Below are 57,671 nucleotides of genomic sequence, written 5' to 3'. Positions count from 1 at the left end.
TTAGTATAAGTACCTCCATGATTTACTGGGTGTCCTTTAAGTTTTTTTACTTCATAATATGTTACAATCTCATAATTTGAAACGATTATAGCGTCTGTTCTTTCTGCAATACGTTCTACATCTAACACATGGTCTTGATGCGCATGTGTAAGTAAAATATAATCTGCTTTTACTTGATCTACATCTATATTTGAAGCTAGAGGGTTTCCTGTAATAAAAGGGTCAATTAATACGTGCGTTCCGTTAATTTCAATACCAAAACATGCATGACCGTAAAAAGTGATTTTCATAAATTGTTTTTTTTGGGTTAATAAAATTACAATATTTGACCTAATCCAAATAAAATCGAAAATAAAAAGGTACTCAGTGCTACTTTTTTAAGTTCAGCATCTAACAACGCTTCTTCTTTGTTTTTATATACAAAAACTACGTGTTTTACTAAAGGGATATAAGCTATAACAAACAAAAATTGATATGGTGATTGAAACTTGATAACCGTATACAATAGTGCAACTATAAAAGACACTACAATAAGGAAGTAATGATACAATTTTCCTGACTCTGCTCCCATTTTTACAACTAGTGTGTTTTTTCCTGATTTAGCATCGTTTTCTCTATCTCGCATATTGTTTAAATTTAATACAGCAGTACTTAATAGTCCAACAGTGATTGCTGGCAAGAAAACAATAAAATTTAGTTGTTTAGTGTATAAAAAGTAGGTTCCAACTACTGCTAACAAACCAAAGAAAATAAAAACGAAAATGTCTCCAAATCCGCTATAACCATAAGCTGATTTTCCTACGGTATATTTTATAGCAGCAACAATTGAAGCTATTCCTAGTCCAAAGAAAATTACGGAGTATAAAAAGTTATCTTTTCCAAAGGATACGTAAATCAATAACAGTGCAACAACTAATGTAATGATTCCAGTTACTAACATCGCATTTTTCATTTGCCTTGGGGTAATAACTCCAGACGAAACCATGCGTGCTTCTCCATCTCTATTATCGTCAGTTCCTTTTATACCGTCTCCATAATCATTCGCAAAATTAGATAATACCTGAAAACCGATTGTTGTGAGTATTGCTAACCAAAAAATCGGAGATTCTAATAAGTTTATCGTACTGTCTGCATACAATACGCTATTAAATCCTAAAAATGCTCCAACAATAATGCCTGATACGGACAACGGTAAGGTGCGTAAACGTGCTGCTCTTATATAGTTTTTCATTGAAATAATATGATTTTCAAAGATAAGTTTTTTAGACATAAAAAAAGGAAAGCTGAGCTTTCCTTTTTTCTTAAAGTATATGAGTAGTTTACTTATTTACTACAGCATTAAAACCTACTTTTGTTCCAGGTTTATCTATAAAATATTCTCTTTTGTCCACCAAAATGTTATCTCTAAGGATTTCCATTGTTATCGTATAAACACTAAAATTATCTGTAGCTTTATCTTCGTATTCAAAAGCTACGTTTGCAGCAAAGTTGATTTCATCTGTATAAGATTTCTTGTAAGGAAAAACATTAGTTGTTCTAGTGTTATCATACTTAAAGAAACCTGATTCTAGAAAAACAGTTTTAATCTTTCCATTGTTGTTATTACTTGTAATATTAAACATTATTGTTGAAACCGCTCTATTTCCGTCAAGAGAAAAATCGGCATCCTCACATGATGTTAATAAAACCAAACATAAAAAGGTATCTCATTCTTTTATTTTTTTGAATTATTTTTCACAAACTTACTACAAAGAAAAAAGTGTACTACTCTCGTAATACACTTTTAAGAACACTTTATATTTATAGGTATCAAATCTGTTTTTTCTAAGAAAAATTTAGAGATAGAATTAAAGGAAAGTATTAGTCTTCAAAGTATTCTTTAAAATCAAATGAAATACTTGCTGTATCATCTGGTTTAGCTATTGCTTTAGTAGTCTCTACTTTTAACTCCCCCTCTACAAACATTTTTAAGGTAACATCATATGTTACAAAAGATTCATATTCTGCTATTGATTCTGAAACTGTTCTATCTTGATAAGAAAAAGTAGCCTTTGTATAATAGCTCACCTCCTGATTTATAGTTTTATCATAAGGTAAATTAGCATTTCCTTCACTTTTACTATAAAAACTTATTTCTCCAATAGAACCATCATTTATTTCTTTTATTAAAATGGAGTTGTGTTGTTCTTCAGTTGCTACTACAAACCTTACATCGAGATTTAATGGTTCTTTTTCCCAAGGTTCTATGTTTTTTGTACAAGAGTTTAATACTAAAGTTGCCACAACTAAATAAAGTAGTTTTTTCATCATAATTATTTTTTGAGTTAGACTTTATCTTTTTCAATTTTTATGCCAAAAAAAGCGTGTTACAAAATGTAACACGCTTTTTTACCACTAAATATTTTATTTAACTTATAGGTTATTAGCTTCCGCAATTAACTCGGCAATATCTTTTACTTGTATTTGCGATTCTTTTTCTTTGAATTTTACACCATCAGTCATCATTGTATTACAGTAAGGACATCCAGTAGCTATAATTTGTGGGTTTGTTTCTAAGGCATCTTCTGTTCTTAACACATTAATATCTTTATCTCCTTTTTCAGGTTCTTTAAACATTTGTGCTCCTCCTGCTCCACAACATAATGCCGTTGATTTATGACGTTTCATTTCCGTCATTTTCACCCCTAAACGACGAATTAATTCACGTGGACTTTCGTACACATCATTTGCACGTCCTAAATAACATGGATCGTGATATGTTAAACGCTTACCGTTTAAATTTTCGTCTTCAATGGTTAAACGTCCTTCTTTGATTAATTTGCTTATATATTGTGTATGATGATACACTTTATACTTCCCTCCTAATCCAGGGTATTCATTTTTTAATGTATTGAATGAATGCGGATCACACGTAACAATTGTTTTTACTTCGTAAGCATTTAAAACTTCTATATTAGTAACAGCCTGCATTTGGAATAAAAACTCATTTCCTGCACGTTTTGCTGCATCTCCTGTTGAGCTTTCTTCTGTACCTAATACTGCAAAATCAACTCCTGCTTGTTGTAATATTTTTACGAAGGCTCTTGTTATTTTTTTTACTCTATCATCGTAACTTCCTGCAGCTCCTACCCAAAACAACACTTCTGGTTGTTTTCCTTGAGCCATCATTTCTGCCATTGTTGGTACTACCATAAATTGTGATTTTTTGAATTATAACTTACGATTTATTACTTATTCGTAGTTCATAATTAGTCATTAAAAAATTATTCTTCGTCTTTCCAGTTTAATCTATCCATTTGACTGTACTGCCATGGCGCTCCGTTATTTTCAATATTGGTCATCATCATATTTAACTCTTGCGGAGCTGCTGATTCTTCCATTACTAAATAACGACGCATATCCATAATAATGGATAATGGATCGATACCGATAGGACATTCTTGTACACAAGCATTACAACTTGTACATGCCCATAATTCTTCTGGAGTAATATAATCGTTTAACAACTGCTTACCGTCATCTTTAAACTCTCCTCCATTAGCATCAATATTTTTTCCTACTTCTTCTAAACGATCACGTGTTTTCATCATGATAGCACGTGGAGACAATTCTTTTCCTGTTAAGTTTGCAGGACAAGATGATGTACAACGCCCACACTCAGTACACGTATAAGCATTCATCAACTGTACCCAATTTAAATCGGTTACATCCGATGCTCCAAATTTCTCTGGTTCTCCTTCGTCCTCTCCTTCTTCAGGCATTGCATACGGGTCAGCATCAGGATCCATCATCATTTTTACTTCTTTTGTTACTGCTTCAAGGTTGTTAAACTGTCCTTTTGGTTTTAAGCTTGCAAAAAACGTATTTGGAAAAGCTAACAAGATATGCAAGTGCTTAGAATAGTATAAATAATTTAAGAAAATTAAAATTCCTACAATATGTAACCACCAAGCTGTTTTTTCGATAGTATGTAATGCTTCTGGCGAATATCCGTCGAACCAAGGCGCTATAAACTGTGATACTACATTTCCTACTCCTGCTTCTTGAAAAGGAATATCTGTTGCATTCATTACTAAAAATAAGGTCATTAACACCATTTCGAAGTATAAAATGATATTACCATCATTTTTAGGCCAGCCCTCCATTTCTTTATTCCAAAAACGTTTTACTTTTTCAATATTTCTACGGAACCAAAAAATTGTTACTGCCACAAACACCAACAACGCTAACACTTCAAAATTACCAATTAGGAATCCGTATAAAGCATTTCCTATAATTGGTTGAAAAACGCGGTGTGTACCAAATAGTCCATCAATAACAATTTCTAACATTTCGATATTGATTAAGATAAACCCAACATACACAACAATATGTAAAATACCTGAAACTGGACGGCGTACCATTTTATATTGTCCTAAAGCTATTTTCGCCATGTTTTTCCATCGCTCAGGTTTTCTGTCTGTTCTATCTACGTCTTTTCCTAATTTGATGTTTCGTATTAGCTTACGAACATTCATTACAAAATACCCTATACCTGCAATTAAAATAATTGCAAAAAAGAGGTTTGGCAAGTAATTCTCCATTGTCTTTAATTATTTTTACTCTGTTATACCTATTACTTCTTCAGTTTTTAAGAGATTATAGAATATTTTAGTTGTTGTTTTGTTTAGTTGTTGCTGTTACTTTTATTATTTTCCTCGTTATATGGTTTTGGTTTTTTACCAAATAACGAAAAATGTACAAATCGTTTTGGGTTCAACTTCATTTCTCTTAACAGTTCTTCTAATTCTTTAGATGCATTTGTTAAATTAGTGTACATCTTTTCATCAGTCATTAACTTTCCTAAAGTTCCTTTTCCTGATTTCATATTCGCTAATAGACCATTAACATTTACCAAAGTTGCTTCGAGTTTTTTAACCGATTCACCTAAATTAGCTTTTGCTAAATCTTCAGATACTTTTGAAAAATTATCTGTAATTTTTTTTGTGTTTGCAAAGGTCGTATTTAAGTTTTCTTTATTATCTACCAACAATGTATTTACTGAGGCTAATGTCTTACGCACATCGTATATAGTACCCTCTAACCCTAAAATACTTCTATTTAAACTTTTACGAGATTTTTCATCTAATACTTGATTAAAGCCTATTAATAAAGAGTCTGCTCCAACCAGAACATTCTCTAGTTTTGCCTGAATAGGATTTAATTTTTCGCCTACTGATGAAAATATATCTGATTCAACTTCTCCTTTTAAAAAGTCTCCTGATTTGGCTATTTCTCCGTCATATTTAGGAACAATTGCTAAACTTTGACCTCCCATTAAACTTGCTGAATAAATTTTAGCAATACTGTTTTTGGAAAAATTAAAGTCAGTATCTAATGAAATCTTTACAATTAAGTTCCCCTTTTTATCTGGTTTTCCATTAAAGCGAATTTCATCTACCTTACCAACCTTTAATCCATTAATAGTTACCGAACTTGCCTCGTTAAGACCATTAATATTGTTGTACTCTACAAAAAAGTGTCTTGCATTAGCACTGAACAAATCTTGTCCTTTTAAGAAGTTATACCCCCAAATAAACAGTGCAATAATAACTACAGCAACAATTCCTGTTTTTAGTTCTTTAGACATAAAATATATTTATACGAGCGAAAATAATAATAATTTTGCGAGTATAAATATAGAATACCTCTAAATTAACGGTTTTTCAATGCTTCTTTAATTGAAATTCTTTTTCCATTTTTAAAAGCTACCACCCAAGCATCTTTATATCCTTTGCTTCTTACTTTTGGTAAAACCTTTTTTATTCCTACTAAACTTGATGAGTTTCCATAGTAATATTTATAGTAATTATCTATAAATAAAGACTCAACATTTTCTAACCCTTTGAAACTGTTTATTGAAAGTTTTTTTCTTGATGCAGCTATTTGTACTCTAAACACAACACCTGTTGACACTAATGTTGGTGATATATTTTCTTTTTTGACAATTTGCTTAAGTTTCTCTTTTTTTATAACTGGGGTAGAAACTTCCTCTTCCACTAACGGTGCATTAACTGTTAAGGTTTCGCTAATCGTATTTAACTTTAATCGTTCAAAGTACTTTCTTATTGCTTGAGCTATTGACTTTGCCATTCTAATTTGCCCTTTTCTAGAATTTAGAAATTTACCTTCATTTTTATTAGTCAAAAAACCTAACTCTATTAAAACACTAGGCATAACTGTTTCTCTTAATACTAAAAAATTTGCTTGTTTTACCTTTCTATTATTTCTTTTAATTGCTACAAAATTATTTTGAACTAAACCTGCAATACCTAAACTATTTTCTAAGTTTTCTTCTTGAAGTACTGACAAACCAATTACTGATTCTGGTGAGTTCGGGTCATAATCATAATTTTGCTTATAATTATCCTCTAATAAAATTACAGAGTTCTCTTTTTTAGCAATCTCTAGGTTTTCTTTATTTCCACTTAATCCTAAAACAAAAGTACTTGCTCCATGCGGATCTGATCTCCTAAAAGCATCACAATGTATAGACACAAATAAGTCCGCTTTTTTATCATTCGCTATTTTAGCTCGGTTGTGCAACTCTACAAAAACATCTTTTTTACGGGTATAAACTACTTGTATATCTTTTGAAGTTAACAACTCCTTACCTACATCTAATGCTACTTTTAAGGCTATGTTTTTTTCTCTAAAACCATTTCCTAAATTTCCTGGATCTTTTCCTCCATGACCAGCATCTAAAACAACAGTATATTTTTTTTGAGCCGAAACCGATAATATACCCCCATACAAAACAGTAAAAAAGGTTAGAATGATTAAGCTTGTTTTTGAGATATTATATTTACGGAAATTTAAGAATTGCATCAATAAAATTTAACTATTTTTGGTTTTTAAAATATAGGCATTCAAATAGCACGCCAAAGTTTTTAAATATAACACAAAAATAGTATTAATAATATTGCGAGCAAATCCAACTTACATACTTTTAACTTTCTATCTTTTTTGTTTTCAATTAAGTACTGCACAAGAATTTGGCAAGAAAGGCATTACTCCTCAAAAAACTAGCAAAGACTCTATATTTACTAGTCCTAAAGACACTTTAATAGGTTTAAAAAGCAATGCTCTTATTAATAAAAAAAGAGATACTATTGTTAACGATTCTATTAAACCAAAAGAAGTAATTGACGGTATTATTACTCATGATGCTGAAGATTATACCATACAAAACGCCAAAGAAAAAACAATTACCTTATATAATAAAGCCCAAGTAACATATACTGACATTGACTTAAAAGCTGGAATTATTATTCTGGATTATAAAAACAATATGGTATATGCTAAAGGTATAAAAGATAGCACAGGGTATCATCAAAGACCTCAATTTAAGCAAGGAGGACAAGAATCTGAACAAGACTCTATTCTTTTTAACTTTAAAACTAAGAAAGCTTTAGTTTATGGTGTTAAAACAAATCAAGCAGGAATTATTACTTATGGAGAAAAAACAAAACGGGTAAATGACTCTACTATTTATATGCGTCGATTGCGTTTTACTACTTCAAAAAAGAAAATTCCAGATTATTATATTCAAACAAATAAAGCAAAACTAGTTCCTGGTAAAAAGATTATTGTTGGTGGTAGCAATTTAGTATTGGCAGACGTTCCTACTCCTGTATATTTACCGTTTGCATATTTTCCTTTAACAGATAAAAGAACTTCAGGGTTTATTATTCCTTCTTGGGGGGAAAGTAATAACCAAGGTTTTTTTATGCAAAATGGAGGATACTATTTTGCTTTAAGTGACTACTTTGATTTAACTGTATTAGGAGACTTATACACCAATGGTAGTTGGGGATTAAATGCTTCCTCTAACTATTATGTTCGTTATAAATTTAGCGGAAGTTTTAGTGTTCGTTTTGAAAATATTATTAGAGGTATACGTGGTTTAAGCGATTATCAAAAGTCCACCAATTTCAACCTTAGATGGAGCCATAGTCAAGATTCTAAGGCGAGTCCAAACTCTCGTTTTTCTGCTTCTGTTAACTTAGGAAGTAGTAAGTATTATCGTCAATCTTTAAACGAATTTAATAGTTCTCAGTTCTTAAACAACACGTTGAGCTCGTCTGTTTCATACTATAAAAATTTTGTAGGTACTCCTTTTAATGTGAGCGTAACTGCTACTCATTCGCAAAATACCAATACAGAATCCATTACTATGACGCTTCCATCATTACAACTTAATATGGATCGTATTTATCCTTTTGCAGGAAAAGGAGGAATTAAAAAGAACCCTATTCAAAAAATGGGTATTAATTATAGTATGCAAGGTCAATATCAAATTAATACTACAGATGACGAGTTTTTTACCGCTAAAATGTTTCAAACGGCAAAAAAAGGTATACAACATAACTTGAGTACCAATACCAGTTTAAAAGCTTTTAAATACTTTACATTATCACCTAGTGTAAACTATAAAGATGTTTGGTATTTTGATCAAATTAAAAAGCGATACGACCCTACTGCTATAAACAGTGATGGTAATTTTGGTGCTGCTGTTAATGATACTATCAGTGGCTTTACTCGTTATAATGAATATAACTTTGGAGTTTCTTTATCTACAAACATCTACGGTACATTTAACTTTAAAAAAGGACGTTTAAAGGCTATTCGACATACAATTAGACCCTCTATTTCATACGGATATCGTCCAAATTTTGCTGATGATTACGATTTAACAGTTCGTCAGAGTTCTGACCCAAGTGACTTACTAACCTATTCTCCCTTTGAGGGTGGCATTTATGGAACACCTGGAAGTGGAGTTTCAAATTCTATCGGTATTTCCGTAAACAATGTTTTAGAGGCTAAAGTAGCACCGAAAGATCCTGACAGTGATGAAGAGGATAAAAAAATCACGATTCTTAACAACTTGAATTTTAGTACAAGTTATAACATAGCTGCTGATAGTTTACGCTGGTCTCCTGTGAGAGCAAATGCTGGTACACGTCTTTTTAAAGACAAGCTAGCTTTAAACATGAATGCTACTTTTGATCCGTATCAAGTGAACAGCAAAGGACAAAGAATAAATAAGTTTAACGGTAGTCTTCTTAGAATGACTAATTTGGGGGTAACAGCTAATTATTCCATTTCTAGTAAAGATTTTGAAAAGAATAAAGATGGTGAAGATGACGCTGACAACAAAAATGGAAATGGCGCACAGGATACACCAGATGTTTTTGGAGAAGGTATAGGCTCTACTAATGGGTTTCCTAACAACACCAATAACAAAAATAAAGAAGGCGAAACAAAAGAAACAGAACTCTACAAAGCCAAAATACCTTGGACTCTTAATTTAGCTTACTCTATGAGTTACACTAATAACGGATTAACAAGCCAAATAGGTAATAATACGTTAATGTTTAGTGGTGATGTAGAACTCTCCCCTAAATGGAAAGTTGGTTTTTCTTCTGGTTATGATGTTAAAGACAATGCTTTTACTTATACTAGATTAAATTTTTCAAGAGATTTAGATAGTTGGAGATTTAATTTTAACTGGACTCCTTTTGGTGTTAACTCTTCTTATAATTTCTTTATTGGGGTGAAGTCTTCAGTATTGAGCGATTTAAAATGGGATAAAAACAAACCACCAGATAGAGTATTATTCTAGGAATTAGAAAAATCTAACTTCCCCTTTTTAACAAAACAAACAACTTTATAAACTCAAACAAAAATGAAAAAAATAATCACAACAGATAAAGCTCCTGCCCCAATTGGTCCATATAATCAAGCGGTACTTAGTGGGAATACTTTATACACTTCTGGACAAATAGCAATTAACCCTGAAACTGGTGAATTAGTTTTAGATTCTATTGAAGCAGAAACCAAACAAGTAATGCAAAACATGAAAGAAGTATTAGCTTCTGCTGGCATGACATTTGAAAATGTTATTAAAACATCTATTTTTATTTCAGACATGCATAACTTTTCAAAAATTAATGCTGTTTATGGTGAATATTTTAACGATGCTACTGCTCCCGCTCGTGAAACAGTAGAAGTTGCTAACTTACCTAAGTTTGTAAATGTTGAAATTAGTATGATTGCTGTTAAATAGTTTTTTTAAAAAACATTTTTTTATCTGACGGTATCACTTCTTTAAAACGACAGATACCTTAACCTTTATAAGTAATATAAAGCAAATGAAAAGAATTTTAATTCTAGTAGTATTGACAATCTTTACTGTCAATCTTCAAGCCCAGAAAAAGGAAAATATGAAAACAGCCTTAATATTAATTGACATTCAAAATGATTACTTTCCAAATGGAAAAATGGAGCTCTCACAACCTGAAAAAGCAAGTTTAAATGCTAAGAAAATTTTGAATGAGTTTAGAAATAATAAACTTCCTGTTATCCATATTCAACATAAATCAACTCGCTCTGGTTCTTCTTTTTTTATTCCAAAAACTCAAGGTGTGGGGATTCACAAAAACGTGAAACCAATAGACGGGGAAAATATAATAACCAAACACTTTCCAAACAGTTTTAGAGAAACCGAATTACTAAAAACTTTAAATGAAATAGGAGTGAAAAAGTTGGTGATTTGTGGAATGATGACACATATGTGTGTGGACGCAACAACAAGAGCAGCCAAAGACTTTGGTTTTGAATGCATTGTTATTGGAGATGCTTGTGCAACCAAAGATTTAGAAGTAAATGGAGAAAATGTAAAAGCTAGCGAAGTTCAAAAATCTTTTCTAGCCGCCTTAGATTATTATTATTCAGACGTATTGACAACTGAAAAATTTCTTAAAAACCATAAATAAGCGTTATACACAAGACAAGGAGCGAAACGTTTTAATAAATTACCATAAAAAGAGAAGCAATTATTGTTTCTCTTTTTATTTATAATCTTTTAAATTGCTTTAATTAACAGTTCTGCTGTTGCAGGATTCGTTGCTAACGGAACATCATGTACATCGCATAAACGCATTAACATAGATATATCTGGTTCATGTGGGTGTTTTGCTAAAGGATCTCTGAAAAACAATACCATTTGACATTTCCCTTCTGCTACTCTACCAGCAATTTGTGCATCGCCTCCAATAGGTCCTGATAAATATTTTGTTACTTCAAAACCTGCTTTTTCAGCTTTTTCTCCTGTTGTTCCTGTTGAGATTAACTGGATGCTTTTTTGACGTAAAACTTCTTTATGTTCATTTAAAAACTGAACCATTTCAGCTTTCATTCCATCATGTGCTATAATTGCTATTTCCATAAAATAGTGTTTAAAAAAAATCCCGCTAAAAGCGGGAATACAATATTACAAAATATTTTATGTTTTTATAAAGATGCTGAATACTCTAATAAATCTACAATTTTTGTAGCGTATCCAAACTCATTATCGTACCAAGAAATTACTTTAAAAAAGTTTTCATTTAACTCTAAACAAGCGTCTGCATCTATTACAGATGTTCTTGTTTCAGAAACAAAATCTTGTGATACTACTTCATCTTCTGTATATCCAATAATTCCTTTTAACTCACCTTCCGAAGCTTCTTTTAAAGCTGATAAAACTTCTTTTAATGAAGTTGCTTTTTCTGTTCTAAATGTTAAATCTACTAAAGAAACATCCGCTACAGGAACTCTAACTGCCATTCCTGTTAATTTCCCTTCTAATTCAGGAATAACTTTAGTTACCGCTTTTGCTGCACCTGTTGACGTAGGAATGATGTTATTTACTACTGAACGTCCTCTTCGCCATTTTTTATTAGGGCCATCAACTGTGTTTTGTGTTGATGTTGCTGCATGAACTGTAGTCATTAACCCTTCTTTCATCCCAAAATTATCGTGAATTACTTTTGTTAACGGGCCTAAACAGTTTGTGGTACACGAAGCATTAGAAAAAACTACTTCATCACCTTTCAAATCTTTATGATTTACTCCCATTACATACATATTAGCATCTTTAGAAGGTGCTGAAATAATTACTTTTTTCGCCCCTCCAGTAATATGCAGTGCTGCCTTATCTTTATCTGTAAAAAAACCAGTAGATTCAATTACATATTCTGCCCCTGCTTCATTCCATCTCAAGTTTTCAGGATTTCTTTCCGCAGTAATTCTTATTGTTTGTCCATTTACAACTAAGTTTCCTTCTTTAACTTCAATATCTCCTTCAAAACGTCCATGAACAGAATCATACTTCAATAAATAGGCTAAATAATCTACCTCTAACAAATCGTTAATAGCCACAACTTGGATGTTGTCTCTTTTTATTGCAGAACGGAACGCTAATCGACCAATTCTTCCAAATCCGTTAATTCCTATTTTTATCATTATTAATAAATTTTATATTCGTGTTTAAGTGGTCATTATATCTGATACCCTTAGTAACTCAGTATCGATTTTATGTTGACCTTTGATTGCTTTTTCTAAATTGGTAGCAACTACTTTATTATCTTTTAAGCCCACCATCAAATTGGTTTTTCCGTCAAGTAATAACTCAACAGCGCTTACTCCTAACCTACTTGCTAAAACCCTATCAAAACAAGTTGGTGATCCTCCGCGTTGCATGTGACCTAATACAGATACTCTTACTTCGTATTCAGGTAGGTTTTTCTCAACATAATCTGCTAATTCAAATACATTTTTTCCTGTTTTATCTCCTTCGGAAACAACTACAATACTTGATGATTTTCCTGACCTTCTACTTTTCTTTAATGACTCTAATAGCCTTTCCAACCCTAAATCTTCTTCAGGAATCAAAATTTCTTCTGCTCCAGCTCCTACACCAGCATTTAATGCTATAAACCCTGCATCACGCCCCATAACCTCAACAAAGAATAGTCTGTCATGAGAAGATGCTGTATCTCTTATTTTATCAATTGCTTCTACGGCTGTGTTTAAAGCAGTATCATAACCAAGTGTATGACTTGTTCCTGAAATATCATTATCTATCGTACCAGGAATACCTATTATAGGAAAGTTGAATTCTTTATTAAAAATTACTCCTCCTGTAAAAGAACCGTCTCCTCCAATTACCACTAAAGCATCCACCTTGTTCTTTTGTAAACTTTCATAGGCTTTTTGCCTTCCTTCTTTAGTTCTAAAATCTTTTGAACGAGCCGATTTTAATATGGTTCCTCCTTTGTTGATAATATTATTTACACTTCGTGCGGTTAACGGAGTTAGGTCTCCTTCTATCAACCCTTGATATCCTCTATAAATCCCCATACAATCTATATGGTAATAGGCACTGGCCCTTACTACAGATCGTATCGCTGCGTTCATTCCAGGAGAATCTCCCCCAGAAGTCATTACTGCTATTTTTTTAATTTTCTTCATAAATATCGAATATCAAATTTACTCAATTAAAGTTATTCTTCCATAAAAATTAAGAAAATGATTTTTCCAATAGCTTAGGGTTATTTTGTATTTTTTGTATGAACATTGTAAGTGGTCTTCTTATAAATAAAGTTACTGGTTTTAAATTATTTTTTGCCAATTCGTCATTTATTATTTTTTTAGCATGGTATGCTACCGAACCAATAAAATACAGAGGTTTTTTTTCTAATTCTTCTTTGTAAGTTATTAATTGTTTATTAATAAATTCTGAAACACAAGATGCTACCAACTCTTGTACATAACTGTTTTCTATATTGGTAAATAAAAATCGAGCGTATTTTGCTAGGTACTTATTAGGTGTTTTTGAATTGTATAATTTAGATAATACTTTATCTGAGTTTAAGTTAAACTCTTTTTCAAAAGAAAACTTTAAATCGCTAGGTAATTCATTAAAATAGTAAGCTTTTAACAGCTGTTTCCCTAAATGATTACCACTACCCTCATCCATTAATAAATATCCCATTGATGTTATGCGTTTTTGTATTTTATTTCCATCAAAAAAGCAACAGTTTGAACCTGTTCCTAAAATACAAACTACTGATGGTTCTAAAGACGCTGATAACACTGCTAGCATTATATCTTCTTGTATTTCTATTTTTTTTGCATTGCTATAATAATGTAACAAAACACTTTGTATTTTTTCTTTACTTTTTTCATTGTTACATCCTGCTCCAAAAAAATATATAGAACTAATTTCTTCTTTACAAACTATCAATTCTTTTGAACTTCTAATAGTTTTATGAATTGCTTTCTTTTTTAAGATCGACGGATTTATTCCTTTTGTTCTAATTCTAGACTGAATGCTACTTTCGTTGACATTAAGAACAATCCAATCACATTTTGTAGAACCACTATCTGCAATTAAAATCATTTATGAGGTTTTTGATTTTATTCGGAAAATTAAATCGTTAATTACTTTTTTTCCCAAGGTTAACCCTTCTATTTGGTTTACTTTTAACAAGCTGGCTTCATTTTTACTATCTTTCTTACGGACTATTGTAAAAAGTGTACCTTTTAGTTGTTTGGTATAGTCACTAATTGAAATATTATGAGTGTAAACTATGAGTCCATCTATTAAATCGTCTGATAGTAATTTTATGTATTTGCTTTCTCTTTGCAGGCTATTACATGTTTGATATAGCATTACTCTGTGTTCTTTACTACTGGTTTCCTCTATGATTGCATTGATAAAATTATATATAAAATCGTCTTTAAAATTTGGTACAATTACTCCTATAATATAATTCTTTCTTTTTTTTAAGTTCTTTGCAAAAAAATTAGGCTTGTAGCATAAAGACTTTGCAACATCATTTATATTTTTCTTTGTTACATTGCTTATTTCATAACTGTTATTTAGTGCTTTTGAAACTGTAGATATTGAGAAACCAGTTTTTATTGCTATTTCTTTTAATGTAACATTACTCTTCATTATTAATACTTTTATGAAGAGTTAACAATGAATAGTTATATAGTTTTTCTATGCTTTTTATAACCATTAACTCTGTATCTTCTAATGGTGTTTTTAAAAATTCTATTTGTTCTTTCAATTCTTTTCTATCTTTCTCTGATAACTCTGAGCTTTGTAAGATCTCTATACAAAATAATGCTGTTTTATGTAATGATTTGTAGTGTTTCTTATACTTCTTTAAAATAGGGTTGTTTGGTAACTTTAAAAAATCTGTATAACCTTTTTCCCACTTAATAAAATATTTAATTATTTCTGATTTTTTTGCTTCGTTGGGTGTTTTAATAAAATCACTTACTAAAGTATTAAAGGTATATGCATCTGCTGCATCTGCTGTACAAGCATCTGCAAAAAGTATAAAAGGTGAAAACGTTTTATACTCTGTACCTTCTTTATTTCTGGTATAGACTTTTAAAGGTTCGTATATCCCAGTCAACACCTTTAACGGTTCAATTGTATTTGTCTTTGTTATATTTCTTAAAATAACTTCTACACTACCTTTATTAGTTATCCCTACAAGCTCCAAATTATCATTAACTACTACTAACCTTTTACGCATATTAGCGATATTATTTACTTTTTTAGAGGACCAAAAGCGTTCTGCTATTGCTGCTGTTCTAGGCCAAATACGTGAATCTATAGTTAATGGTGTTACCAATTCACTCCACATTGTTACTTCTCCCCCTAAAACTCTTTGCTCTTCTTTTTTTGTTAACTTTTTATTACCAACAGGGTCAATCATGTAGTGGTAATTAACTGACTGTAATCTATCGATATAATAATCGTTAGACAATACAACATTGTAACCTTTTTTTACCGCTTTTACTAAAGTCCCTTTTTCAAATCCCTCATTTGCCCCTCTCCACGAATGAATAATAGCGGTTTTAAGCATGTCTTTCGTCATTATTTCATCCCACCCCATTAACTTTTTATTGTATTTTGATAATATTTTTTGAAGCTTTATATTAAAATATGTTTGTAACTCATGATTGCTTTTAAGATTATGCTCTTTTTTAAATTTTGAAATTTCTTTATTTTCATTCCAATGTTTACCCTCATTTTCATCTCCTCCAATATGAAAATATTCATCAGGAAACAACGTTATTACTTCTGAAAATAATTTATCTAAAAACACATATACCTCTGTATTAGTGGGGTCTAATGTTGGGTCAAAAACACCTGAGTAACGCTCTAATTCATATTTCTCATTTTTTTTGCTTCCCAACTCAGGATATGCTGTTAATATTGCTGTTGCATGTCCTGGTACATCTATTTCTGGTATCACACGAATACCTAAAGAATTAGCATAATTAATTACATCTTTTATTTGACTATGTGTATAATAAAGATTGTCTGATGCTTCTTTATGTAGCTTTGGAAAAATTTTTGATTCTATTCTATAACCTTGGTCATCTGATAAATGCCAATGAAAAACATTCATCTTTAAAGCTGCCATAGCTCTTAAGTTTCGCTTAATAACATGTACTGGTTGAAAGTGTCTCGCAACATCTATCATTAAACCTCTCCACACAAACCTAGGAGTATCTTTAATTAGTACCCCAGGAATGAAAAACTTTTCTTCATCAAAAGCTATTAACTGTACCATTGTTTCAAGAGCTCTAATTGCTCCAACATCCGTTTTAGCCTTTATTAACAACTCTTGCTCTTTTACTTCTAAAACATAAGATTCATCTACATGAATACCAAGTTCTTCTACTTTATCAAACTCAACTTTAATTGTTGTGTTTTTAGCATTTAACCTTGGAAAACCTTCATTTATAAAAACACCTGTTTTATTTGTTATCCGTCTTATAATATTTGTTGCATAATTATATACTCGACCTTCTTTTTTTTGCACACTTATAGTAAAATTAGCATCAACTACAAGCTTAGTATTAGTTTTTGTTAACTCTTGCGGCCATGGCATTAAGTTAAGCTCGTTCCTTAAGTTGTCTTGTGCTTTTAAGCTAATACAGATTAGCCACAAGACAATAAATATGTTTTTAGAAGATATAATCATGAAATAGTTTTTAGAAATAATGTCTTTTAAATGCTTCGATTGCTGCGTAATTTGCCATTCCCAAATCATGATATTTTTCAGCAGTTAATCTATTTCTGTCTTCTGCTCTTACCCAGAATTCTCTTATATCATCTCCTCTAAACATTACTTTATCTTTTTGTGATTGGTGATAAAAAATAGCATGTCGTTTTTTTACAACTTGATCTGGACTAAGTGGTACTGCCATTTCAATCTCAAAAGGCTCCCATTCAAACCATGCTCCTCTATACAACCATACCCAGCAATCTTCCATCATTTTTTTAGGTTTTAATTGTTTTAATACTTCAAAAAGTGCATCTAAACACACTTTATGGGTTCCATGAGGGTCGGCTAAATCACCCGCTGCATATATTTGATGAGGCTTTACCTCTTCTATCAAATCACACATAATTTTTACATCAACATCAGATAAGTTATTTTTCTTTACTTTCCCTGTCTCATAAAAAGGAAGGTTTAAAAAGTGTACAAATTCATCTGGTAATCCTAAATAACGAGTAGCAGCATATGATTCTGCTTTTCTTATTGTTCCTTTTAAAAGTTGTACTTCTTTTGAAGCCACAGCTCTTTTATTATTTTCATTAATCTTAGAAATCACTTTATCTAAATGATTCTTATCTGTAGTAAGTACCTTAGCTACCTCAGCAAACTTTAAAGCATCCTCATCGGTCACAGCAATACTACCAGAGGTTTGGTAAGCCACATGAACCTCGTGCCCTTGCTCTATTAATCTATCGAAAGTACCTCCCATAGATATTACATCGTCATCTGGATGGGGACTAAAAATGATTATTCTTTTTTTATGAGGTGTTTCCCTTTCTGGTCTATTTGTATCATCTGCATTAGGCTTTCCTCCTGGCCATCCTGTAATAGTGCGCTGTAAGGCGTTAAATATTTTTATATTTAAACTGTAAGCACTTCCCTCTTCTGCTAACAGTCCTGACATTCCGTTTTCATTATAATCCTTATCTGTAAGCTTCAAAATTGGTTTTTTCACTTTCTCACTTAACCAGAAAACAGCTTTCTTTTTTAGTTCTTTATTCCAAAAACAAGACATAACCAACCACGGTGTTTTTATTCTTGTAAGTTCTGAAGCCGATTCTACATCTAAAATAAATGTAGTATTCTTATGGTCTTGCAGGTAAGTAGCTGGTATTTGTGGAGATATTTTTCCTTCAATAGTATGTTGTATAACTTTTGCTTTGTTTACCCCCCATGCTAATAAAACAATTCTTTTTGCCTTTTTTATGGTACTTATTCCCATAGTAATTGCTTTTTTAGAAACATTATCTATTCCTAAAAAACTTGAAGCTGCATCTTGCCTTGTAACATGATCTAGGGTTATGCTTCTTGTGCTTGAGTTATAGTGAGACCCTGGTTCGTTAAAGCCTATGTGACCTGTTCTCCCAATTCCTAGTAACTGAAAATCTAACCCTCCTGCTTCTTTTATTTTTAATTCATAATCTATGCAATATTGATAAATCTCTTCTGATGATAAAGTTCCATTCGGAACATGAATGTTTTCAGATAAAATATCTACATGATTGAACAAGTGCTCATGCATAAAATAATAGTAACTCTGTACATCATTAGGCTTCATCGGTAAATATTCATCAAGATTGAAAGTAACTACATTATTAAAACTTAAACCTTCCTCTTTATGTAATCTTACCAACTCTTCATAAACTTTAATTGGTGAAGAACCTGTTGCTAATCCTAAAACACATTTTTTATTTTCTTTAGCTTTTTGTTTAATTAAATCAGCTATTTCATGTGCTACTATTTTTGAAGCTTGGAGTGAATTATTAAAAATTATATTATGGATTTTCTCAAATCTAGTTTCTTCGAATTGCCCTGCTGGTTTATGAACAATTGCTTCTCTATTATAGGTTTTTATGTCTCCAATCATGGTTTTCGTCTTTTAGGTAAATGTATTTATTACTTATCTTTTTCATCTTTTTTTTCGACTAAAAGCAGTAAACACTAGACAAAAAACAAGCGAGAATATGTTTAATTATTCTCGCTTGACAATTAACTGTAAACCCTTAAATTATTTAAGATAATTTACAAAAGAGGGAGTTAAAACAAAGTTTTCTTAATCCATATCCCACCATAACTTAGTATTCATTTCATCTGGCCCTTGTTGCTGTATTGCAGCTGTAATATTTTCTTTATTTAATGTCTTTTCTGTTGAAGAATACGGTAACCTATTTGGCACATTACCGTTATTTGGTTGAGAAACCCAATAATTAGTGTTATCTGTAATTTGTGGTATTAAATTTGTTCTTCTTACCAAACTCCAACTTTCGTAACCATTTGTTAACGAAGCTAACCAACGTTGGTTATATACTTGTGTTAACTGCTCTTCGTTACTTCCTGATAATGTTGCTATAGGTTCACTTGCAATAAAGGTTCCTACTTCAGCTCCCCAAAAACGTATGCTAGATGAAATTCCTGCTTGATAAGATGCATTTGCATTTCCTGCATAACCTAACAAAGCTGCTTCTGCTTGCAAAAAGTTAGACTCTGCTGCTGTTAAAACCATTACGTTTACTTGATCTTTTAAATCACTCAATCCTTTGCCTATAATTTTTTCGCTAGGTTTTGCCATGTCTTCCCATTCTGGAGCTGTACGTATATTCACAAAACTACCTTTATATCCACCATTTTCTGCTTCTGTAAAAATTTCTCCTAATCTTGGATCATTATTATCTCTTAATAAACTTACATAACGTTCGGTTGGCACCCATTTAGAACCTAAACCGGCAAAGCCCCAATAAACATCTTCAAAACCTCCATCTAAATTTGCATTAATTAAAGGTTCTTTCGACCTTTCAAGAGTAGCTTCATTAATATCATCTATTAATGGGTTTACTAAACAATCGTTGATAACCGCATCAATAAAACTCGACTCTCCGTCTGCTATAAATACATCTCTACTTCTCAAAGCCATCCTTAAACGTAATGTATTTGCTAAGACTTTCCATTTTTGTGGATCTCCTTGATAAATAAAATCTCCTTTTGCTCCATTAATAGTTTCTGTAGAAGCTCCAATAATATTCATCTGTTCTTTCAAGTCTTCTAATATAAATTTATAGATTTCTTTTTGGGTTTCATATTTTGGATTTAATACTTCTATTTGAGGAACTATTATTTCTTTGTGAGGTACGTTTCCAAAAATATCTGTCATTTTTTGAGTAAACATAGACATCATTATTCTTGTGATGGCCATACCTTGTATATCGTTAAGATCTTGATACTCTATTAATAGAGCTCTTAGATTAATGCTACTTTTTTTATATGGTTGATCAAAAACACCATTAGTCCAACCTTGATCATTTTTATAACTATCAACACCTGCCCACCAAGTACCTTGAACATTTGTTGTAAATTGGTGTGAAAATTGAGAAGTATACAGTAAGTTCCCTCTCCATGATACAAACCTAGGTTCTGCAAATGTAAAATACTGAACTCCTCCTAAAAGATTTTCTGCTCTTGCATTGGTTGGTAAATTCGGGTTTCTGTTTATTTCTTCAAAATCACTTGTACAAGAAAAGGTTGAAGCTATTACAATTAGTATTAAAGCAATATAGGTAATTTTAATACTATTTTTTTTATTTCTATTGTTCATAATTTTATAGTATAGTTTTTTTAAAAGGATACTGCTAATTTTAACCCATGACTTGAAGTAGAGGGCATATCAAAAAACTCAATTCCTTGAATCGCCGTATTAAACCCTACTTCTGGATCAAAGTTTCTTGTGTTCTTATGAAGTATTGCTAAATTTCTTCCTACATAACTTATTGATGCCTTTGAAATTGAAAATTTCTTTAAAAACTTGGGAGACAAATTATAAGTAAGTGACAACTGTCTTAATTTTACAAAACTTGCATCAGAAATCCAGTTTTCTGAAATATTCCCTAACCTATTGTAATAAGTTTGTGGATCTACTCCTCTAGCAACTATATCTGACGGTAAAGCTCCTCCTTCAATAGTTGTTCCTTCAGGCACAAGAATTCCTTGACCTCCTTCATAAAAAGCTCTTCCTTTTAATGTTATTTCATCGGTTCCTTGTACTCCTGCTAATCGATCTGTAAAAGAGAAAACATCTCCGCCTGAACGTATATCTATTAAGAAATCTAATTCAAAATTTTTATAGGTAAATGTATTAGTGATACCCATTAAAAAATCTGGAGTTACGTTTCCTATTACTCCTTCTTCTCCTACTATTGGCAGTCCACCAGTATCATAAATTTTATTCCCATCACTATCTCTTTTAAATGTAGATCCTATTAGGTCACCATATAAACTACCTTCTGTTGCTACAAGTTGAATAACATCATTAAACTGACGGGCTAGTATCGTTGAAGGAAGACCATCAACGAGTTTTTCTATTCTGTTTTCGTTTTTTGTAAAATTAATAGCTGTATTCCACGAAAATTTTTCACTCTTTATAGGTGTACCTGTCAAAGCTATTTCTAAACCGCTATTTCTAATTAACCCTGCGTTTATCAACTTACTTTGCGCTCCTGAAGTTGCTGGTAATGATATTTGTAATATTTGATTTTTAGTTTCTTTATTGTAATAAGTAAAATCTATTCCTAATCTATTTTCAAAAAAGCTAGCATCTAAACCTATTTCATATTCAGTAGATAATTCTGCTTTTAAATTTGAGTTAGGTATGATGTATCCTGGTGAAGCTCCTTCTTCAGCATCACCTGCTGGTAATTGAGAGTTACCTAAATATAATAGTGATAATCCGTTATAAGGCTTTGAAGTAACTGTAAAAACAGAGCTTAATAAATGAGGTAATGTAGCATTACCTGTTCTTGCTGCACTTGCCCTTAACTTTAATCTATTTATTTTTTCTGTTTTAATATTAAAAATTTCACCTAACAAAAAGCTAGTTCCTATTGATGGGTAAAAGAATGAAGCATTTTCCTCTGGTAAAGTAGAACTCCAATCATTTCTAGCTGTAAGTTCTATAAATGCATAATTGTTATACCCTAATTGAACGCTTCCAAATAATGATTGAGATTTTGTTCTATTTAAAAATGTAGAAACACTCTTATAAGTAAAATTATTTATTGAAAATAAATCTTCATCTAACAAATCATTAGCTTCTGTTCTATTTGTTTTTGAATTAGTTTCAACAGTATTGAACCCAAAAGTTGCGTCTAGTGATAGTTTATCGGTTATATTACCGTTATAAAACATCATTAAATCTAAGTTATTTAAAACCGTTTGATTTGTTATTTCTTCTAATCCTCCTGTTGGTGCAATATCAAAGGCTCCTATAGGTTGATAAATTGATGCTGTATAATTACTTTGATCTCTCGAGTATCTTGCAGTGGCTGATAAGTTTTCTGTTACCTGATATGTTGCATTTAACAACCCTGTAAACCTATTTTTATTATCTTCATTTATTTTAGTGTTTACTGCATAATAAGGGTTCATTGTAAAAGCTCCGCCTCCGTAATTATTTGGTCTTCCATCTAACTTTATATAATTTTTAGAGAGTATTTGATTAGATATATTACGAGGTTTTAAAATTAATCCTCTCACTGTATTAGCTTGCCCATCTGTAATATCTGGTCTATTAGTAGCTTTATTATTTATGTATGAAATTTTAGCTTGTACTTTTAATTTATCTGTTATATTGGTAAAAGTATTTAACAAAACACTATTTCTTTCAAAGTCACTACCTCTTAGTACTGGAGCATTAGTTAAGTTAGTATAAGATAACCTATAGTTAGATACTTTATTTCCTCCTGATGCACTTATTGAATTTATAAAAGTTGACCCTGTTTTGTAAAAATCTTTAAAGCTATTTGGAGTTGCTTTATAAACATCGGTTCCTACTCCATCAAACCTCATCCTTTGAGAACCATCTAATTTTGGTCCCCAGCTTCCCGATCTAGTAATATCATATTCTAACGAATTTGTAGCTGCATTGTATGTCCCTTGTCCATAACTATTTTGTAATCTAGGAGCTACTAAAACATTATCAAGCGTTGTGCTAGAACTAAAATCAATCTTTACCTTACCTTCTTTTCCTCCTTTTGTTGTTACTACAATAACTCCACTCGCTCCTCTATAGCCATAAAGAGCCGTTGCGTTACCTCCTTTTAATACATTTATACTTTGAACATCTTCTGGGTTAATATCTGCTAAAGCATTACCATAATCAAGTCCACCAGTAAAGCTTCCTTGTCCTAAACCTGTATTATCTACGATAACTCCATCTATTACAATAAGTGGATTGTTTGACACTAAAGAAGAAACTCCTCTAATATTTATAGATGCAGAACCTGCTGCTCCTGAACCGTTTTGATTTATCTGAACACCAGTAACCTTTCCTGATAAAGAGTTTGTTATGTTGGTTGTTTTAACTTTGTTTAGGTCTTTACTTTTTATAGTTTGTAAAGAATAACCTAATTTTTTTGATTCTTTTTTAATACCCAACGCTGTTACAACAACTTCTTCTAACAGATTCGATTCTTCTAAGACTACATTTATTATATTGTTATCTACTACAACCTCTAACTTTTTCATTCCAACAAAAGAAAAAACTAAAATATTTCCTTTTGACGCTTTTATAGTATACTTACCATTAAAATCAGCTTCGGTTCCTTTTGTTGTTCCTTTAACAATTACATTTACCCCTAGTAAAGGCAAACCATCAGTCGCAGATGTTACCTTACCTATTATTGCTCTTTCTTGTGCGGTAATAATTATACTAAACAACATAAAACCCCAAAAGAACAGTAGTATTTTATTTTTTTTCATATGAGTGGTTAATTAAAAAAAAATTTAAGTTAAATGTATGTTTAATTCTTTTTCTGGAAAAAATAATATACCAACAACACAAAAAAAACAACAAACGACACTTTTTTTTAAACTTTTGCGTTTTTTTTAACAAAAATTATTTGATATAACTTAAAATAGCTACTTTCATGATTTTTATAAAATGAAATCATTTGCTTCTTTAAAAAATAATAAAACCATACCAAGAAAATATCATGTTATTTTTTGGGTTAGTTATTTTTGCTTTAATGTAATTAGATGGGGGAGCTATTTTGGAGATTATTGGTATTCTCTTAAATCAAATTTAATTGAATTCCCTCTACATATTATTCTTGTTTACACAAGCATATACTTCCTTGTTCCTAATTTTTTAGCCAAAAAAAAATATAAAACTTATATTTTTTTATTAATCGCTTCACTAGGCTTTTTATATATAATTCGAACAGGGTTAAATTATTTATTAGTTACAAAAAACATCTGGCCAGAATCTGATGGTCATCAACAAGCTTTCACGTTTAATCATATTATTGCTGTTACTTTAGGCGAACTTTATGTACTTGCTTTAGCTACTGCTATTAAATTTACAATAGACTGGGTTTATCAAAAGAAAAGGATTGCTACTTTACAAAAAGAACAATTAAAAAGTGAGCTTAATTTTTTAAAAACACAAATACAACCCCATTTTTTCTTTAATACATTAAATAATTTATACGCACTTACATTAGAACAATCTGAAAAAGCATCAGAAGTCGTTTTAAAATTATCTAATATAATCCAGTATGTTATTTATGATGCAACAAAACCGAAAGTAAAACTACTTAATGAAATACAACACATTCAAAACTATATCGATTTAGAAAGATTAAGGTGTCATGAAAATGCAATAATAAATATTGAAATTGGTGGAAAAATAGATAATGTAAAAATACCTCCACTCATTTTTTTATCATTTATTGAAAATAGTTTTAAACATGGAAATAAAGATAGTCCCAACTTTTATATATACATTAGTATCGAAAAACAACCTGAAAACCGATTACTGTTTTCAATAAAAAACTCTTATGAAAAAGATAGCTTGTTTAAGAATAGTGAAAAAAGTGGTATTGGAAATATAAATACTAAGAGAAGATTAAACTTACTTTACAAAAACAACTACGACTTATCTTTTTCAAAAAATGAAAATAATTACTGTGTAACCCTAAATATACCATTATAAAAGTGAAAATTAATACTATTATAATTGATGATGAGCCTTTTGCTATTAAAGTTATTCAAAAACACTTAGAGAAATTTAAAAATTTTAGCATTGTTAGTACTTTTAACAACCCCATAGATGCTATTGAAGTTATTGAAAATGAAAATATAGATGTCATTTTTCTAGACATTAATATGCCTAAAATGAATGGTATAGAGTTTATAAAAAATATAACATTAAAATCTCATGTAGTAATAACTACCGCATATAGAGAGTTTGCGATAGATGCATACGAACTTGATGCTCTCGATTACTTAGTTAAACCAATTCCTTTTAATCGTTTTTTAAAAACAGTTAATAAACTTACTCAACGTATTTCTAATATTAACTATAATAGTTCGCAAAAAAACGATGCTTATATCTTTCTAAAAGTCGATAAAAAGCTCGTTAAGGTTAAATATAAAGACATTCTATACATAGAAAGTTTAAAAGACTACATAAAAGTTAGCACTACCACCGATAATCATATTGTGCATAAATCCCTAACCAGTATTTCAGAAGAGTTACCTAACGACCTCTTTCTAAGAATACACCGCTCATACACAATTTCAATAGATAAAATAAATTATGTAGAAGGAAACTCTTTAACAATAAATAAGAAACGAATTCCTATAGGGCGTAAATACCTCTCAAACACAAAACAGGTTATTTTAAATGCAAATAACAATAATTAATAGTTTTATGCTGTTTAACAACCTAACGATGTATTTAGTAGATTTTTTTTTATGTGACTAACAAAATTTAATTAAGTTTAAGCCAAAAATAAATTCATGGTTAATTTAAGTAGTTTAGATTTTATAATTATAGTTGCCTTCTTTATTATATCCTTATTCATCGGAATTTGGGCTTCAAAATCAGCAGGTAAGAATAGTTCTGAATTCTTTTTATCAGGAAGAAACATGCCTTGGTGGTTATTAGGTGTTTCTATGGTAGCAACTACTTTTGCCGCAGATACTCCTGGATTAGTAACTGAATTAGTTAGAAAAAATGGTGTTTCAGGAAACTGGGTTTGGTGGGCACTCCTACTTACAGGGATGTTAACCGTATTTTTTTATGCTAAATTGTGGAGAAAATCAGGAATTACAACAGATTTAGAATTTTATGAATTGCGGTACTCTGGTAAAATGGCTAGCTTTTTAAGAGGTTTTAGAGCTATTTATTTAGGAGTTATTTTCAATGTAATTACCATGGCTGGTGTATGTTTAGCAGGTGCCAAAATTGCCAATATTTTATTAGGAATTTCTCAAGGAGAAATGCTGTTATACTCATCTATAATTGTAGTTATTTATTCCTCTTTAGGAGGGTTAAAAGGTGTATTACTTACTGATTTTATTCAGTTTTTAATTGCTATGGTTGGTTCAGTCTGGGCAACTATATATATTATAAATTTGCCTGAAATCAACGGCCTTTCAAATTTATTAACACACCCCAACGTGAGTGATAAACTAGCAATGCTTCCTGATTTTTCGGATAAAGAGGCTCTTATTACCTTGTTTATAATCCCTTTCGCTGTACAATGGTGGAGTACTTGGTATCCAGGTGCTGAACCCGGTGGTGGTGGTTATATTGCACAACGAATGTTGGCTGCTAAAGACGAAAAAAATGCAACGTGGGCTACTTTATTTTTTAATTTCGCTCATTACGCTTTACGTCCTTGGCCATGGATTATTGTAGGACTTGCTTCATTAATTATCTTTCCGAGTTTAGATAGTATGAATCAAGCTTTTCCTAGTTTAACAGCTGAAATGCAAGGTCATGATGTTGGTTATGCAGCAATGATGACCTATTTACCTGCTGGCTTATTAGGAATTGTATTAACTTCGTTAATAGCTGCTTTTATGAGTACAATTTCTACCCAACTGAATTGGGGAAGCTCATATATAGTAAATGATTTTTATAGTAGGTTTATCAATAAAAAAGCTTCTGAAAAACAAAAAGTTGTAGTTGGTAGAATATCAACTGTATTGCTAATGCTTTGTGCTGCGTTATTTTCTTTCTATTTACAATCGGCTAAAAGTGTTTTCGATTTATTGCTACAAATTGGTGCTGGTACAGGGCTATTGTTTATTTTACGTTGGTTTTGGAGTAGAATAAACCCATACAGTGAAATTGCTGCTATGGCTATTTCTTTTATTATTGCTGTATTCTTTTTTATCAACAAAAAAATAGAAACCCCAATCATAGAAATTGCTGGATATTGGCAGTTAATCATCGGTGTTTTTGTCACAACTATTGGATGGGTTATTGTAACTCTTTTAACACAACCTACAGATGCTAAAACATTAGAAAAATTTGACAATCTTATTTTTAAAGGAGAAAATAAATTTAAAAATGTTGGATTTAAAATTGTTGGATTTGTAACTGGAATAATTGGTGTGTACAGTTTCTTATTCGCCACTGGAAACTGGATTTATGGTGAAATGATTCTTGCAATTACACTTTCGATAATTACTCTAATTTGTATTTTAATTCTAAAAAAGATTTGGAAGTTTGTTTCCTAATACATATCAGTTAATATAACACTCTAAAGTATTTATTGTACCGCTTTATCGTAATTAGAAATGATTTTTTGTATGCTGTTTTTTTCAAAAACAGAAGGATACAACTCTTTTATTATTGTATAATATTCAAAATCAATCGCTAAAGCATTTTTTAGGTGTGTTATACTATACTCTTCTTTACCAAGAATCATAAACAACCCACAAAGCCTATATTCTATTTCTGCAAACTCTTTATATGTCTTTTTTGCTTGAATTAATACCTTAAGAGCTTCGTTAAACTCTCCTAAAAACAATAAAATATCAGCCAACGCTACATATATTTCAATTTCTTTATCACCTAACGACAAACAAGTTTTAAAAGCTTTAACTGATTCTTCATAAAAATTAAGCTTCAAATTGATATCTCCATAACGTCTCCAATACAAAACGTTTGCTTCATCTATATGAATAGCTTTGTTTATATAATATAATGCCTTTTGATAGTTCTCTTGATTATAACAAGCATTCGTTAGTAAAATCCAACCTCTATCTAAAAGAGGATCTTCGTGCACTGCTTTTTTATAAAAATGAATAGCTGTTTGTGTATTATTTAGCTTTTCATAACACTCTCCTATTCTTATGTATGCATAAGCTGTTGGATCGTCTAACTCTAATGTTACTAAGTAATTTTCTATAGCTTCTTCGTAACGATTTAGCTCTTCTAAGGTTTTTGCTTTTTCTAAATATCCTCCAATAAAACTGTCATCAATTAATACTGCATAATCAAAAGCTGTTAATGCTTCTTTGTACATTCCTAACTCAAAATATTGCTTTCCTAATTGATGCCATGCTACTTCGCAGTAAGGATTCTTATCTAAATAAGCATTTAAAAATTTAATAGCGTCTTTATGACTACCTTCCATATCAAAGCAATACACAATATTGTATAACGATGAATAATCTTCATAGTCTACCTCTATACATTTAGCAAAATTTAAGCGAGCATTTTCAAAATCATCAAGATATAAATACTCCATACCTATCATTGACCAAACATCAGATGGATCTTCTATATACTGTAAAGATTCTTTTAAAATTGCAATTGCTTCAGTATGCTTTTTCTTTTTGGATAGAATAATTGCTTTTTGGATAAAAACCTCGTCGTTATGAGGTTCTACAGCTTCAATATTAGATAACATCTTAATTGCTTCATGCAATTGGTCTTCAAAAATTAAAATTTCTACTTTCATTAATTTTAATTGAATTGAAGATGGGTGCTGCTCCAAACCTAGCTGTACAGCTTTTTTTGCCAACGACTGTTTACCTATATTTAAATAATGCTCTATAATTGTTTCAAATTCTACAGCATCAAAAAAATATACCTCATTGGTTTTCAACATGGATTCAAATTTTGATATTGACATAGGCTACAGATTTGAATTTATATAAAATTACTACAAGAACAGTACCTATTTACCTATCTGTTTATTTCTTTTCAACAATTTAATTAACAATATTGTCTCTCTTTCTTATTAACACTAAGTTGTTTGAAAGAATTAATTATTTTTCTATATTTGAAAGAACTAAAAATTAATATCTAATTTTAAACAAAAAATCATGAGTAAATTTGACGAAAAAGTAGCGCTTTATAAAAAATTTATGGACGATAGAGATATCCGTTCTAACACTGATTTATTAACTGCTGTTACAAAAGGATTAGGACCTTCTATTTATAAAAATGATGCTGAAACTGTATCTGGTAGTGATCCTAAAGAACTGGAAACCGTTAAGAAAAATTTCTTAATGAAAAAGTTAGGTTTAGCTGATGGACCTGAATTAGATAAGGCTATTGGAGAAGTTATGGAGAGAATTGGAAAGTCTGAAAGAAACAAGTACCGTGCTGTAGTTTACTACATGTTAGTAAAGAAATTTGACAAAGAATCTGTTTACGGAATGTAATAACTCTTTTTTGATAAATATAAGTCCTGTATTTAAGTTTTAAATACAGGACTTTTTTTTATTTTAGCCACCAACAAACAACTTATAATTTATGTCGCAATTTATTAGCGTTTTTGATATGCTTAAAATTGGGGTGGGACCTTCTAGCTCTCATACCCTCGGCCCTTGGAGAGCGGCCCAACAATGGATACAAAAATTAAAAGAAACAAATGAATTTCTTTTAATTCAAGAGATTAAAGTAGACTTGTATGGTTCTCTTTCGTTAACTGGTAAAGGGCATGCGACAGATTTAGCCGTTTTACTTGGTTTAAGTGGTGCTGATCCAGAGCATATTCCTATTGAAACTATTGATGTAGTTATTAGTGATATTCAAACCAAAGAGCTATTATTTTTTAATAATGAAAAGAATATTGTTTTTGCTAATAACTCAGTAAAATTCAACAAAGAATTTTTGCCTTTTCATGCGAATGGAATGACTTTTAGAGGATACGCTAATGGGGTAGAAATTTCAACAGAAACCTATTACTCTATTGGTGGAGGTTTTATCGTACAAGAAGACGATAATCTTGCTGAGGATATTGAAATTAACAAACAAAACTTTCCGTTTCCAATAAACAGAGCTACTGAACTAGAAGCTTATTGTGAAAAGGAAGGCTTGAATATTTCTGATATTGTATACCAAAACGAACTCGTAATTAATTCTGCTGAAGAAATTGATAAAGAGTTACACCGTATATGGAATACCATGTTAGAATGTATGTATATTGGTTGTCATACTAAGGGGATTTTACCTGGTGGATTAAATGTAAAGCGACGTGCATTTGAAACACATCAAAAACTTATTAAAGATGCTGAATATAACAATCAACAGGAGTGGATTACCGCTATTAGAGGCACCGAAGTTAAGTTTCGAGAAATTTTAAAATGGGTGAGTTGTTTAGCCTTGTCAGTTAATGAAGTAAATGCTGCTTTAGGTAGAGTTGTTACTGCTCCTACTAATGGAAGTGCTGGAGTAATTCCTGCTGTAATAATGTATTATTTAGTAATAGAAAACCACGATGCTACTTTTGAGCATGTTAAAAAGTTCTTACTAGTCGCAGGAGAAATAGGGAGTATTTTTAAGAAAAATGCTACAATTTCTGCTGCTATGGGTGGTTGTCAAGCTGAAATTGGAGTATCATCAGCCATGGCTGCTGCCGCATTAACTGAATTATTAGGCGGAACTCCATCACAATGTTTAGTTGCTGCTGAAATTGCCATGGAACATCACTTAGGACTTACTTGTGACCCTATTGGTGGATTAGTACAGGTACCTTGTATTGAACGTAATGCTATGGGAGCTATTAAAGCTATTAATGCTGCTGAATTAGCCTTAGAAACTAACCCAAAAGAGTCTAAAGTCCCATTAGACAAAGTAGTTGACACTATGTGGGAAACTGCTAAAGATATGAACCGAAACTATAAAGAAACCTCAGAAGGCGGCTTAGCTGTTACAGTACGATTAGCTGATTGTTAATTTTTATTTTATTTCAATAGGCCTTCCTAAAAACTTAGGCTTTATATTAAAAAGAATATCAACAAAAACTTTTACTCTAGCTAAGTACTCTCTTAGCTGGACTTTGACCGCATATTTCCCAGAAATACCTCTTGCGTTATAACCTATTGCGTAAATATCATAATGATTAGCTAAGTATAAGGCCCTTTCATTATGGAATTTTTGAGATATAATAGTTACTGAAGTTTGCCCAAAAATCTCTTTCACTCTTACCACAGAATCCAATGTTCTAAACCCTGCATAGTCTAAAAATATCTTATTTTCAGGAATTCCCACTTCTATTAAATCGTTTTTAAAATCAGTGGGCTCATCGTATCCCTCAGAGCCATTATCACCACTTACTAAAATAAAATCAATCTTTTTAGCTTTGTATAACTCCACAGCAGCATTTAATCTGAATTGATAATACAAATTCACTCTACCATCTGACAAATACTTTACCGTACCTAATAACAACCCTACCTTATTTTTAGATATATTTTCTGTAGAGTTAAATAGTTTTCCTTCTGCATTATTAATTATTACTTTGTTTGAAACATAAATAGAAGTAATTATTAGTAAACAACCTAAAAGAAAAACAATAGCAACTTTTTTTCGTTTCATCTATCTTGTAAATACTAATTCAGTTTCGGTAGACATTTCTTCGGAAAAACCATATCGATCAACATCAAAACTTTTTAATTCTTCTAAAGTCTCTACATTATTATCAATAATATAGCGCACCATTAATCCACGAGCTTTTTTAGCAAACGTCATAATAGTCTTATACTGTCCGTTTTTTAAATCTTTAAAAACTGGAGTTATCATAGGTACTTTTAATGTTTTTTTAGGAAGTGCCTTAAAGTATTCTGCACTTGCCAAATTAATTAATAGCTCACCATCCTCAAGTTCTTCATTTAAAGATTCCGCCAATATAGTATCCCAAAACTTATATAAGTTTTCTCTTCTACCTACTTTTAACCTAGTTCCCATTTCTAATCGGTATGGCTGAATTAAATCCAATGGTTTTAACAACCCGTATAATCCTGATAAAATTCTCAACTTATCTTGTAAAACTGGAATTTTATCTTCCGAAATAGAATTAGCATCAATCCCTCTATACACTTCCCCTGTAAAAGCGAATACTGCTTGTTTTGCATTCTCTAAAGAAAAAGGAGGCTGCCAGTCTTGATTTCTTTCATAATTTAAACTTGCTAAATCATCAGAAATCTTCATTAACTCACTCAACTTTTTCCTTGAAAGTGTTTTTAGCTTCTTATTCAACTTTTCAGATTGTTCTAAAAACCTAGGTTGTGTATATGCATCGGTAGTAACTTTGCTTTCAAAGTCTAACGATTTTGCTGGTGATATAATAATTTTCATGTTGTAAATATTTAAAGTAAAAATAAGAAGCTATTCTAAAACCATCAATTACTTTAAGTAATTAATATTGATTGTAGTATTAATTTTTTTAATACTAAACTTGTAACCCGTCATAAGCTAAAAACACATTCTCTGGCAATTCTTTTTCAACCTCATCGTGTAATCCTAAAAGTTCGCTAATATGCGTTAAATACGCTTTTTTAGGATTAATTTCTTCTATAAACTTTAGGGCTTCTTCTAAATTAAAATGTGTTTTATGAGGTTCTTTTCGTAAACCTGTAATGACTAAAACATCTAGACTCTTTAGCTTTTCTTTCTCCTCTTCAAAAATAGTTTTAATATCGGTTATATATGCTACGTTATTAAAACGATATCCGAGAATTGGTAAATTACCATGCATTACTTCAATTGGAGTAACCTCTACTCCCTCTAACTCAAAATTTTCTTTATGTGAAATAATAGTTGGAGCTACACTTGGTGCACTTGGGTATCTATTTTCTGTTGCAAATATATAATCGTATCGTTTTTTTAAAACATTTAGCACTCTTTCTGTTAAGTAGATAGGTACTGGTCCTATTTGAAAACAATACGGACGGATTTCATCCAAACCAGCTATATGATCTGCATGTTCATGTGTAAATAAAATTCCGTTAATTGAAGCTACTTTTTCACGCATCATTTGCTGACGAAAGTCTGGACCACAATCAATCACATAATTAATATTATTCCACGAAACCAGCACTGAAGACCGTAATCGTTTGTCTTTTGGGTTCTTAGATAAAGCTACAGGGTGCTTACTTGTAAGCATCGGAACTCCAGTAGAAGTTCCTGTTCCTAAAAAAGTTATTTTTACTTGATTTTTTTTCTTCATTTTCACCACAAAAATACAACAAAAATTGTCTGATAGTTCCTAATTTCAGTACATTTGTAATACGTAACTAAAAAAAACAAAATGGCAATTACGTTAAAAGGAGATCAAAAAATAAGTACTGTACCAACTACCAAAATGAAGTCGTTAAAAATTAATTTAAACGCTCATATATATGGAACTTTTGCAGAGATTGGAGCTGGTCAAGAAACTGTTCGTAATTTTTTTAGAGCTGGTGGAGCATCTGGTACTATAGCAAAAGCTATGAGTGCTTATGATAAGGATTTCTCTGATGCCATTTATGGAATTGAAAAAGACAATCGTTATGTTACTGAACCTCGATTAAAGAAAATGCTAAAGCATGAAATGGAGTTAATTGAGGAACGACTTGATCGTCAAAAACACCCTGATAAATTATTTTTTAGTTACGCTAATACAGTAGCAACTATAAACTTTACTAAAAAATTTAAAGGTCATGGTTGGGTTGGTATTCGTTTTCAATTAGATCCATTAGAAGATTACAACGAAATTGTTTTGCATCTTCGTTTTAAAGAAACTGATGCTCGTCAGCAGCAAGAAACATTGGGAGTTTTAGGTGTAAACTTAATTTATGGAGCTTATTACTTAAATGACAACCCTAAAGATTTATTAAAATCTTTTTACGATAATATTGATAAAGACCGTTTAGAGATTGACATGATCAACTTCTCTGGACCTCGTTTTATGTATGTTGACAACCGCTTAATGAGTTTACAACTTGTTAAAAACGAGATGACAAATGCTGTAATGTTTGGTCCTGACGGGAATAACTTATTGCCTGCACAAGTACTTTACAAAAAGAATATTTTGGCTCTTCGTGGAAGTTACAGACCCGTAACTAAGGTTAACATGGATATGTTTGAGCGTTCTAAACAACTATTCTTTGATGAGAATAAAGTAGATCCTAAGAAAACCAAAATTATTTTTGAAATTACCTTAAGTAACCTTCGTGCCGAAGGAGAAATTAACGAACGTGACTTCTTAGACAGGGCTGAACTACTATGTTCTCTTGGTCTAAACGTTATGATTACCAACTATCAAGAATACTTTAAACTAGTAGAATACTTTAGCGAGTACACCAAAGAGCGCATGGGGCTTGCTATGGGAGTTTATAACTTGATTCAAATTTTTAATGAAAAGTATTATCGTGATTTGAGCGGTGGTATCTTAGAGGCTTTTGGTAAACTATTTTATAGAGATTTAAAGGTATACATGTATCCCTATAAAAATGAGGAAACTGGTGAATACATTACTAGTGAAAACCTTAAAGTGCATCCTAGAATGAAAGAACTTTATAAGTTCTTTAAAAACAATGGTCGATTAATTGATATTAAAGACTTTAACCCTGATATTTTACATATTTTCTCAAGAAAAGTCTTAAAAAAGATAAAAAACGGAGAAGATGGATGGGAAGAAATGCTTCCTAAAGGAGTTTCTGAAACTATTAAAGAAAAACGCTTATTTGGGTGTACAAAAAGAATTAAGTAGTTTTTTATATCTCTTTTTAAACCTTTTGCTATCTTTAATGTCTAACAACTAAAACAGTTTTGGTTGATTGACGAGATCACACTTATAAATCAATTACAGCAATCTACTACCAAAGAGATTGCTTTTAAAAGCCTAGTATCGCAATATAAAGAGCGATTGTATTGGCATATACGAAAAATAGTAATTTCTCATGAAGACGCCGATGATGTTTTACAAAACACTTTTATAAAAGTTTTTAAAAGTATTAATCACTTTAAAAGAGATAGTAAACTATATTCTTGGATGTATAGAATAGCTACCAATGAAGCTATAACTTTCATCAACAAAAAAGCTAAAGAAAAGAATATTCATATTTCTGATTATCAACTACAGCTTACTTCTACTTTAGATAGTGATTATTGGTTTTCTGGTGATGAAATTCAGCTTATTTTGCAAAAAGCAATTGCCACATTACCTCAAAAACAACAATTAGTATTTAACATGAAGTACTTCGATGAAATGAAGTATGAAGAAATCTCTGAAATTCTCAATACCTCAGTTGGTGCTTTAAAAGCCTCATATCATATAGCCGCTAAAAAAATAGAACAATTTATAAAGAACTATAATTAAACCTTTTACAAAAACAAGAGTCTTACTAAAGTAATGGATAAAAAATTAAAACATACTATAGATTATATAAACCAACAAGTTGGCAAGGATAATGGTTTTTCAACTCCTCAAAATTATTTTGAAAAAGTTGAAGAGACTATTAACACTTCTGTATTTATAGATAGTTTACCAAAAAATAAACCATTCAATACTCCTCACGGTTATTTTGATACAATTGAAGCTCGAATTCAATCAAAATTAGCAATAGAACAAACTAAAGAGTCAAAAGTAATTTCATTACGTAAAAGAATTTTACAGTATGTTCCTGTAGCTGCAGCAGCTTCTGTTTTACTTTTTATTGGTATTAATTATTTTAATAGTCAAAAAATTACTTTTGAAGATATAACTATTACTGATATAGAATCTTGGTATGAAAATGGATATGGCGATATTGATAATAGTGAGCTTGCAACAGCCTTAAATACTTCAGAGCTAGAAGAAGATATATTTGCTTCTATTAGTGATGAAACACTAGAAGATTACTTAAGCTCTGTTGACACACCAACACTTATAAACGAAATACAACAATAATGAAGAAGCATTTACTTATATTATTTGTAGCTTTTACTTCCCTTTTTTCTGTTCAATCACAAACTAAAAAAGGAAATTATGAAAAAATTAAAGCTTTTAAAGTAGCTTTTCTTTCTGAAAAATTAAATCTAACGGAAGAAGAAGCTGATAAATTTTGGCCATTATATAATATATATGATAAAAAAATGATTAAACTTCACAAAGCGGAACGATACAGTATAAAGAAAAAAATACTTAGCTGTGGAGGAATTGATAGTTTAACTGACAAAGAATCAAAAGAAATTGTGAATAAAATTAAGTCAGTTTCAAAAGAACAATACGAAGCTAAAACTCACTTTTATGATAAGCTCTCAACTTTTTTATCAGATAAAAAAATTCTCACTTTAGAAGTTGCTGAACACGAGTTTCACCGAAAGCTTATAAAAAAGCTAAAAGGTAAAAAAAGAGAACATCAAAAATAAAAAAAGGAAGCTTTAAAAGCTTCCTTTTTTTACTTATCGACTAAGGCTAAGCAAACATATAAATCTGGTTTATTAGCTGTAAATTGTTTTAGCCAAATAGTTAGTTCATCTATTTCATAAGGTAGTAATCTACTTAAAGCTTTCTCAAGCTCTTTACAAAATAAATCAGCGTTAAAACTAACCTTTTGAAGCACAGTTTTCGTGTACTCATACATAGCTCTTGCCATATTTATTGGGGTTATCTGTTATTAAATACTGAACGTAATTTACAAAATTTTATTCCAAAGTGAATGTTAAAATTTATCCAAAAAAAAAGCGAGACTCATTAGAGTCTCGCTTTATAAACATATAATTTATAGTACTATAAACTATTTACTTTTTCTATTAAAGCATTAGCTTTAGTCTCTAACTCAGTATTTAAAGCTTTGTAATGAGCTTTTTTATTCTCTACATTTTTTGCATTTACTTTTGCAATTAAATCATCAAAAGTTACAATAACTTCATCTACAATAGCATTTGCTTTAGCTTTATCAGCTTCAGGGTTTAATTCTCTAGCTATTTGACAAATACTAATAATGTCTCCTAATGTATAGTTAATATCTTTCTTTAAATTTTTTATGCTTGCCATAATTATAAATATTTGATGCAAAATTAATCGATTTTATCCAATTCAGCTTGAAATTTCTCAAAAAACTCTCCTACATGGTATCCATCTACCAAAGCATGGTTTACATTTACCGCCACAGGCATTAATACTTTCCCTTTTTCTTCTTTTAATTTACCAAAAGCTAACTGCGGAACACTATCATTTTTATTTCCTGAGAAAGGTTCTTTATGCCCTGTAAAACTTACCCAAGGAATCGCTGAAGAGTGTATACAGCCTAATGAATACCTTATTGGCAATAAACTAGTTGAACTTTGTATTCGCTCTTTTTCTTCTATGTAATTTTGATTAAAAACTTCAAAATCTTCTGAATAATCAAAATAAGAAAAACCAAATGTTGTATCTGGTCTAGCAACAGTTGTTGATACATTAATTACATCATAAATTGCTACTTTATCTCCTTCAACTCTAAATTTAAAGTTTTCAACAGCATTTATAGCCTTCATACAAGCATGTAAATACCTTACAAAAAAGGATTGATCCTTCTCTTTTGCTGATTGATAAGTCTTAGACACATCTACATCTGCAACTAAACCAAAAGTTGGATCTGCTAAAGTTCTAAAGTGTTTAAAAAGTTCTTTTCTATTCCAGTTTTCAATATCTAGATACCTCATCTATAAAAACTTTAATACATCTGTAATACTAGATACTGTTTTATAAGCATCCGTTTTTTGTTCTTCTTTTACTTCTTCGTGTGCCCATGTTGTATGAAATGGAACATGAATTGCCGTAGCCCCAATTTCAATTAACGGCAATACATCTGATTTTAATGAGTTACCTATCATTAAAAATTCTGAAGGATTAATTTCCAACCGTTTTACTAGTTTTTTATAATCGGCTTTTTTCTTCTCACTCATCACCTCTGTATGGTGAAAATATTTTAAGATACCTGATTTAGCCAACTTACGCTCTTGATCTAACAAATCTCCTTTAGTAGCTACAATTAGCTTATATTTTCCTTGTAGTTCTTGTAACACCTCTTCTACTCCATCTAATAACTCTATTGGTTTTTCTAACATCTCTTTTCCTATCTCAAGAATTGCTTCCATTTTTTTAGGACTGATTTTATAGTTAGAAATTTCTAGAGCACATTCAACCATAGACAACATAAAACCTTTTACACCGTAACCGTAAATTTTAAGGTTTTCTATTTCCTTTTTAAATAATTCTTGATGAATTTTATTTTCTGTTTCGTAATCAGACAGCAATCGAGCAAAATCATCTTCAGCATCACGAAAATAAGTTTCGTTTACCCAAAGTGTATCGTCTGCATCAAAGGATATTATTTTAATATTATTCATTTTCAAGTTGTTTTATAGCTTTTTCTAAGTCTTCAGGAGTATCAATACCAATACTTTCTACTGAAGTTTCTATCATTTTTATTTTTTTTCCTGCTTCTAAGTAGCGAATACATTCAATTTTTTCAGCTGCTTCTATTGGTGTCATAGGTGTATGATAAAAATCGATCAATGCTTCTTTTCTAAAGGCATAAACCCCTTTATGTTTGTAATAATTTATAGCTATTTCTTTATCTCTGTGATACGGAATTACACTTCTTGAAAAATAGATTGCAAAATCGTTTGCATCGGTAATTACTTTTACATTATTAGGGTTTTGAATATCTTCTTCATTCGTTATTTTTACTTTTAACGACGCTAAATCAATTTCTTTTTGAGTATCAGATTTAAAAACGCTAATTAATTTAGATAACGAAACGGTATCAATAAAAGGTTCGTCTCCTTGTACATTTACCACGATATCTACGTCAAGACTTTCAACAGCTTCTGCAATTCTATCTGAGCCACACTCGTGTTCTTTTTGGCTCATTAACACCTTACCTCCTACTTTTTCTATAGAATTATAAATTACTTCGGAATCGGTTACCACGTATACTTCATCAAACAAATTCGCTTTTACTGCCGCTTCATAGGTTCTTACAATTACAGGTTTCCCTCCTAAATCTTTCATTAATTTCCCTGGAAAACGCGATGCACTATAACGTGCAGGAATCATTGCTATTATCTTCATAAATAATACTAAGTGTTTACGTATCAAAGATACATATTTAAACTGCTATCATAAAAACTGATAAAACTCACATTGACAAAATTTTAACATTAATTAATTTTTGATTTTGTTCAATTATTAAAAACTTTTACTACTTTTGAGTTCTTATGAAAACGCTTTTAGGCATATACACATTTATTTTCAACACAATCAATTCGATTATGTGTACAGCCCGCATGCATAAACAGTATGTATACGTACTTAAAAGCACCCAAAGAAACAGAATTAAACATCGATTTTAAATAATCAATTTTAATATAAACTTAACCAAGGTGCTTTTTTAAAAAAGCACCTTTTTTTATTTACTAATATTTTAAATTTTAAACATTATGAACACTTTTAAGTATCGAAATTCAATTAGAAAACACGTAGCCTCAACTGTAATGTACTCAGTACAAAATCCATTTTACAGAGATCCTGAATTACTAATACTTAATCCTTAAAATTATCATGAAAACACTAAACATCACATCAAACAGTCAGCCTAATCAATTCATAGTTAACAAAAAACAGGTTAGCAAAAACAAAGTACTAAAAACTTCAGTTTTATACGATAAAATTGAAGCTAACGCAAACACTTCTTTAGGCTTTTATCCAGATTCTTCTAATTTTAGTTTTAACAGTATCGAATTTGACCTGTTAGACAATGCCTACCTTAATGATAAGCTTGTTATCAAAAACAACATTAAAAAATTGAGTGATACTGAGGTTATTTTCAATATAACAGTATCTAAAAAAGAAGAAAAGAAACAAAATATTATTTGTACAGCTACTTTTGGCTATACTATTAAAAAAACGTCTTAATTATTTCTAAATATTGATTTTACAATCAATTGAGCAATCGTTAAGTTAGTTTGATTTGTTATAAGCTTAGGAGATTCTTCTCTTAAGCTTATTTTATGTATGTTTCTAATAGCTCTGAAGGACTTTCTGATAAAACTTTCACTTTATCAATACATGCTGGCACCAAAATAGTTTCTCCTTTTCTTACAATTTCTTCTTGATTCTCGTAAGAAAATATTACTTCTCCTTCTACACACATATAAATTATAAAGCTATCTTTTTTAGATAAATCTATTTCTTTCTTTCCTTCTACTGGAAGTATATTCGTTGTAAAATAATGGCATGTAACTACTTTATTCGCTACATTTTCTTGTTTCACATAAATTGTTTTATAAGAGCTTTCTGCTGAGAAGTCAATTGCTTTCAATGCTTTTTCAGTATGCAATTCTCGATAATTACCATCAATATCTTTTCTATCCCAATCGTAAATTCGATAAGTTAAATCTGATGTCTGTTGAATTTCGGCAATTAATAAACCTGCTCCGATAGCATGCACTCTACCTGGTGGTACAAAATATACATCTCCTTTAGCCACTTTATCAATATTTAAAATACTTAAAAGTGTTTTATTATTAAGGTGTTGTATATACTCTTCTTTGCTTGAATTTTCTTTAAATCCAATAATAATACTAGCTTCTTCGTCAGCTTGCATTACGTACCACATTTCAGTTTTTCCAAAGGATTCTTGAAGTCCCGCTAAATCATCATCAGGGTGTACCTGAATACTTAGTACTTCTTTAGCATCTATGAACTTTATTAACAGTGGAAACTGCTTACCGAAAGTTTTATACACATAACCACCTACTAAATCGTACTTATACTCTTCTAAAAGACTTCGTAATGTTCTTCCTTCAAAATCACCATTACTAACAATTGATTCATCTCCATCAACATCAGAAATCTCCCAACTCTCTCCAATATTGGATCCGTCTGAGTTTTTATGAAGTAATTCGTTTAGTTTTTTTCCTCCCCAAATTTTTTGTTTTAAAATTGGAGTAAATCGTAGTAATTGGTTTATCATAGATTATGCACCTCTATAAGTTACGTAGTTTCTTGGAGTTTCGTATAATGTAACTTCTAAGTCTAATTTTTCTGGAATACTTACACGTAACTTATTATAAATCACCACTGATATATTTTCTACTGTAGGGTTAACATCCTTAAACTCCTCTACTTCAATATTTAAGTTTTTATGATCTAAAACATCTTCTACTTTCAATTTAATTAAATTTTTCAGCTTACCTAAATCATATACATATCCTGTTTCTTGGTCTATTTCACCAGTTAATGAAACAATTAGTTCATAATTATGACCATGGTAATTAGGGTTACTACACTTACCAAAAACCTCATAATTTTTTTCATCAGACCATTTAGGGTTAAATAACCTGTGTGCAGCGTTAAAGTGTGCTTTTCTGTGAACTGTTACTTTAGGCATATTAAATATACTTAGATATTTTATCGTAAGATTCTTTAAAAATTATTTTAAACCAAGCTGTATATCGTTCAGGGTGGTTTTCTATATCATTTTTCACCTCTACTAAAGGCATCCATTTATATGACGCCACTTCTTCGGAGTTTACAATAGGTTCGTCGTTAAATCGACCAATCATTACATGATCGTATTCATGCTCTGTTAAGCCATTATCAAACGGAGCTTTATAAATAAAAGAGAACACTTCTTCTAACTCACATGAAAACCCCATTTCTTCTTGTAATCTACGTTTCCCAGCCTCAATATTCGACTCTCCATCTCTCTGGTGTGAACAACAAGTATTTGTCCATAACAAAGGAGAATGGTATTTTTCAGCAGCACGTTGCTGTAACATCAATTCATTTTTATCATTAAAAACGAATACCGAAAACGCTCTGTGCAACAAGGCTTTTTCATGTGCCTCTATTTTTTCCATTAATCCTATCGGATTGTCTTGCTGATCAACTAAAATTACTTGTTCTTTCATCTAGAAAATTTACGAAAAGCAAACTTACGAAAATCAGTTTATTATACTTTAGTTATGAGTAAAAAGATAACGTTTATACCTTAAAAAGGTCATTCCCACGATAAAACCATTCTTCTTTACTTTAACTTTTATAATTTAGTAATGCTAAGATTATTTTAAGTTCATATAATTTATACAAACAATTAAACTCTAGTAATTATGATTCAATTAACTCAAAAAAAACTGAGTACTATTAACCCTGATATTTTATTAGTATATGGCAATTTAAAACCTGAAACAAATAAGGAATATTTCGAATTAAAAACTAACACCATCCTTCAAAAAAAGTTACCTGGAGCACCTCCTATTTCTATTGAAAATAATAAGTTGAAGGCAGAAATTAAAGTAGCTCAACCTGAAGAGGTTCCAAATATTCCTACAGAACTAGATGTTAATATAAATTGTCTTAAAAAAAATATACTTAACGAGTATCCCTTATTACTTAACGAAGTAATTATAAATGATCGAATCACTTTTTTATTAGAAAAGTTTCATAATTTACCTAAACGAACTATTGTATATGAATTAACAACAAATAAAACATCTCTATATTTTTTATTAAAAAACATTAGTCTTGATAATGAATATAACCTTGTTTTACAAGATTCCTCTTTTACATTACCTCCCAAACTCCACTCAAATTTAGATTCATTATCATTAAAGCTTAATGTTAAAAGTGTAGCTGTTTTTATGGGTAAAGGAATTGCTTCTGGAATGCTTAGTGCTGTAGGCGGCGCAATTGCCAACGCAATTATCGAGGCTATTTTCCCTCCTGAAATTCCTGAGTATTTTGATGAGGTTTATGCTCAAATAACTAAAGTAGTTAAACAAGAAATACAAAAAAGTAAAATAGACTCCATTAGTGGAGCTATTACTAATTTAATACAAAAGATTAACTACGAATATGTTCCTGCACTAAAACAACGCGACCTTAAGAGTAAAGAAGATCGTGAGCATTTATTTAATTTATTACAAAAATATGACCAAACCTTTCTTTCTGGAGCCGAAGGTATGCTAGGCACACTTCAACAAAAAGATAAAGCAAGTGCTGGTTTTACAGTTTTTATGTTAGGCGCAACTCTTCAATTAAGTATTTATCAAGAAATGGCTAATGTTGACCCTATGAATAAAAATGCAAAAGAAGAATGGAAAAACCCTAACGAATCTAGCTATGGAAAACCCAAATCAGGGACACTTGCAAAAACAGCTGAAAGCTTTATAAAACATGCAAAAAAAACATATGATTCCATAATGAAAGCAAGTGATAATGCTGTAAAAGCTGAAAAATACATGACTGAACGTGCTTATGTTATTGGACAAACTTTAGTTACTGATAGAACTTATTACTGTAGGATAAAGGATAATGGTGTAGCAACAAACAAGGTTTGGGAAATTGGACAAGATGATAAGCATGGTAATAATCCTAAATTTGACCAATTTGTTAAACAAGAAGTACCTTCATATAAAGAACAAAAAAGACGTAATTTAGATAACGAAATGAATCACCCAATCGAAGTAATTGAAAACTGGAAAAGTTTGATAAACTCTCCTATAAAATTATAGCTTATTTTCCTTTTCAAATTAAAAAACATATCTGTATAAAGCTTCTTTTGAACAGTTCGCTTTAAAATGTATCTTTGCAACCTTAAAATTTATAGATGAGTTTTTTAGAGGAAATACAGAAGAGACGTACATTCGGAATTATATCACACCCTGATGCTGGTAAAACTACCTTAACTGAAAAATTATTACTTTTTGGTGGGGCTATTCAAGAAGCCGGTGCGGTTAAAAATAATAAAATTAAAAAAGGAGCGACTTCCGATTTTATGGAAATTGAGCGCCAGCGTGGTATCTCTGTTGCTACTTCTGTATTAGCTTTTATTTATAAAGACAAGAAGATAAATATTCTTGATACACCTGGTCACAAGGATTTTGCGGAAGATACATTTAGAACCTTAACTGCAGTAGATAGTGTTATTGTGGTTATTGATGTTGCAAAAGGGGTTGAGGAACAAACCGAAAAGTTAGTAGAGGTTTGTCGCATGCGTAAAATTCCGATGATTGTTTTCATTAACAAGTTAGACCGTGAAGGTAAAGACGCTTTTGATTTATTAGATGAAGTTGAGCAAAAACTAGGTTTAAAAGTAACTCCTTTAAGTTTCCCTATTGGAATGGGATACGATTTTAAAGGAATCTATAATATTTGGGGAAAGAAATTAAATATCTTCTCTGGAGATAATAAACAAACTATTTCTGAAGGGGTGGAATTTGATGACATCGATAACCCTGAATTAGATAAAATCGTTGGTGAAGATGCTGCAAACACTCTTCGTGAAGAATTAGAGTTGGTAAATGAGGTATATCCTAATTTTAATCAAAATGACTACCTGAGCGGTTCGCTACAGCCTGTTTTATTTGGTTCAGCTTTAAATAATTTTGGAGTAAAAGAATTACTAGATTGCTTTATTGATATTGCTCCAAATCCGCAGCCAAAACAAGCAGAAGAGCGTTTAGTAGACTCTAAAGAAGAAAAACTTACAGGGTTTGTATTTAAAATTCATGCAAACATGGACCCTAAACACCGTGACCGTTTGGCTTTCGTGAAGATTGTATCAGGTACTTTTAAAAGAAATACCCCTTACCTACACGTTCGTAACAGTAAAAAAGTAAAATTTTCCAGCCCGAATGCCTTTTTTGCTGAAAAGAAAGAAATCGTAGATGAATCTTTCCCTGGTGATATTGTAGGATTACATGATACAGGAAACTTTAAAATTGGAGACACCTTAACTGAAGGAGAACAGTTAAACTTTAAAGGGATTCCTAGTTTCTCTCCAGAGCATTTCCGTTATGTAAACAATGCCGACCCAATGAAGGCAAAACAATTATATAAAGGTTTAGATCAATTAATGGATGAGGGTGTTGCGCAATTATTTACGATGGAAATGAACGGGCGTAGAATTGTAGGAACCGTGGGAGCACTTCAATACGAAGTAATTCAATATCGTTTAGAGCATGAATACGGAGCTAAGTGTTCGTATGAAAATATTGCTGTACATAAAGCTTGTTGGGTTGAACCAGAAGACACTAAAAATGAAGAATTCAAAGAGTTTAAACGTGTAAAACAACGTTATTTAGCTAAAGACAAACAAGGTCAGCTAGTGTTTTTAGCCGACTCTTCATTTACCATACAAATGACACAAAGTAAATATCCAACTGTAAAATTACATTTCACTAGTGAATTTTAAGAAGCACTACATATTCTCTTTTCTATTTTTTATTTTCTCTTTTCTAACTTACGGTCAAGAGAACTTGTCTAATTTACAAGGAAAAGAGTTACACAATAAAGTTCGTTTGAATTTTATACCTGTTGAAATGCCTTCGGATAAATTTCCAAACCTAAAATCAACCATGGGATTAGCAGGTATACACTATCAAATTCCATTTAACGATTGGTTGTATGGTGGCGCAGGATTTCATTTTGCTGTAACAGGTGACCAAGGAGGATTATTTACGTTAGGTGCTGAATTAGGAGTGAATAAACAATTGTATAAAAACTTATATGTAGATGCTAACTTCCACTTTGGTGGCGGTGGTGGATATCGTTACTTAGTAAATGATGGTGGTTTTATCAATCCAAATATCGGATTACAATATAAAAAGAATGATTATTCCTTCGGAATACAATACAGTCACGTTAACTTTTTATCTGGAGAAATTAAAAGTAACTCCGTTTCTTTCTTTGTAGAAATACCTAGTATTTTACGTTTTACCGATTATGACAAAGCACATCAAAATTTTGTAGCAGATAACTTGTCTCCTGATAGTTTCTGGAATAAACCTGTAGTTAAAAATGCACAACAAATTCGTTTTGATTTCTTTAAACCTATCGGTAATTCAAAAAAAGATAATGGTGATGACTTAAATGAAATGCTATATGTTATTGGTTTTGAGTATCAGAAATATTTAAACGAAAACACCTTCTTATTTGCACATACCGATGCTATTTATAGAGGGTTACGTGCTGGTTTTATGGATTTATTTGTTGGTGCTGGGTATCACCCATACCAATCAAAATATATTAATATTTTTGGGAAATTAGGTATTGGTGCTGCTGGCGGTCGTGTGGCTCCTGAAGGTGGATTGATGATGTATCCTTCTGCTGGAATCGATTTAAAACTATTTAAAAACATCGCTATCAGTGGTCATGGCGGGTATTATCGTGCTATTGCAGGCGATTTAGAAGCGTATACTTTCGGGTTTGGTTTAAAATACTTCGGATTAAATGGCGGAACGTCTTCCGAAGAAAATAGTACTTATAGTACACAAGGTTTACGTTTTGAAATTCAAAATCAAAGCTATTTTAATGTTGCTAAAACAGATGATGTTTACAACGCTACTGAAATAGACTTACAGTTAATTGGTTTTAAAGTTAACTATGACTTAAATCATTGGTTATATATTGCTGGTGAAGCAGGTTTTGCATATGATGGTCGCTCAGGTGGTTATGCTCACGGATTAGTAGGTGGTGGTATATATAGTCCATATTTTTTTAACAAAAAAATGCGTGGTTTTATAGAAATTATGGCAGGTGCTGGCGGAGGTGCTGGTGTAGATACTGACGAAGGAATTATTATTCGCCCTACACTTGGATTGAGCTATGACATAGTAAATCAGGTTTCTATAATTGCATCTGGAGGTAGATATTATTCGCCTTTCGGTAATGTAAATTCAAACAATATTAACATAGGTTTAAGCTTTAACCTTTCAACTTTATCAGTAAAAAACTAACTTTGTCATTGCTAAGAAAAACAATGATTTAGCTATTTTAATAAAAAGATTCTTTTACCTAATAATATTTTGGATATTGGAATCGCACAATATAAATAAACAAGAGAAAAATGGATAACGGAATTTATGCAAAGTTCACCACTCCAAAAGGTGATATTTTAGTAAACTTAGAATACGAAAAGACTCCTGGAACTGTAGGTAACTTTGTTGCTTTAGCAGAAGGAAATTTAGAAAACTCAGCAAAACCACAAGGAACTCCTTATTACAATGGATTAAAATTCCACCGTGTAATTGCTGATTTTATGGTTCAAGGTGGTTGCCCACAAGGAACAGGAACAGGAAATCCTGGTTATAAATTTGATGATGAAATTCACCCTGAATTAAAGCACGATGCTCCAGGAAAGTTATCAATGGCAAATGCAGGGCCTGGAACTAATGGTTCTCAGTTTTTTATTACCCATGTTGCTACTCCTTGGTTAGACGGAAAACACACTGTTTTTGGTAGTGTTATTGAAGGTCAAGATGTTGTTGATGCTATTGCACAAGACGACACTATGGATGTAGAAATTATTCGTGTTGGTGATACCGCTGAATCTTTTAATGCAGTAGAAGCTTTTAGATCTTTTGAAGGAGCTCGTGAAAAACGTGAAGCTGAAGCAAAAGCTAAACAAAAAGAATTATTAGATGAAGTAGCTGCTGGATACGATGAAACTGCAAGCGGATTACGTTATAAGGTTTTACAAAACGGAGATGGGAAACAAGCTACGAAAGGAGCTACGGTTTCTGTACATTACAAGGGACAATTATTAGACGGAACTGTGTTTGATTCTTCTTACAAACGCAAGCAACCTATCGATTTTGCAATTGGAGTTGGTCAAGTAATTCCTGGTTGGGATGAAGGTATTCAGTTATTAAAAGTTGGAGACAAAGCTCGTTTGGTAATTCCTTCTGACTTAGCATATGGAGCACAAGGTGCTGGCGGTGTAATTCCTCCAGATGCAACCTTAATCTTTGATGTTGAATTAATGAATGTGAAATAATAATACATAAAATATTTCAGTATTGATAAAGCCTTCGTAATAATTATGAAGGCTTTATTTTTATTCAAAAGCCTACTTAATGTTTAATTAATATTCATAACATTAAAGAACATATTACTTAATAGATTTATCATGATTCCTTAAGGACAAAAGAGCAATAAAGCGTAACCTTTACAACACCAAACAAGCTCTTAAATCCTATGAAAACAACATTACTATTTTTTATACTTCTTCTCTTTGTAACTATTGCTTTAAAAGCTCAAGAAGTTTGTACTACTCCTGAAGACAATGCTGTTGATTTAAATATTATAAGTGTAAATAAATGTGAGATTGTTAACAAGAAACAAAATTCAAGAGAAAGAACTACAAAAGCATTAACCGCTAGAAATAGAATAAAAAAAATAAGAAAAACACCACAAAAAAATCAATCAAGCCTAAGTAATCCTTCTAAGGTTTCTATTGTTACTACTAATAACGACTTATCTATAAAAACTTCTTTGAAGTCTCAAACTAAAGAGCTATTATTTTCTGTAGTTGAACAAGTTCCTTTATTTCCTAAGTGTAAAAATAGCTCTAACGAAAAAGCTAAAAAGTGTTTTAAAGACAATATGCAAAAACATTTTTCTAAAAACTATTACCCTGAGGTCTTTTCAGAGGAAGGTATACGTGGTAGGGTCTTAATTCAATTTACTATAGATGTGTATGGTAAACCTAAAAATATTCAAGTAGTTAGTTCAAAACCTAGCAAAGTTATTACCAATGAAATTAATCGGATTATCAATAAGTTACCTCAGTTAGAATCAGGTAAAGAGAAAGGGATACCTGTTAATGTAACTTACTCTTTTCCTATAAATTTAATCTTAAATTAAGATAAAACGTTTATCCATAATTTCAAATAATCTTATTTTCAATATCATTTTCTTACTCTCAAGAAAAATGTGAAACTCCCAATGAAAATATTCAGGACATTAATACTATTAGCATTACTAAATGTTCTATAAACGATGTAAAAGAAGCTCTAGAGATTGAAAAATCTAAAGAAATTTCAACAAGAAAAAGGCTTCATAAACTTAGAAAAGCTAATGCTGTTTCAGCTAATTCTAATAAAGTTATGCAAATAAAAAGTAAAAACTCACTTGTTGAAAATTAAATATAAAAGAGGATATTTTAACTTCTCTAGACAAAGTTCCTTTTCACCTAGTAGAACAAATTCCTCTATTTAAAGAATGTAAAAAAACTCCAATTTTACAACAATCAAAATGTTTTGAAAAGGAAATGATAAAACATATTGTTAGAAATTTTGATTATCCAAAGGAAGCTTTTCGAAAAAAAATTGAAGGGAAGGTTTTAGTACAATTTACTGTTAATAAAAAAGGGAATGTTGTTTATATAAAGAAAAAAGGAGCTGAAAATAGTGATTTACTGAAGAAGGAAGCTCACAGATTAATTGCTGCTCTTCCTAAATTTATTCCCGGAAGCTATAAAGGTGGTTTAGTTAATATAAAATACGCTTTGCGTATAATTTTTAGGGTTCCGTTATAGTTAAATTTATTCCTCCTTTTTAGATTAAAATCACTCTAGCAATCTGAATCGTAGAATAAATTTGTTATTTTCTATTTTTTACCTATATTTACGGCATCAGTTAATAGTTAATTAACTCTACCAAACACTTAAAATTAGAGCACAATGATTAAAAAATTCCCCTTAGTAGTAGCTATTATGCTACTTTCTTTAGCGGCTGTAGGACAAGAAGTATGTACTACTCCAGATGAACAAATCGCTGATCCAAACAGTATCACAAAATGTGCAATCGAAGACACCGATAATGGTGCAAAAAAACAACTATCTATTGAAGTTTCAACCAGAAGACGCGTTGTTCGTAAGAATAAAGAAGCTGTTTCTGCTATTGGAGGTATTAATTCTTCTCAAAAGGTAGCTGATATTAAAAAGAAATCTTTATTAATTGGTAAACTTGAGTTAGAAGATAATTCAGCTACTATTGAAAAAGTTCCTTTTAATTTAGTTGAAGAAATTCCTTTGTTTAGTAAATGTAACAATGTTCCATTAATTAAGCAGGCAAAGTGTTTTGAAACTAACATGACTAAACATATTATTAAGAGCTTCAACTATCCACAAGAAGCTATTGATGCTGGTATTCAAGGAAGAGTTTTAGTTCAGTTTACAATAAACGAGCAAGGAAATGTTGAAGATATTTTAATGCGTGGACCTAAAGGTGGTGAATCTTTAGAAAAGGAGGCTAGTAGAATTATTAACGATCTTCCTAAATTTATACCTGGCAAACACAATGGAAGAACTGTAAAAGTAAAATATGGGGTTCCTATTACGTTTAGAGCACCTGGAGCAACTAATAATAGTTCTTCTAAATCTACAATAAGTAAAGTTGTTGCTAAGAAAAGTTCTAATGTAGTAAAAGAAAAGACTGTTACTGATTTTGTAAAGTTTGTAGAGGTACAAAGCATCCCTCAATTTAAAGCATGTACAAAGGTTCCTGATATGCAAAAATTAAAGTGTTTCAACGAAAGAATGGTTAGCCATATTCAAAGAAACTTTAACTATCCTGCTGCAGCTGCAGAACAAAACATTGAAGGAAGAGTTTGGGTACGATTTATTATTGATAAAAAAGGAGAAGTAACCAACATTAAAATGAAAGGTCCTCAAAACGGTCAATTACTAGAGCAAGAAGCTAAAAGGATGGTTTCTAAACTACCTAAGTTTGTTCCTGGTGAGCATAATGGTAAAACAGCTAATGTTGAGTATTATATTCCCGTTAACTTTAAACTTCATGAATAAATAACTCTTAAAAGTGTTTATATATAAAAAGAAAAGCTTCTAATTAAAATTAGAAGCTTTTCTTTTTATAAGACATTATCCTCTTAGATAATTCTTACTTACACTATACTATAGTGCTCTTTATTGTAAATCTAGTAGTGTAAGTAGTAGTACAATACATTATTTTATACAAGAAATAAAATTATCAAAAAAAGAGTAGTTATAATACTTTCTATTTATTTAAAGTTGTTACTTCTTATCTATTTTAAATCTTTTTGTCTAATTCACTAAGCACTTCATTCGCCTTATGAACCATTTCTTTTATTTCTTCAGGAATTTCTTTACCCATTTTAGCTTCACTTTATTCTTATCTCAATCATAAGCTATTCCTTTTCTCTTACTTTCTCTTTACCTAATTTTAGTTTTTTTTACTTTTGCCTTCCTTTTCTTTTAGCTCTTTTTTTATTGTTTTTACTTTGACTCAAAATATATTAGAAATCAAAGAAAGGAAAAAGATTATGCTATTTTGCATAAGGCAGAACAATTTTCATGCTGTTCTAAGATAAATCAAACTATTACAAACTTACTATTTAATAGCTATTAAGCAAAAAAACCAGCATTTAGCTGGTTTTTTATTCTTTATTTTAATAATAACTAAGGTTTGATATTTTCTTTTTCGGCTAGTAAACCAAAAAACTTATCTAAATTAGGTAAAATTACGATTCTAGTTCTTCTATTTCTAGCTCTATTAGTAGCAGAGTTGTTTTCTACAAGTGGAACTGAACTTCCTCTTCCTGATGCTATTAACCTGCTAGGATCCACATTATATTTTGTCTCTAAAAGTCTAACAATAGATGTTGCTCTTTTTACACTTAAATCCCAGTTGTCTTGTACAACAGCATTATGAATTGGTCTAGAATCTGTATGTCCTTCAATCATAACATCCATACTTGGTTCTGAATTAATAACATCAGCTAATTTTTTAATTAACTTATGCGCATTTCTTTTAACTCTGTAGCTTGCTGTATTAAATAACATTTTGTCTGAAACAGAAATCATTACAACTGTTTGATCAATATCAATATTTACATCTTCATCATTTTCTAGCTCTGAAGTGTTTATTGACTTTTTTAAGTTGTGAGCAATAGCTACATTCATAGAGTCTTTTAACGTTTTAGCATTAGCTAACTCAGCTGGATCAACATTTTTAAGTGTTTCTCTCATTTTTTCTTTTACAGAATTTGAGATTACTGCTGATTTACCAACCATATCTAACTTAACGTTATTTTCTTCATGGAGTGATTCATTTACACTTTTTAATGAGTTAATTTTTTCATTGTAGTCATCAACTCTCTTTTCAATTTTAGCAAACTTAGCCTCAAGCTGCTCTTTTTCTAGAGTTGTTTTTTGTAAATTTCCTCTTGTATCATTGTACTTCTGCTCTAACTCAACATACTTCTTTTTTGATACACAAGACGTCATTGTTAAAGCCAATAACGCTAAGGGAATAAATAGTTTTTTCATAATTAATAATAATGATAATAAGTTAATGTAACCTTATAACTTAATTTTTTGCATAATATTATACTGAGTAAATAAAAAAAACTCCTTTAAAAAAAGGAGTTTTACCTTAATAACATTACGTTTATTTGTGGGGGGAATCTTAATTTTTATAATTCACTTTAACTTCTTTTGTTAACTTGTTACAATTCTCTTCTTTTCCCTTAAAACACTTATTATTTTCTGGTCTTGAGTTTCTTTCTGATCTCTTTAAACTTTTGCTTAAAAACTCTAAAAAATTACTTCTTCTTGTGGCTAGTTTTTTTCTGATTCTTTTTTTTTCTTGTTCTTGTCTTATCTCTACAGACTCGCTTCCTTTTACTATATAGAAATAAGAGCGCCTATTTAATTGATACTCTTTTTCAGTACACTTTTTTCCGTCTACACAATCATTTAAAGGGTTGTCTTCTCCGTAACCTATAGCACTTTCAATTCTATTACTTGTAATTCCTCTTGATAGAATATAATCTCTAGTTGATTTTGCTCTTTTATCTGATAAAAACCTATTATAATCTCTTCGACCTCGACTATCTGTATGTGACTCTATTTTAATCACTAACTCAGGATGATTTGTCATTACTGTTACAATATTTTCTAACTCATATTCTGCATCTTCCCTAATAACAGACTTATCATAATCAAAATAAATAGGTTTTATCACTATTTGGTTTCCTATTATTAATGGTGTTAACTTTAAGTTTGCTGTAACCTCTTTATTTTTTTTATTATTAGTTAGCACTGTACTTTTATCTGATCTATGGTCTAACTTAGACGCAGTAATTGTATATATTCCATTACATGGTACATCTTTAAAAGTATAGCTACCTGATGTATCAGAAATAGTTTCTGCTATAACTTCTTTTTCTTTATTAATTAACTTTATTACAGCTGCATCTACTGGAGCATTTATTTTATTGTTTTCTATTACTCCTTTAACAATTTGTGTACAAACAGGAGGCTCTGTATAAATAAAAAAGCTATAAATATCATCATCTCCTTTTCCTTTTTCTCTATTTGATGAGAAAAAACCTCTTTTCCCGTTTTTACTTATAAAAAATGAAAAATCATCTTTTTTACTATTAAATGGATACCCTATGTTTTCTGGTGATAATAATGTACCATCTTCTTTAATCTTTGCTTGAAAAATATCAAGAAGTCCTAAACCTAAATGTCCGTTAGATGAAAAATATAGTACATTATCGTTCCCTACATAAGGGAAAACTTCTTTCTCTGGCGTATTTACAGTGTTTCCTAAATTTATTGGTTCTCCATACTCATCTTCTTCTTTTATTTCTACCTTATAAATATCAGATTGTCCATATCCTCCTGGCATATTAGAAACAAAATATAATGTTTTTTCGTCTGGACTTAAAGCTGGATGACCTGTTGAATACTCATCATTATTAAATGGTAACTCTTTAACGTTAACCCAATACCCATTCACATAACTAGCTTTATAAATTTTTAAATTAGATGTGTTTTTCTTACTTCTCTTTGCTTTCTTTCCTTCAGAATTATTTCTTGTAAAGTAAATAGTTTTTCCGTCTTTTGTAAAAACAGGTGTCGATTCATGTAATTCAGAAGCTATTGGTTCTCCCAACTTTTTAACATTTCCTAAAACTAAGACAGTGTCTTGCTTACTACCTTCTAATGTTTGTATATTCTCTTCTGCCTTGTAAATATTTAAAAACGGTTGGTTATTCCACTTATAAATTTTTTGCTTTTTTGAATCATTAGCAATAGACGATGAGAAGTATGCTTTTCCATTCAATAAAAACCCTCCGAATTCTGAATAAGGCGTATTTATAGCCAAGTTTCTTACTCCTACTCTCTTTTCTTTATTAGTGTAGTCTAACAAATAGTTTTCTTTTTTAAGTTCCTTATTTAAACTACTTTTTTGAGCTTGAGTTAATCTTAAAAAGATAGAATCTGATTTTTTATACTTCCCATTACTTCTCAGAGCTTGAGCATATTTAAACAAATGCTTTTCTTCTACTTTTTCTTTAAAATTTGAAACAAGTTTTTGGTACCAAACTTCTGCTTCTTCTGTATCTGAATTATTATAGTAAGACTCAGCTAACCTAGTTAATACATGTTGAGAGCTATCTCCTTTAATTAATACTAAATCTTTATACAATTTAGCTGATTGAACATAAGAAAACTCTCCAAAATAACGATCCGCTACTTTTCTACTTTGACCAAAACCATTTACAGCCAGCATTAAAAATGTTGCTAATACTAGTATTTTTTTAAAATTCATTTTTTTCTTTTTAAAAGAATCTTGGGGACCTATATCTAATATCTTTAAATATTTCATACTGTAACATAATTTCGTGTGTTCCCGAGTTTGTTACATTATAGTTTGACGTTGTTAAATCATATGAATACCCTATAAGCAAAGAGTCTGTTGCTTGAAAACCTAAAAGTGCACTTACAGAATCATCCCATCTCCAAGAAGCTCCAACTCTAAACTTTTCATTAAATAATAAATTAGCTGAAATATCTAATGATAGAGGTGCTCCTGAAACTCCTTTTAATAAAGCTGCTGGTTTAAACTTTAAGTCTTCATTGATATCGAAAACATATCCTGCTATTAAGAAAAAGTGCATTCTTTCTACTGCTACTTCCCCTGGAGTATCTGCATCGTAGTGCTCCATTCTTAAAATATTAGGCACCGATAATCCTACATACCATTGTGGCTGATGATAATAAATACCTGCTCCGACGGTTGGTAAGAATTTATTAATGTTATCCTGAAAGACTACTTCATCATCTTTGTAAGTTCCTTTTGACCAATCTATATTTAGTAACCTACCTCCTAATCGCAATCCAAAGGCTAAGTTCCCTTCTTCTCCTGTTTGTATATTGTAAGATACATTTGCATCTAAATATATTTCACTAGAAGGTCCCACTTGATCATTCATTAAATTAACTCCTAACCCTAAACCTGAATATCCTAAAGGAGTATCGTATGATAAGTTTTGAGTATTAGGAGCACCTTCAAAACCTACCCATTGCATTCTACCTAATGCAGTAATTACTGTATGCCCTCTAGACCCTGCATAAGCAGGGTTTACATTCATTGTATTGTACATATATTGTGTGTACTGAGGATCTTGTTGTGCATAAGTATTTGTGGTTATACAAATACTCATTGCACATAGTAAGATTAAACTTAAATATAATTTCATTTGATTAATACTTTTATTCATCAGTCTTTTTTATAAATCTAGATTATCTATTAATGTAAATCCAGCCTTTTTTAACTTTACTTCCATTTCCAAGGTCTAAAATATAGAAGTATGTTCCAACTGGCAATTTATCGCCTACATTTATATTAGCTCTTCCTTCAGAGATTCCTTCAAACCTTTTATTTCTATCCTTATTCGAGTATCCTTCTATTCTGTATACAGTGTTACCCCAACGGTTAAAAATTTCAAGAGTATTATTTTGGAAATTCTCAATGCAATCAATATGTAAATAACTGTTTGCTTCATCTCCATTAGGACTCATTAAGTTGTTTACTTTCACACAAGTATCATCATTTATTGCGTCTCCAAACCCATCAAAACCATCTATAAGGTCAGGTATTCCATCTCCGTCTGTATCTTCTCCATCTATCACTCCGTCCCCTCCATCATTTGGATCTGTAGGGTTAGAGTTATAATCTGGGTTATCAGCATCACCAAAACCATCTAAACCATCAACACTATCTGCGATTCCATCTCCATCTGAATCATCAAGAGGATTGTCTACTTGTCCATCGCCATCTTCATCTGGATTCCCTCCTTCTACAACATCATTTACTCCATCATTGTCACTATCTAAATCTTGATAATCTGGAGTACCATCACCATCTGTATCTACCGGAGTATCACCTCCATTATCTCCCTCACCAAAATTATTTATATCTTCATCAACACTATCGGAAATTCCATCACCATCAGAATCTGAACCTCCTGTATCATTAGAATCTATAACTCCATCACCATTAGTATCGGAACTTTCATTTCCTCCCTCTATAGCATCATTTATACCATCGTTGTCACTATCCAAATCTTGATAATCTGGAATACCGTCGCCATCCGTATCTGGTTCTTCTTCTTCATCTACTGAGTTATCAGATTGACCATCTCCGTTAGTATCTGTATATCCTGTATCGCTAGAATCTATCACTCCATCTCCATTAGTATCTAAATCTCCATTTCCGCCCTCTATAACGTCATTTATACCATCATTATCGGAATCTAGATCTAATGAATCTGGAATTCCATCTCCATCAGTATCCACTAAACCATCTCCCTCTTCAACATCTGGAATTCCATCATTATCATCATCTACATCTACAGCATCTGGTATGCCGTCATTATCCGTGTCTTGTAAATAGTACTCATGTGTATTCAAAGCAGAGCCTCTATTCCCTTCACCATCAATTGAACTTACACTTGCTTCTACTGTCGTATCTGGGTCAGCTGCTAAGTCTGAGCCTGGGACATCTATGCTATAATTTCCACTACTATCTACTGTTCCGGTATAGCTGTTTCCGTTGATCACTAAAGTTACCGTGTCTCCTGTATTGAAGTCACCACCTACCATTCCGCTTACTGGAATAGTGCTTCCTGCTTCTGAGGCATTAATAATGTTGTCTGCTGTGATATTATCTATAGTTATCGTTAAAACTGGTGCTGTTGTGTCGATTACTAATTCATCGGTCGTTGCATCGGAACTGGTGTTTCCTGCTGCATCGGTTGCTTCTACACTTACATCATACGTTCCTTCTGCAATCTCGCTTCCTGCTGGTATGTTTAATGTCCATGTTCCATCGGTATTGTCTACTAAGTTCCCGTCTCCTTCGGTATACGTTACTCCGTTGACTGTTACCTCAATCGTATCTGAACTGTCTGCTGTTCCTGTGATAACTGGTGTCGTATCGTTCGTGGTTTGACTTACAACTGTTGGTACGGTTACATCATCGTCTTCTACCGTTACTGATCCATCGGTTATCGCTCCAGTTACTCCACTTGTGACAACTCCTGTTGCTGGGAATACTTCGTCTGCCTCTCCTGAGGTAATGTCTTCTGCTGTTGGAACAGTTACACTTCCTGTTGTATCTCCTGCGGCAATTGTTACTGGGTACACTATTCCATCTACCGTTACTTCTACTGTAATGTCTTCTGTACTTGGATTGCTTAAGGTTACCGGAACAATAGCATCGTCACCTTCGGATACTGTTACATCTCCTATGGCTACTATTGGGGCTCCATCATTATCTTGAATCGTTCCTGTCGCAGTTTGCCCTCCGTTGGCTACAGTAAAGGTCTCATCTGACTCATCTATAGTATCCTCTGTCGTTGGTACACTTACCGTTCCACTTGTTGCGCCGGCTGGTACGGTTACCACTACATCGGTCGTCGTATAATCTGAATTTCCTGCGGTGCCATTGGTTAAGGTAAATGTATAGTCTACTGCTAAGGCACTTGCATTGCTTAACGTAAAGTCAAACTCTACAGCACTTCCTTCTGTTCCACTTGCATCTGTAATGCTTGCTAC

At 31.2% G+C, this 57,671-nt stretch carries 53 protein-coding genes (1 of these 53 running past the window's edge); 20 read left to right on the top strand and 33 right to left on the bottom strand.

All coding sequences use genetic code 11. The features are described 5' to 3' along the window. The 8 genes from Q4517_RS11225 to Q4517_RS11190 all read right to left on the bottom strand — a co-directional run. Positions 1–290, bottom strand: the beginning of a protein-coding gene (locus tag Q4517_RS11225; RefSeq protein ID WP_303509287.1) for a metal-dependent hydrolase. The gene continues 388 nt to the left of window position 1, outside the view; 290 of the gene's 678 nt are visible here — the first part of the coding sequence; its start codon is at positions 288–290; the stop codon falls past the left edge of the window. 26 nt (positions 291–316) lie between these two features. Then, positions 317–1,237, bottom strand: coding sequence for a 1,4-dihydroxy-2-naphthoate octaprenyltransferase (gene menA, locus Q4517_RS11220; protein ID WP_303509349.1), 921 nt, complete (start codon positions 1,235–1,237; stop codon positions 317–319). Between the two features lie 82 nt (positions 1,238–1,319). After that, positions 1,320–1,691 carry a hypothetical protein gene (locus Q4517_RS11215; protein ID WP_303509285.1) on the bottom strand — a complete coding sequence of 124 codons (372 nt, stop codon included), beginning with the start codon at positions 1,689–1,691 and terminating at the stop codon, positions 1,320–1,322. Positions 1,692–1,860: 169 nt separating this feature from the next. Then, positions 1,861–2,307, bottom strand: a complete 447-nt coding sequence (locus tag Q4517_RS11210) for a hypothetical protein (protein ID WP_303509284.1) — start codon at positions 2,305–2,307, stop codon at positions 1,861–1,863. Between the two features lie 105 nt (positions 2,308–2,412). Beyond that, positions 2,413–3,192: a (Fe-S)-binding protein gene (locus tag Q4517_RS11205; RefSeq protein ID WP_303509282.1), complete on the bottom strand. Its 780-nt coding sequence runs from the start codon at positions 3,190–3,192 to the stop codon at positions 2,413–2,415. 71 nt (positions 3,193–3,263) lie between these two features. Further along, the gene (locus Q4517_RS11200; RefSeq protein ID WP_303509281.1) at positions 3,264–4,583 is read right to left on the bottom strand and encodes a 4Fe-4S dicluster domain-containing protein; all 1,320 of its coding nucleotides are present in this window, start codon (positions 4,581–4,583) and stop codon (positions 3,264–3,266) included. Positions 4,584–4,666: 83 nt separating this feature from the next. Further along, positions 4,667–5,629, bottom strand: coding sequence for an MlaD family protein (locus Q4517_RS11195; protein WP_303509278.1), 963 nt, complete (start codon positions 5,627–5,629; stop codon positions 4,667–4,669). Positions 5,630–5,694: 65 nt separating this feature from the next. After that, positions 5,695–6,867: an N-acetylmuramoyl-L-alanine amidase gene (locus tag Q4517_RS11190; protein ID WP_303509277.1), complete on the bottom strand. Its 1,173-nt coding sequence runs from the start codon at positions 6,865–6,867 to the stop codon at positions 5,695–5,697. A gap of 94 nt (positions 6,868–6,961) precedes the next feature. Here Q4517_RS11190 and Q4517_RS11185 point away from each other — a divergent pair, with 94 nt between their 5' ends. From Q4517_RS11185 to Q4517_RS11175, 3 genes are all read left to right on the top strand, one after another. Further along, entirely contained in the window at positions 6,962–9,664 is a 2,703-nt protein-coding gene (locus tag Q4517_RS11185; protein ID WP_303509276.1) for a putative LPS assembly protein LptD, read from the top strand. A 63-nt stretch (positions 9,665–9,727) separates the two neighbouring features. After that, entirely contained in the window at positions 9,728–10,108 is a 381-nt protein-coding gene (locus tag Q4517_RS11180) for a RidA family protein (RefSeq protein ID WP_303509275.1), read from the top strand. Positions 10,109–10,193: 85 nt separating this feature from the next. After that, the gene (locus Q4517_RS11175; RefSeq protein WP_368506468.1) at positions 10,194–10,817 is read left to right on the top strand and encodes a cysteine hydrolase family protein; all 624 of its coding nucleotides are present in this window, start codon (positions 10,194–10,196) and stop codon (positions 10,815–10,817) included. An 89-nt stretch (positions 10,818–10,906) separates the two neighbouring features. Here the strand turns inward: Q4517_RS11175 and Q4517_RS11170 are convergent, their stop codons facing one another. The 9 genes from Q4517_RS11170 to Q4517_RS11130 all read right to left on the bottom strand — a co-directional run bounded on the left by Q4517_RS11170 (position 10,907) and on the right by Q4517_RS11130 (position 23,705). After that, entirely contained in the window at positions 10,907–11,269 is a 363-nt protein-coding gene (locus tag Q4517_RS11170) for a methylglyoxal synthase (RefSeq protein WP_303509273.1), read from the bottom strand. A 65-nt stretch (positions 11,270–11,334) separates the two neighbouring features. Further along, a complete protein-coding gene (gene gap / locus Q4517_RS11165) occupies positions 11,335–12,327 on the bottom strand; it encodes a type I glyceraldehyde-3-phosphate dehydrogenase (RefSeq protein WP_303509272.1) in 993 nt (330 codons plus the stop codon). A gap of 24 nt (positions 12,328–12,351) precedes the next feature. After that, positions 12,352–13,335, bottom strand: coding sequence for a 6-phosphofructokinase (pfkA, locus tag Q4517_RS11160; protein ID WP_303509270.1), 984 nt, complete (start codon positions 13,333–13,335; stop codon positions 12,352–12,354). 49 nt (positions 13,336–13,384) lie between these two features. After that, positions 13,385–14,266, bottom strand: coding sequence for a BadF/BadG/BcrA/BcrD ATPase family protein (locus tag Q4517_RS11155; protein WP_303509268.1), 882 nt, complete (start codon positions 14,264–14,266; stop codon positions 13,385–13,387). After that, positions 14,267–14,824, bottom strand: a complete 558-nt coding sequence (locus tag Q4517_RS11150; protein ID WP_303509266.1) for a LacI family DNA-binding transcriptional regulator — start codon at positions 14,822–14,824, stop codon at positions 14,267–14,269. It lies immediately after the preceding gene. Then, positions 14,814–16,949: a family 20 glycosylhydrolase gene (locus Q4517_RS11145; protein ID WP_303509264.1), complete on the bottom strand. Its 2,136-nt coding sequence runs from the start codon at positions 16,947–16,949 to the stop codon at positions 14,814–14,816. The genes Q4517_RS11150 and Q4517_RS11145 overlap by 11 nt, the downstream gene beginning before the upstream one ends. Beyond that, the gene (gene nagB, locus Q4517_RS11140) at positions 16,891–18,825 is read right to left on the bottom strand and encodes a glucosamine-6-phosphate deaminase (protein ID WP_303509261.1); all 1,935 of its coding nucleotides are present in this window, start codon (positions 18,823–18,825) and stop codon (positions 16,891–16,893) included. The genes Q4517_RS11145 and nagB overlap by 59 nt, the downstream gene beginning before the upstream one ends. Positions 18,826–19,011: 186 nt before the next feature. Continuing rightward, positions 19,012–20,547, bottom strand: coding sequence for a SusD/RagB family nutrient-binding outer membrane lipoprotein (locus Q4517_RS11135; RefSeq protein WP_303509258.1), 1,536 nt, complete (start codon positions 20,545–20,547; stop codon positions 19,012–19,014). A gap of 20 nt (positions 20,548–20,567) precedes the next feature. Then, entirely contained in the window at positions 20,568–23,705 is a 3,138-nt protein-coding gene (locus Q4517_RS11130; protein ID WP_303509255.1) for a SusC/RagA family TonB-linked outer membrane protein, read from the bottom strand. Between the two features lie 181 nt (positions 23,706–23,886). Between Q4517_RS11130 and Q4517_RS11125 the strand changes: the two genes are divergently transcribed. The 3 genes from Q4517_RS11125 (at position 23,887) to Q4517_RS11115 (ending at position 27,479) form a co-directional block, all read left to right on the top strand. Further along, positions 23,887–24,939, top strand: a complete 1,053-nt coding sequence (locus Q4517_RS11125; RefSeq protein WP_303509253.1) for a sensor histidine kinase — start codon at positions 23,887–23,889, stop codon at positions 24,937–24,939. 2 nt (positions 24,940–24,941) lie between these two features. Next, positions 24,942–25,652 carry a LytTR family DNA-binding domain-containing protein gene (locus Q4517_RS11120; RefSeq protein WP_303509251.1) on the top strand — a complete coding sequence of 237 codons (711 nt, stop codon included), beginning with the start codon at positions 24,942–24,944 and terminating at the stop codon, positions 25,650–25,652. A gap of 96 nt (positions 25,653–25,748) precedes the next feature. Further along, positions 25,749–27,479 (top strand): sodium:solute symporter family protein, encoded by a 1,731-nt coding sequence (locus Q4517_RS11115; RefSeq protein ID WP_303509249.1) that lies wholly within the window; start codon positions 25,749–25,751, stop codon positions 27,477–27,479. Between the two features lie 32 nt (positions 27,480–27,511). On the opposite strand, the gene Q4517_RS11110 is transcribed toward Q4517_RS11115, so the two are convergent. After that, the gene (locus Q4517_RS11110) at positions 27,512–28,882 is read right to left on the bottom strand and encodes a tetratricopeptide repeat protein (RefSeq protein WP_303509246.1); all 1,371 of its coding nucleotides are present in this window, start codon (positions 28,880–28,882) and stop codon (positions 27,512–27,514) included. A 193-nt stretch (positions 28,883–29,075) separates the two neighbouring features. On the opposite strand from Q4517_RS11110, the gene Q4517_RS11105 reads away from it, so the two are divergent. Together Q4517_RS11105 and Q4517_RS11100 are read left to right on the top strand one after the other, a co-directional pair. After that, positions 29,076–29,417, top strand: coding sequence for a DUF2853 family protein (locus Q4517_RS11105; RefSeq protein ID WP_099216255.1), 342 nt, complete (start codon positions 29,076–29,078; stop codon positions 29,415–29,417). Between the two features lie 91 nt (positions 29,418–29,508). Further along, on the top strand, positions 29,509–30,933 hold the full coding sequence (locus Q4517_RS11100; RefSeq protein WP_303509243.1) for an L-serine ammonia-lyase: 1,425 nt from the start codon (positions 29,509–29,511) through the stop codon (positions 30,931–30,933). Positions 30,934–30,936: 3 nt separating this feature from the next. Here Q4517_RS11100 and Q4517_RS11095 read toward each other — a convergent pair whose 3' ends face one another. From Q4517_RS11095 to Q4517_RS11085, 3 genes are all read right to left on the bottom strand, one after another. After that, positions 30,937–31,575, bottom strand: a complete 639-nt coding sequence (locus Q4517_RS11095; protein ID WP_303509241.1) for a vancomycin high temperature exclusion protein — start codon at positions 31,573–31,575, stop codon at positions 30,937–30,939. After that, on the bottom strand, positions 31,576–32,334 hold the full coding sequence (yaaA, locus tag Q4517_RS11090) for a peroxide stress protein YaaA (RefSeq protein ID WP_303509238.1): 759 nt from the start codon (positions 32,332–32,334) through the stop codon (positions 31,576–31,578). It abuts the gene before it with no gap. Positions 32,335–32,428: 94 nt separating this feature from the next. Continuing rightward, positions 32,429–33,205, bottom strand: coding sequence for an MBL fold metallo-hydrolase (locus Q4517_RS11085; RefSeq protein ID WP_303509233.1), 777 nt, complete (start codon positions 33,203–33,205; stop codon positions 32,429–32,431). A gap of 81 nt (positions 33,206–33,286) precedes the next feature. On the opposite strand from Q4517_RS11085, the gene Q4517_RS11080 reads away from it, so the two are divergent. From Q4517_RS11080 to Q4517_RS11065, 4 genes are all read left to right on the top strand, one after another. Beyond that, positions 33,287–34,729: a TonB-dependent receptor gene (locus tag Q4517_RS11080; RefSeq protein ID WP_303509231.1), complete on the top strand. Its 1,443-nt coding sequence runs from the start codon at positions 33,287–33,289 to the stop codon at positions 34,727–34,729. A gap of 63 nt (positions 34,730–34,792) precedes the next feature. Then, positions 34,793–35,338: an RNA polymerase sigma factor gene (locus tag Q4517_RS11075; RefSeq protein ID WP_303509229.1), complete on the top strand. Its 546-nt coding sequence runs from the start codon at positions 34,793–34,795 to the stop codon at positions 35,336–35,338. Positions 35,339–35,371: 33 nt separating this feature from the next. Then, positions 35,372–35,908 carry a hypothetical protein gene (locus tag Q4517_RS11070; RefSeq protein ID WP_303509227.1) on the top strand — a complete coding sequence of 179 codons (537 nt, stop codon included), beginning with the start codon at positions 35,372–35,374 and terminating at the stop codon, positions 35,906–35,908. Beyond that, positions 35,908–36,369 carry a hypothetical protein gene (locus Q4517_RS11065; protein ID WP_303509224.1) on the top strand — a complete coding sequence of 154 codons (462 nt, stop codon included), beginning with the start codon at positions 35,908–35,910 and terminating at the stop codon, positions 36,367–36,369. Before Q4517_RS11070 ends, Q4517_RS11065 begins: the two co-directional genes overlap by 1 nt. 29 nt (positions 36,370–36,398) lie before the next feature. Here Q4517_RS11065 and Q4517_RS11060 read toward each other — a convergent pair whose 3' ends face one another. The 5 genes from Q4517_RS11060 to kdsB all read right to left on the bottom strand — a co-directional run bounded on the left by Q4517_RS11060 (position 36,399) and on the right by kdsB (position 39,061). Further along, a complete protein-coding gene (locus tag Q4517_RS11060) occupies positions 36,399–36,596 on the bottom strand; it encodes a hypothetical protein (RefSeq protein ID WP_115900718.1) in 198 nt (65 codons plus the stop codon). Between the two features lie 134 nt (positions 36,597–36,730). Continuing rightward, on the bottom strand, positions 36,731–36,997 hold the full coding sequence (locus tag Q4517_RS11055; protein ID WP_303509219.1) for a hypothetical protein: 267 nt from the start codon (positions 36,995–36,997) through the stop codon (positions 36,731–36,733). Positions 36,998–37,020: 23 nt separating this feature from the next. Then, entirely contained in the window at positions 37,021–37,647 is a 627-nt protein-coding gene (locus tag Q4517_RS11050; RefSeq protein ID WP_303509217.1) for a chloramphenicol acetyltransferase, read from the bottom strand. Beyond that, positions 37,648–38,334: an HAD family hydrolase gene (locus tag Q4517_RS11045; RefSeq protein WP_303509215.1), complete on the bottom strand. Its 687-nt coding sequence runs from the start codon at positions 38,332–38,334 to the stop codon at positions 37,648–37,650. Then, a complete protein-coding gene (gene kdsB / locus Q4517_RS11040) occupies positions 38,327–39,061 on the bottom strand; it encodes a 3-deoxy-manno-octulosonate cytidylyltransferase (protein ID WP_303509213.1) in 735 nt (244 codons plus the stop codon). Before kdsB ends, Q4517_RS11045 begins: the two co-directional genes overlap by 8 nt. A 489-nt stretch (positions 39,062–39,550) precedes the next feature. Between kdsB and Q4517_RS11035 the strand changes: the two genes are divergently transcribed. Next, entirely contained in the window at positions 39,551–39,904 is a 354-nt protein-coding gene (locus tag Q4517_RS11035) for a hypothetical protein (protein WP_303509211.1), read from the top strand. An 88-nt stretch (positions 39,905–39,992) separates the two neighbouring features. Here the strand turns inward: Q4517_RS11035 and Q4517_RS11030 are convergent, their stop codons facing one another. Genes Q4517_RS11030 through idi form a run of 3 tightly spaced genes read right to left on the bottom strand, consistent with a single transcriptional unit; the run spans position 39,993 to position 41,904 of the window. Continuing rightward, positions 39,993–40,964, bottom strand: a complete 972-nt coding sequence (locus tag Q4517_RS11030) for a type I phosphomannose isomerase catalytic subunit (protein WP_303509208.1) — start codon at positions 40,962–40,964, stop codon at positions 39,993–39,995. Between the two features lie 3 nt (positions 40,965–40,967). Further along, complete coding sequence (locus Q4517_RS11025) at positions 40,968–41,381, bottom strand: 6-carboxytetrahydropterin synthase (RefSeq protein ID WP_303509206.1); 414 nt, start codon at positions 41,379–41,381, stop codon at positions 40,968–40,970. Between the two features lies 1 nt (position 41,382). Next, positions 41,383–41,904, bottom strand: coding sequence for an isopentenyl-diphosphate Delta-isomerase (gene idi / locus Q4517_RS11020; RefSeq protein ID WP_303509204.1), 522 nt, complete (start codon positions 41,902–41,904; stop codon positions 41,383–41,385). Positions 41,905–42,102: 198 nt separating this feature from the next. On the opposite strand from idi, the gene Q4517_RS11015 reads away from it, so the two are divergent. The 7 genes from Q4517_RS11015 to Q4517_RS10985 all read left to right on the top strand — a co-directional run bounded on the left by Q4517_RS11015 (position 42,103) and on the right by Q4517_RS10985 (position 50,582). Further along, positions 42,103–43,506, top strand: coding sequence for a hypothetical protein (locus tag Q4517_RS11015; RefSeq protein WP_303509201.1), 1,404 nt, complete (start codon positions 42,103–42,105; stop codon positions 43,504–43,506). A gap of 95 nt (positions 43,507–43,601) precedes the next feature. Next, positions 43,602–45,188, top strand: coding sequence for a peptide chain release factor 3 (locus Q4517_RS11010; RefSeq protein ID WP_303509200.1), 1,587 nt, complete (start codon positions 43,602–43,604; stop codon positions 45,186–45,188). A gap of 64 nt (positions 45,189–45,252) precedes the next feature. Then, complete coding sequence (locus tag Q4517_RS11005; protein ID WP_303509198.1) at positions 45,253–46,731, top strand: hypothetical protein; 1,479 nt, start codon at positions 45,253–45,255, stop codon at positions 46,729–46,731. A 110-nt stretch (positions 46,732–46,841) separates the two neighbouring features. Continuing rightward, positions 46,842–47,771: a peptidylprolyl isomerase gene (locus Q4517_RS11000; RefSeq protein ID WP_303509196.1), complete on the top strand. Its 930-nt coding sequence runs from the start codon at positions 46,842–46,844 to the stop codon at positions 47,769–47,771. A 200-nt stretch (positions 47,772–47,971) separates the two neighbouring features. Next, entirely contained in the window at positions 47,972–48,640 is a 669-nt protein-coding gene (locus Q4517_RS10995) for a TonB family protein (protein ID WP_303509193.1), read from the top strand. 406 nt (positions 48,641–49,046) lie between these two features. Then, a complete protein-coding gene (locus Q4517_RS10990; RefSeq protein ID WP_303509190.1) occupies positions 49,047–49,313 on the top strand; it encodes a TonB family protein in 267 nt (88 codons plus the stop codon). A gap of 144 nt (positions 49,314–49,457) precedes the next feature. Continuing rightward, positions 49,458–50,582 (top strand): energy transducer TonB, encoded by a 1,125-nt coding sequence (locus Q4517_RS10985; RefSeq protein WP_303509188.1) that lies wholly within the window; start codon positions 49,458–49,460, stop codon positions 50,580–50,582. A 633-nt stretch (positions 50,583–51,215) separates the two neighbouring features. On the opposite strand, the gene Q4517_RS10980 is transcribed toward Q4517_RS10985, so the two are convergent. The 4 genes from Q4517_RS10980 to Q4517_RS10965 all read right to left on the bottom strand — a co-directional run. Continuing rightward, positions 51,216–52,085, bottom strand: coding sequence for an OmpA family protein (locus tag Q4517_RS10980; RefSeq protein WP_303509185.1), 870 nt, complete (start codon positions 52,083–52,085; stop codon positions 51,216–51,218). Between the two features lie 139 nt (positions 52,086–52,224). Continuing rightward, positions 52,225–54,381, bottom strand: a complete 2,157-nt coding sequence (locus tag Q4517_RS10975; protein ID WP_303509183.1) for an OmpA family protein — start codon at positions 54,379–54,381, stop codon at positions 52,225–52,227. Positions 54,382–54,391: 10 nt separating this feature from the next. Further along, positions 54,392–55,333: a type IX secretion system membrane protein PorP/SprF gene (locus tag Q4517_RS10970; protein WP_303509180.1), complete on the bottom strand. Its 942-nt coding sequence runs from the start codon at positions 55,331–55,333 to the stop codon at positions 54,392–54,394. Positions 55,334–55,355: 22 nt separating this feature from the next. Next, positions 55,356–57,671, bottom strand: a 2,316-nt coding sequence (locus tag Q4517_RS10965) for an Ig-like domain-containing protein (RefSeq protein WP_303509178.1), incomplete at its 5' end; no start/stop codon positions are given.

Source organism: Tenacibaculum sp. 1_MG-2023 (assembly GCF_030547425.1).
GTDB lineage: Bacteria > Bacteroidota > Bacteroidia > Flavobacteriales > Flavobacteriaceae > Polaribacter.
Note: the sequence above shows the minus strand (reverse complement) of the source record. Positions and strands in the feature narration are given on the sequence as shown.

Excerpts from the sequence above, each read along its gene's own strand:
- Q4517_RS11210 (WP_303509284.1), bottom strand. The coding sequence starts at position 2,307 with ATGAAAAAACTACTTTATTTAGTTGTGGCAACTTTAGTATTAAACTCT.
- Q4517_RS11205 (WP_303509282.1), bottom strand. The coding sequence starts at position 3,192 with ATGGTAGTACCAACAATGGCAGAAATGATGGCTCAAGGAAAACAACCA.
- Q4517_RS11200 (WP_303509281.1), bottom strand. The coding sequence starts at position 4,583 with ATGGAGAATTACTTGCCAAACCTCTTTTTTGCAATTATTTTAATTGCA.
- Q4517_RS11195 (WP_303509278.1), bottom strand. The coding sequence starts at position 5,629 with ATGTCTAAAGAACTAAAAACAGGAATTGTTGCTGTAGTTATTATTGCA.
- Q4517_RS11190 (WP_303509277.1), bottom strand. The coding sequence starts at position 6,867 with ATGCAATTCTTAAATTTCCGTAAATATAATATCTCAAAAACAAGCTTA.
- Q4517_RS11180 (WP_303509275.1), top strand. The coding sequence starts at position 9,728 with ATGAAAAAAATAATCACAACAGATAAAGCTCCTGCCCCAATTGGTCCA.
- Q4517_RS11175 (WP_368506468.1), top strand. The coding sequence starts at position 10,194 with ATGAAAAGAATTTTAATTCTAGTAGTATTGACAATCTTTACTGTCAAT.
- Q4517_RS11170 (WP_303509273.1), bottom strand. The coding sequence starts at position 11,269 with ATGGAAATAGCAATTATAGCACATGATGGAATGAAAGCTGAAATGGTT.
- gap (WP_303509272.1), bottom strand. The coding sequence starts at position 12,327 with ATGATAAAAATAGGAATTAACGGATTTGGAAGAATTGGTCGATTAGCG.
- pfkA (WP_303509270.1), bottom strand. The coding sequence starts at position 13,335 with ATGAAGAAAATTAAAAAAATAGCAGTAATGACTTCTGGGGGAGATTCT.
- Q4517_RS11155 (WP_303509268.1), bottom strand. The coding sequence starts at position 14,266 with ATGATTTTAATTGCAGATAGTGGTTCTACAAAATGTGATTGGATTGTT.
- Q4517_RS11150 (WP_303509266.1), bottom strand. The coding sequence starts at position 14,824 with ATGAAGAGTAATGTTACATTAAAAGAAATAGCAATAAAAACTGGTTTC.
- Q4517_RS11145 (WP_303509264.1), bottom strand. The coding sequence starts at position 16,949 with ATGATTTGGGAATGGCAAATTACGCAGCAATCGAAGCATTTAAAAGAC.
- nagB (WP_303509261.1), bottom strand. The coding sequence starts at position 18,825 with ATGATTGGAGACATAAAAACCTATAATAGAGAAGCAATTGTTCATAAA.
- Q4517_RS11135 (WP_303509258.1), bottom strand. The coding sequence starts at position 20,547 with ATGAACAATAGAAATAAAAAAAATAGTATTAAAATTACCTATATTGCT.
- Q4517_RS11130 (WP_303509255.1), bottom strand. The coding sequence starts at position 23,705 with ATGAAAAAAAATAAAATACTACTGTTCTTTTGGGGTTTTATGTTGTTT.
- Q4517_RS11125 (WP_303509253.1), top strand. The coding sequence starts at position 23,887 with ATGAAATCATTTGCTTCTTTAAAAAATAATAAAACCATACCAAGAAAA.
- Q4517_RS11115 (WP_303509249.1), top strand. The coding sequence starts at position 25,749 with ATGGTTAATTTAAGTAGTTTAGATTTTATAATTATAGTTGCCTTCTTT.
- Q4517_RS11110 (WP_303509246.1), bottom strand. The coding sequence starts at position 28,882 with ATGTCAATATCAAAATTTGAATCCATGTTGAAAACCAATGAGGTATAT.
- Q4517_RS11105 (WP_099216255.1), top strand. The coding sequence starts at position 29,076 with ATGAGTAAATTTGACGAAAAAGTAGCGCTTTATAAAAAATTTATGGAC.
- Q4517_RS11100 (WP_303509243.1), top strand. The coding sequence starts at position 29,509 with ATGTCGCAATTTATTAGCGTTTTTGATATGCTTAAAATTGGGGTGGGA.
- Q4517_RS11095 (WP_303509241.1), bottom strand. The coding sequence starts at position 31,575 with ATGAAACGAAAAAAAGTTGCTATTGTTTTTCTTTTAGGTTGTTTACTA.
- yaaA (WP_303509238.1), bottom strand. The coding sequence starts at position 32,334 with ATGAAAATTATTATATCACCAGCAAAATCGTTAGACTTTGAAAGCAAA.
- Q4517_RS11085 (WP_303509233.1), bottom strand. The coding sequence starts at position 33,205 with ATGAAGAAAAAAAATCAAGTAAAAATAACTTTTTTAGGAACAGGAACT.
- Q4517_RS11080 (WP_303509231.1), top strand. The coding sequence starts at position 33,287 with ATGGCAATTACGTTAAAAGGAGATCAAAAAATAAGTACTGTACCAACT.
- Q4517_RS11070 (WP_303509227.1), top strand. The coding sequence starts at position 35,372 with ATGGATAAAAAATTAAAACATACTATAGATTATATAAACCAACAAGTT.
- Q4517_RS11065 (WP_303509224.1), top strand. The coding sequence starts at position 35,908 with ATGAAGAAGCATTTACTTATATTATTTGTAGCTTTTACTTCCCTTTTT.
- Q4517_RS11060 (WP_115900718.1), bottom strand. The coding sequence starts at position 36,596 with ATGGCAAGAGCTATGTATGAGTACACGAAAACTGTGCTTCAAAAGGTT.
- Q4517_RS11055 (WP_303509219.1), bottom strand. The coding sequence starts at position 36,997 with ATGGCAAGCATAAAAAATTTAAAGAAAGATATTAACTATACATTAGGA.
- Q4517_RS11050 (WP_303509217.1), bottom strand. The coding sequence starts at position 37,647 with ATGAGGTATCTAGATATTGAAAACTGGAATAGAAAAGAACTTTTTAAA.
- Q4517_RS11045 (WP_303509215.1), bottom strand. The coding sequence starts at position 38,334 with ATGAATAATATTAAAATAATATCCTTTGATGCAGACGATACACTTTGG.
- kdsB (WP_303509213.1), bottom strand. The coding sequence starts at position 39,061 with ATGAAGATAATAGCAATGATTCCTGCACGTTATAGTGCATCGCGTTTT.
- Q4517_RS11035 (WP_303509211.1), top strand. The coding sequence starts at position 39,551 with ATGAAAACACTAAACATCACATCAAACAGTCAGCCTAATCAATTCATA.
- Q4517_RS11030 (WP_303509208.1), bottom strand. The coding sequence starts at position 40,964 with ATGATAAACCAATTACTACGATTTACTCCAATTTTAAAACAAAAAATT.
- Q4517_RS11025 (WP_303509206.1), bottom strand. The coding sequence starts at position 41,381 with ATGCCTAAAGTAACAGTTCACAGAAAAGCACACTTTAACGCTGCACAC.
- idi (WP_303509204.1), bottom strand. The coding sequence starts at position 41,904 with ATGAAAGAACAAGTAATTTTAGTTGATCAGCAAGACAATCCGATAGGA.
- Q4517_RS11015 (WP_303509201.1), top strand. The coding sequence starts at position 42,103 with ATGATTCAATTAACTCAAAAAAAACTGAGTACTATTAACCCTGATATT.
- Q4517_RS11010 (WP_303509200.1), top strand. The coding sequence starts at position 43,602 with ATGAGTTTTTTAGAGGAAATACAGAAGAGACGTACATTCGGAATTATA.
- Q4517_RS11000 (WP_303509196.1), top strand. The coding sequence starts at position 46,842 with ATGGATAACGGAATTTATGCAAAGTTCACCACTCCAAAAGGTGATATT.
- Q4517_RS10995 (WP_303509193.1), top strand. The coding sequence starts at position 47,972 with ATGAAAACAACATTACTATTTTTTATACTTCTTCTCTTTGTAACTATT.
- Q4517_RS10990 (WP_303509190.1), top strand. The coding sequence starts at position 49,047 with ATGATAAAACATATTGTTAGAAATTTTGATTATCCAAAGGAAGCTTTT.
- Q4517_RS10985 (WP_303509188.1), top strand. The coding sequence starts at position 49,458 with ATGATTAAAAAATTCCCCTTAGTAGTAGCTATTATGCTACTTTCTTTA.
- Q4517_RS10980 (WP_303509185.1), bottom strand. The coding sequence starts at position 52,085 with ATGAAAAAACTATTTATTCCCTTAGCGTTATTGGCTTTAACAATGACG.
- Q4517_RS10975 (WP_303509183.1), bottom strand. The coding sequence starts at position 54,381 with ATGAATTTTAAAAAAATACTAGTATTAGCAACATTTTTAATGCTGGCT.
- Q4517_RS10970 (WP_303509180.1), bottom strand. The coding sequence starts at position 55,333 with ATGAATAAAAGTATTAATCAAATGAAATTATATTTAAGTTTAATCTTA.